55 protein-coding genes, 1 tRNA gene and 1 riboswitch (2 of these 57 cut by a window edge) are annotated in these 55,107 nt (G+C 67.0%); of the genes, 36 read left to right on the top strand and 20 right to left on the bottom strand.

Annotated features, from left to right (window positions below; genetic code table 11):
• Positions 1-206 carry the start of an EamA family transporter gene (locus tag AC5P9P_RS17520; RefSeq protein ID WP_049403806.1) on the bottom strand. It extends 652 nt beyond the left edge of the window, so the window shows 206 of its 858 coding nt (coding positions 1-206); the start codon lies at positions 204-206; the stop codon falls past the left edge of the window.
• A gap of 43 nt (positions 207-249) precedes the next feature.
• Between AC5P9P_RS17520 and AC5P9P_RS17515 the strand changes: the two genes are divergently transcribed.
• The 5 genes from AC5P9P_RS17515 (at position 250) to AC5P9P_RS17495 (ending at position 6,838) form a co-directional block, all read left to right on the top strand.
• Positions 250-921: an alpha/beta hydrolase gene (locus AC5P9P_RS17515; protein WP_049403805.1), complete on the top strand. Its 672-nt coding sequence runs from the start codon at positions 250-252 to the stop codon at positions 919-921.
• On the top strand, positions 918-2,018 hold the full coding sequence (gene zapE / locus AC5P9P_RS17510) for a cell division protein ZapE (RefSeq protein WP_049403804.1): 1,101 nt from the start codon (positions 918-920) through the stop codon (positions 2,016-2,018). Before AC5P9P_RS17515 ends, zapE begins: the two co-directional genes overlap by 4 nt.
• Positions 2,019-2,650: 632 nt before the next feature.
• Complete coding sequence (locus AC5P9P_RS17505) at positions 2,651-5,053, top strand: ribonucleoside-diphosphate reductase subunit alpha (protein ID WP_005407668.1); 2,403 nt, start codon at positions 2,651-2,653, stop codon at positions 5,051-5,053.
• A 144-nt stretch (positions 5,054-5,197) separates the two neighbouring features.
• Positions 5,198-6,217, top strand: a complete 1,020-nt coding sequence (locus AC5P9P_RS17500; RefSeq protein ID WP_005407669.1) for a ribonucleotide-diphosphate reductase subunit beta — start codon at positions 5,198-5,200, stop codon at positions 6,215-6,217.
• A 162-nt stretch (positions 6,218-6,379) separates the two neighbouring features.
• Positions 6,380-6,838 (top strand): hypothetical protein, encoded by a 459-nt coding sequence (locus tag AC5P9P_RS17495; protein WP_227416083.1) that lies wholly within the window; start codon positions 6,380-6,382, stop codon positions 6,836-6,838.
• Between the two features lie 39 nt (positions 6,839-6,877).
• Here the strand turns inward: AC5P9P_RS17495 and AC5P9P_RS17490 are convergent, their stop codons facing one another.
• Positions 6,878-7,513, bottom strand: a complete 636-nt coding sequence (locus tag AC5P9P_RS17490; RefSeq protein ID WP_005407671.1) for a LysE family translocator — start codon at positions 7,511-7,513, stop codon at positions 6,878-6,880.
• Positions 7,514-7,665: 152 nt separating this feature from the next.
• Between AC5P9P_RS17490 and AC5P9P_RS17485 the strand changes: the two genes are divergently transcribed.
• The 3 genes from AC5P9P_RS17485 (at position 7,666) to AC5P9P_RS17475 (ending at position 10,160) form a co-directional block, all read left to right on the top strand.
• A complete protein-coding gene (locus tag AC5P9P_RS17485; RefSeq protein WP_005407672.1) occupies positions 7,666-8,067 on the top strand; it encodes an acyl-CoA thioesterase in 402 nt (133 codons plus the stop codon).
• Positions 8,068-8,122: 55 nt separating this feature from the next.
• Entirely contained in the window at positions 8,123-8,938 is an 816-nt protein-coding gene (locus AC5P9P_RS17480) for an NAD-dependent protein deacetylase (RefSeq protein ID WP_049403802.1), read from the top strand.
• A gap of 121 nt (positions 8,939-9,059) precedes the next feature.
• Complete coding sequence (locus tag AC5P9P_RS17475; protein ID WP_111188119.1) at positions 9,060-10,160, top strand: NADH:flavin oxidoreductase/NADH oxidase; 1,101 nt, start codon at positions 9,060-9,062, stop codon at positions 10,158-10,160.
• Between the two features lie 3 nt (positions 10,161-10,163).
• On the opposite strand, the gene AC5P9P_RS17470 is transcribed toward AC5P9P_RS17475, so the two are convergent.
• Positions 10,164-11,075 (bottom strand): LysR family transcriptional regulator, encoded by a 912-nt coding sequence (locus AC5P9P_RS17470; RefSeq protein WP_049403800.1) that lies wholly within the window; start codon positions 11,073-11,075, stop codon positions 10,164-10,166.
• Between the two features lie 114 nt (positions 11,076-11,189).
• Here AC5P9P_RS17470 and purU point away from each other — a divergent pair, with 114 nt between their 5' ends.
• Positions 11,190-12,041 carry a formyltetrahydrofolate deformylase gene (purU, locus tag AC5P9P_RS17465; protein WP_005411937.1) on the top strand — a complete coding sequence of 284 codons (852 nt, stop codon included), beginning with the start codon at positions 11,190-11,192 and terminating at the stop codon, positions 12,039-12,041.
• Between the two features lie 287 nt (positions 12,042-12,328).
• Here purU and pncA read toward each other — a convergent pair whose 3' ends face one another.
• From pncA to AC5P9P_RS17445, 4 genes are all read right to left on the bottom strand, one after another.
• Positions 12,329-12,955: a bifunctional nicotinamidase/pyrazinamidase gene (pncA, locus tag AC5P9P_RS17460; RefSeq protein ID WP_049403799.1), complete on the bottom strand. Its 627-nt coding sequence runs from the start codon at positions 12,953-12,955 to the stop codon at positions 12,329-12,331.
• A gap of 55 nt (positions 12,956-13,010) precedes the next feature.
• Positions 13,011-13,697 carry an epoxyqueuosine reductase QueH gene (locus AC5P9P_RS17455; protein ID WP_005407678.1) on the bottom strand — a complete coding sequence of 229 codons (687 nt, stop codon included), beginning with the start codon at positions 13,695-13,697 and terminating at the stop codon, positions 13,011-13,013.
• A 161-nt stretch (positions 13,698-13,858) separates the two neighbouring features.
• Positions 13,859-14,088: riboswitch (cobalamin riboswitch) on the bottom strand.
• Between the two features lie 83 nt (positions 14,089-14,171).
• Positions 14,172-15,581 (bottom strand): nicotinate phosphoribosyltransferase, encoded by a 1,410-nt coding sequence (locus AC5P9P_RS17450; protein ID WP_049403798.1) that lies wholly within the window; start codon positions 15,579-15,581, stop codon positions 14,172-14,174.
• A gap of 64 nt (positions 15,582-15,645) precedes the next feature.
• The gene (locus AC5P9P_RS17445; RefSeq protein ID WP_049403797.1) at positions 15,646-16,695 is read right to left on the bottom strand and encodes a bifunctional nicotinamide-nucleotide adenylyltransferase/Nudix hydroxylase; all 1,050 of its coding nucleotides are present in this window, start codon (positions 16,693-16,695) and stop codon (positions 15,646-15,648) included.
• A gap of 193 nt (positions 16,696-16,888) precedes the next feature.
• Here AC5P9P_RS17445 and AC5P9P_RS17440 point away from each other — a divergent pair, with 193 nt between their 5' ends.
• A complete protein-coding gene (locus AC5P9P_RS17440; RefSeq protein WP_049433152.1) occupies positions 16,889-18,781 on the top strand; it encodes a patatin-like phospholipase family protein in 1,893 nt (630 codons plus the stop codon).
• A 317-nt stretch (positions 18,782-19,098) separates the two neighbouring features.
• Here AC5P9P_RS17440 and AC5P9P_RS17435 read toward each other — a convergent pair whose 3' ends face one another.
• Complete coding sequence (locus tag AC5P9P_RS17435) at positions 19,099-20,466, bottom strand: helix-turn-helix domain-containing protein (protein WP_033833498.1); 1,368 nt, start codon at positions 20,464-20,466, stop codon at positions 19,099-19,101.
• Between the two features lie 115 nt (positions 20,467-20,581).
• On the opposite strand from AC5P9P_RS17435, the gene AC5P9P_RS17430 reads away from it, so the two are divergent.
• From AC5P9P_RS17430 to mmsB, 5 genes are read left to right on the top strand one after another with little or no spacing between them, the layout of a single operon-like run.
• Positions 20,582-22,087, top strand: coding sequence for a CoA-acylating methylmalonate-semialdehyde dehydrogenase (locus tag AC5P9P_RS17430; RefSeq protein WP_012478809.1), 1,506 nt, complete (start codon positions 20,582-20,584; stop codon positions 22,085-22,087).
• A gap of 14 nt (positions 22,088-22,101) precedes the next feature.
• Positions 22,102-23,268: an acyl-CoA dehydrogenase family protein gene (locus tag AC5P9P_RS17425; RefSeq protein ID WP_033833499.1), complete on the top strand. Its 1,167-nt coding sequence runs from the start codon at positions 22,102-22,104 to the stop codon at positions 23,266-23,268.
• On the top strand, positions 23,265-24,062 hold the full coding sequence (locus AC5P9P_RS17420; RefSeq protein ID WP_005411946.1) for an enoyl-CoA hydratase: 798 nt from the start codon (positions 23,265-23,267) through the stop codon (positions 24,060-24,062). Before AC5P9P_RS17425 ends, AC5P9P_RS17420 begins: the two co-directional genes overlap by 4 nt.
• Positions 24,059-25,234 carry an enoyl-CoA hydratase/isomerase family protein gene (locus AC5P9P_RS17415; RefSeq protein ID WP_033833501.1) on the top strand — a complete coding sequence of 392 codons (1,176 nt, stop codon included), beginning with the start codon at positions 24,059-24,061 and terminating at the stop codon, positions 25,232-25,234. Before AC5P9P_RS17420 ends, AC5P9P_RS17415 begins: the two co-directional genes overlap by 4 nt.
• Entirely contained in the window at positions 25,231-26,121 is an 891-nt protein-coding gene (gene mmsB / locus AC5P9P_RS17410) for a 3-hydroxyisobutyrate dehydrogenase (RefSeq protein WP_005407687.1), read from the top strand. The genes AC5P9P_RS17415 and mmsB overlap by 4 nt, the downstream gene beginning before the upstream one ends.
• Positions 26,122-26,269: 148 nt before the next feature.
• Here the strand turns inward: mmsB and AC5P9P_RS17405 are convergent, their stop codons facing one another.
• Positions 26,270-26,695: an organic hydroperoxide resistance protein gene (locus tag AC5P9P_RS17405; protein ID WP_014035621.1), complete on the bottom strand. Its 426-nt coding sequence runs from the start codon at positions 26,693-26,695 to the stop codon at positions 26,270-26,272.
• 111 nt (positions 26,696-26,806) lie between these two features.
• Positions 26,807-27,787, bottom strand: a complete 981-nt coding sequence (locus tag AC5P9P_RS17400) for a cation diffusion facilitator family transporter (RefSeq protein ID WP_049403794.1) — start codon at positions 27,785-27,787, stop codon at positions 26,807-26,809.
• Positions 27,788-27,891: 104 nt separating this feature from the next.
• Between AC5P9P_RS17400 and AC5P9P_RS17395 the strand changes: the two genes are divergently transcribed.
• Positions 27,892-28,071 (top strand): hypothetical protein, encoded by a 180-nt coding sequence (locus tag AC5P9P_RS17395; protein ID WP_033833506.1) that lies wholly within the window; start codon positions 27,892-27,894, stop codon positions 28,069-28,071.
• A gap of 293 nt (positions 28,072-28,364) precedes the next feature.
• Here AC5P9P_RS17395 and AC5P9P_RS17390 read toward each other — a convergent pair whose 3' ends face one another.
• Positions 28,365-30,146 carry a peptidoglycan-binding domain-containing protein gene (locus AC5P9P_RS17390; RefSeq protein WP_033833503.1) on the bottom strand — a complete coding sequence of 594 codons (1,782 nt, stop codon included), beginning with the start codon at positions 30,144-30,146 and terminating at the stop codon, positions 28,365-28,367.
• A gap of 42 nt (positions 30,147-30,188) precedes the next feature.
• A complete protein-coding gene (locus AC5P9P_RS17385) occupies positions 30,189-30,608 on the bottom strand; it encodes a lysozyme inhibitor LprI family protein (protein ID WP_219625293.1) in 420 nt (139 codons plus the stop codon).
• 220 nt (positions 30,609-30,828) lie between these two features.
• On the opposite strand from AC5P9P_RS17385, the gene dusA reads away from it, so the two are divergent.
• The 4 genes from dusA (at position 30,829) to AC5P9P_RS17365 (ending at position 34,655) form a co-directional block, all read left to right on the top strand.
• On the top strand, positions 30,829-31,860 hold the full coding sequence (dusA, locus tag AC5P9P_RS17380) for a tRNA dihydrouridine(20/20a) synthase DusA (protein ID WP_033833505.1): 1,032 nt from the start codon (positions 30,829-30,831) through the stop codon (positions 31,858-31,860).
• 213 nt (positions 31,861-32,073) lie between these two features.
• Positions 32,074-32,448, top strand: a complete 375-nt coding sequence (locus tag AC5P9P_RS17375) for a hypothetical protein (protein ID WP_005407693.1) — start codon at positions 32,074-32,076, stop codon at positions 32,446-32,448.
• Positions 32,449-32,521: 73 nt separating this feature from the next.
• Positions 32,522-33,205 carry a response regulator transcription factor gene (locus AC5P9P_RS17370; protein ID WP_004136763.1) on the top strand — a complete coding sequence of 228 codons (684 nt, stop codon included), beginning with the start codon at positions 32,522-32,524 and terminating at the stop codon, positions 33,203-33,205.
• Positions 33,206-33,230: 25 nt separating this feature from the next.
• Complete coding sequence (locus AC5P9P_RS17365) at positions 33,231-34,655, top strand: ATP-binding protein (protein ID WP_032953760.1); 1,425 nt, start codon at positions 33,231-33,233, stop codon at positions 34,653-34,655.
• Positions 34,656-35,116: 461 nt separating this feature from the next.
• Here AC5P9P_RS17365 and AC5P9P_RS17360 read toward each other — a convergent pair whose 3' ends face one another.
• Both AC5P9P_RS17360 and AC5P9P_RS17355 read right to left on the bottom strand, forming a co-directional pair.
• On the bottom strand, positions 35,117-35,908 hold the full coding sequence (locus tag AC5P9P_RS17360) for a M90 family metallopeptidase (RefSeq protein ID WP_174842114.1): 792 nt from the start codon (positions 35,906-35,908) through the stop codon (positions 35,117-35,119).
• Positions 35,875-36,153 (bottom strand): hypothetical protein, encoded by a 279-nt coding sequence (locus AC5P9P_RS17355; RefSeq protein ID WP_005407696.1) that lies wholly within the window; start codon positions 36,151-36,153, stop codon positions 35,875-35,877. The genes AC5P9P_RS17360 and AC5P9P_RS17355 overlap by 34 nt, the downstream gene beginning before the upstream one ends.
• Positions 36,154-36,297: 144 nt before the next feature.
• On the opposite strand from AC5P9P_RS17355, the gene birA reads away from it, so the two are divergent.
• From birA to AC5P9P_RS17325, 6 genes are all read left to right on the top strand, one after another.
• Positions 36,298-37,266 carry a bifunctional biotin--[acetyl-CoA-carboxylase] ligase/biotin operon repressor BirA gene (gene birA, locus AC5P9P_RS17350; RefSeq protein WP_033833474.1) on the top strand — a complete coding sequence of 323 codons (969 nt, stop codon included), beginning with the start codon at positions 36,298-36,300 and terminating at the stop codon, positions 37,264-37,266.
• Entirely contained in the window at positions 37,263-37,994 is a 732-nt protein-coding gene (locus AC5P9P_RS17345; protein WP_005407698.1) for a type III pantothenate kinase, read from the top strand. Before birA ends, AC5P9P_RS17345 begins: the two co-directional genes overlap by 4 nt.
• 9 nt (positions 37,995-38,003) lie before the next feature.
• The gene (locus AC5P9P_RS17340; protein WP_049403479.1) at positions 38,004-38,864 is read left to right on the top strand and encodes an SPOR domain-containing protein; all 861 of its coding nucleotides are present in this window, start codon (positions 38,004-38,006) and stop codon (positions 38,862-38,864) included.
• A 40-nt stretch (positions 38,865-38,904) separates the two neighbouring features.
• Positions 38,905-38,980 (top strand) — tRNA-Thr (locus AC5P9P_RS17335).
• Between the two features lie 206 nt (positions 38,981-39,186).
• Positions 39,187-39,474 (top strand): type II toxin-antitoxin system RelE/ParE family toxin, encoded by a 288-nt coding sequence (locus tag AC5P9P_RS17330; protein ID WP_033833615.1) that lies wholly within the window; start codon positions 39,187-39,189, stop codon positions 39,472-39,474.
• Between the two features lie 58 nt (positions 39,475-39,532).
• Positions 39,533-39,835, top strand: coding sequence for an addiction module antidote protein (locus AC5P9P_RS17325; protein ID WP_049433632.1), 303 nt, complete (start codon positions 39,533-39,535; stop codon positions 39,833-39,835).
• Between the two features lie 453 nt (positions 39,836-40,288).
• On the opposite strand, the gene AC5P9P_RS17320 is transcribed toward AC5P9P_RS17325, so the two are convergent.
• Positions 40,289-40,696: a hypothetical protein gene (locus AC5P9P_RS17320; protein WP_033833617.1), complete on the bottom strand. Its 408-nt coding sequence runs from the start codon at positions 40,694-40,696 to the stop codon at positions 40,289-40,291.
• A 594-nt stretch (positions 40,697-41,290) separates the two neighbouring features.
• Between AC5P9P_RS17320 and AC5P9P_RS17315 the strand changes: the two genes are divergently transcribed.
• Positions 41,291-42,061 carry a DUF3011 domain-containing protein gene (locus tag AC5P9P_RS17315; RefSeq protein WP_049433631.1) on the top strand — a complete coding sequence of 257 codons (771 nt, stop codon included), beginning with the start codon at positions 41,291-41,293 and terminating at the stop codon, positions 42,059-42,061.
• A 24-nt stretch (positions 42,062-42,085) separates the two neighbouring features.
• On the opposite strand, the gene AC5P9P_RS17310 is transcribed toward AC5P9P_RS17315, so the two are convergent.
• Positions 42,086-42,445, bottom strand: a complete 360-nt coding sequence (locus tag AC5P9P_RS17310; RefSeq protein ID WP_231522698.1) for a hypothetical protein — start codon at positions 42,443-42,445, stop codon at positions 42,086-42,088.
• A gap of 117 nt (positions 42,446-42,562) precedes the next feature.
• On the opposite strand from AC5P9P_RS17310, the gene rocF reads away from it, so the two are divergent.
• The 3 genes from rocF (at position 42,563) to AC5P9P_RS17295 (ending at position 44,210) form a co-directional block, all read left to right on the top strand.
• Positions 42,563-43,483 (top strand): arginase, encoded by a 921-nt coding sequence (gene rocF, locus AC5P9P_RS17305; RefSeq protein ID WP_049433630.1) that lies wholly within the window; start codon positions 42,563-42,565, stop codon positions 43,481-43,483.
• A 160-nt stretch (positions 43,484-43,643) separates the two neighbouring features.
• Positions 43,644-43,781, top strand: a complete 138-nt coding sequence (locus AC5P9P_RS17300) for an entericidin A/B family lipoprotein (protein WP_005407710.1) — start codon at positions 43,644-43,646, stop codon at positions 43,779-43,781.
• Between the two features lie 207 nt (positions 43,782-43,988).
• A complete protein-coding gene (locus AC5P9P_RS17295) occupies positions 43,989-44,210 on the top strand; it encodes a CsbD family protein (RefSeq protein ID WP_004153772.1) in 222 nt (73 codons plus the stop codon).
• 68 nt (positions 44,211-44,278) lie between these two features.
• On the opposite strand, the gene AC5P9P_RS17290 is transcribed toward AC5P9P_RS17295, so the two are convergent.
• The gene (locus AC5P9P_RS17290) at positions 44,279-45,088 is read right to left on the bottom strand and encodes a hypothetical protein (RefSeq protein ID WP_033833620.1); all 810 of its coding nucleotides are present in this window, start codon (positions 45,086-45,088) and stop codon (positions 44,279-44,281) included.
• 108 nt (positions 45,089-45,196) lie between these two features.
• On the opposite strand from AC5P9P_RS17290, the gene AC5P9P_RS17285 reads away from it, so the two are divergent.
• From AC5P9P_RS17285 to AC5P9P_RS17270, 4 genes are all read left to right on the top strand, one after another.
• A complete protein-coding gene (locus AC5P9P_RS17285) occupies positions 45,197-46,489 on the top strand; it encodes a tryptophan--tRNA ligase (RefSeq protein WP_033833621.1) in 1,293 nt (430 codons plus the stop codon).
• A gap of 166 nt (positions 46,490-46,655) precedes the next feature.
• Positions 46,656-46,952 carry a hypothetical protein gene (locus AC5P9P_RS17280; protein WP_024956159.1) on the top strand — a complete coding sequence of 99 codons (297 nt, stop codon included), beginning with the start codon at positions 46,656-46,658 and terminating at the stop codon, positions 46,950-46,952.
• Between the two features lie 249 nt (positions 46,953-47,201).
• The gene (locus AC5P9P_RS17275) at positions 47,202-48,134 is read left to right on the top strand and encodes an MBL fold metallo-hydrolase (RefSeq protein ID WP_495232982.1); all 933 of its coding nucleotides are present in this window, start codon (positions 47,202-47,204) and stop codon (positions 48,132-48,134) included.
• 105 nt (positions 48,135-48,239) lie between these two features.
• Positions 48,240-49,892, top strand: coding sequence for a M28 family metallopeptidase (locus tag AC5P9P_RS17270; RefSeq protein ID WP_449156965.1), 1,653 nt, complete (start codon positions 48,240-48,242; stop codon positions 49,890-49,892).
• Positions 49,893-50,076: 184 nt separating this feature from the next.
• Here AC5P9P_RS17270 and AC5P9P_RS17265 read toward each other — a convergent pair whose 3' ends face one another.
• Together AC5P9P_RS17265 and AC5P9P_RS17260 are read right to left on the bottom strand one after the other, a co-directional pair.
• Positions 50,077-50,409, bottom strand: a complete 333-nt coding sequence (locus AC5P9P_RS17265) for a hypothetical protein (RefSeq protein ID WP_231522704.1) — start codon at positions 50,407-50,409, stop codon at positions 50,077-50,079.
• 31 nt (positions 50,410-50,440) lie between these two features.
• A complete protein-coding gene (locus AC5P9P_RS17260) occupies positions 50,441-51,775 on the bottom strand; it encodes an MFS transporter (RefSeq protein ID WP_033833624.1) in 1,335 nt (444 codons plus the stop codon).
• Between the two features lie 223 nt (positions 51,776-51,998).
• On the opposite strand from AC5P9P_RS17260, the gene yedA reads away from it, so the two are divergent.
• On the top strand, positions 51,999-52,904 hold the full coding sequence (gene yedA / locus AC5P9P_RS17255) for a drug/metabolite exporter YedA (protein ID WP_043035189.1): 906 nt from the start codon (positions 51,999-52,001) through the stop codon (positions 52,902-52,904).
• Positions 52,901-53,797: an EamA family transporter RarD gene (gene rarD / locus AC5P9P_RS17250; protein ID WP_033833626.1), complete on the top strand. Its 897-nt coding sequence runs from the start codon at positions 52,901-52,903 to the stop codon at positions 53,795-53,797. Before yedA ends, rarD begins: the two co-directional genes overlap by 4 nt.
• Positions 53,798-54,004: 207 nt before the next feature.
• Here the strand turns inward: rarD and AC5P9P_RS17245 are convergent, their stop codons facing one another.
• Positions 54,005-55,107 carry the 3' portion of a TonB-dependent receptor plug domain-containing protein gene (locus tag AC5P9P_RS17245; protein WP_033833627.1) on the bottom strand. 1,756 nt of this gene lie beyond the right edge of the window, so only the last 1,103 of its 2,859 coding nucleotides appear in the window; its start codon lies off the right edge, out of view — the gene reads right to left on this strand; the stop codon is at positions 54,005-54,007.

Genomic DNA, 55,107 nt, shown 5'->3' with positions numbered 1-55,107 from the left:
ACCGCCAGCGCCAGCAATGACAGCCACGGCGCGTGCGGCGCGCGCAGCGAATCCAGCGGCGGCTGCAGCACCACGGCGGTGAGCGTTGCCGCCACCAGATAGTTCCAGGTGACCATCTGCGAAACATCCAGCTGGCGGCGTCCGGCCACCTTCAACAACACCGAAACCAGCACGCTGCAGATCACGGCCAAAGACAGGTAGAGCATGGGGCGGGCACAGGGCAGGGGCGGGGGACGGTATCATGGTGCCATGCACAAGCCCTTGTTCCCCGTTGCCCCCGGCGAAACCGCCTGCCTTGAACTGGACGGCCCGGCCGGCCCGCTGGAAGTGGTCGTCGACCTGCCCAAGGCCGATGCGCCGGTGCAGCCGATCGTGGCCATCATCTGCCACCCGTTGTCCACCGAAGGCGGCACCCTGCACAACAAAGTGGTCACCATGACCGCCACCACCCTGCGCGAGCTGGGCATCGCCACGGTGCGCTTCAACTTCCGCAGCGTGGGTGGTTCGGCCGGTGAGTTCGACCATGGCGTGGGCGAGCAGGACGACCTGAAGGCCGTGGCTGCCTGGGTGCAGAGCCAGCGCCCCGACGACCGCCTGTGGCTGGCCGGTTTCAGTTTCGGTTCGTTCGTTTCGCTGAAGGCCGCTGCCGCGCTGCAGCCCGAAGCGCTGATCTCGATCGCGCCGCCGGCCGGCCGCTGGGATTTCGATGGCATCGCACCGCCGGCGCGCTGGCTGGTGATCCAGGGCGAGCAGGACGAGATCGTCGACCCGCAGGCCGTCTACCAGTGGCTGGACACGCTGGATTTCCCGCATGAGCTGGTGCGCATGCCCGAGACCAGCCATTTCTTCCACCGCAAGCTGATCGACCTGCGCGGCGCGCTGACCCACGGCGTCAAGCACTGGCTGGGCGCGGCGGCATGAGCGACGTGGAACTGACCCCGTCGCAGCGGTACGCGGAAGGGGTTGCCCGTGGCGACTGGCAGAACGACCCGGCCCAGCATGCGGCGCTGGCCGAGCTGGACCGCATCCACCTGGGCCTGCTGGACAGTGCCGAGGACGGTTGGCTGGACCGCCTGTCCTCGTTCTGGAAGAAGCCCGAGCCGGTCAAGGGCCTGTACTTCTGGGGCGGCGTCGGCCGCGGCAAGACCTTCCTGGTCGACCTGTTCTACGACGGGCTGCCGATCAAGCAGAAGTACCGGACCCACTTCCATCGCTTCATGCGCAGCGTCCACGAGCGCCTGCGCGAGCACCAGGGCCAGAGCGACCCGCTGGCGAAGATCGCCCAGGAATGGCGCAGCAACCTGCGCGTGCTGGTGCTGGACGAGTTCTTCGTCACCGACATCGGCGATGCGATGCTGCTGGCGCGGCTGCTGGAGCGCCTGTTCGCCGAGGGCGTGACCCTGGTCACCACCTCCAACACCGCAGTGGAGAACCTGTACCTCAACGGCCTGCAGCGCGAGAGCTTCCTGCCGGCCATTGGCCTGCTGCAGCGCTTCTGCGTCGAGCTGTATGCCGAAGGTACCGAGGATTACCGCATGCGCGCGCTGACCCGCTCGCCGGTATACCGCGCACCGCTGGCGGCCGACAGCGATGAGTGGCTGGCCACGCGCTGGAACGAGCTGAGCGGCGGCCAGCCGGCCAAGCCCGGCAACATCGAGATCGAGGGCCGCAAGATCCCGGTGCGTGGCCGTGGCAAGAGCATTGCCTGGTTCGATTTCGCCGCGCTGTGCGAAGGCCCGCGCGGGCCCTCGGATTACATCGAGATCGCGCACGAGTTCAACACGGTGCTGCTGGGCGGCATTCCCGCCTTCGACCGCCTGAACGAAGATGCCGCGCGCCGCTTCGTCAACCTGATCGACGAGCTGTACGACCGCCACGTCAACCTGGTCTGCACCGCCAGCACCTCGCCGATCGAGCTGTACACCGGCCAGCGCCTGCAGGGCGCGTTCGAGCGTACCGCCTCGCGCCTGATCGAAATGCAGAGCGCCGAGTACCTGGGTACCCCGCACCGGGCGTGAGGGGCCTGCGGGCGTACGTTGCCGGCCAGCGGCCGGCACGACCACCCTGGGATTCCGGTAGTGCCGGCCGCTGGCCGGCAATGATCGGGGGAAGGGTGCAACGGCGTTTCCCTGCGGCCGCTGCTCCAGCCTGGCCGACACATGCAGCCTCGGGTCGCTGCCCGGCGGGCGGTCCCGGCGTCCACCGGATTCCCACCGGCTGCCCACCACCTATCCACAGGGTTGTCCCTAGCCAGTTTCATCACTGTCATGTGAAGCTGTCATTGTTCCGTTTTCGCGGTGCGTTGTACCACCGCAATGACGCCTTTCGGGCTTGACTGCGCAGCCCGTTCCGGCAGGTCTGAAGCGTCTGATCCGGACGCCGGCGGCACGATCCTTGCGGCGCAAGGGATTGCCGAATTTCACTACATTTGGCGTTGACGGGCCCCATCACCCCCACTATCTTGTGGCCGTCGGTCGCAGCAACCCCAATTCCAGGGGGGCCCGGGTACCCATCCGCGATCGTCAACGGCAGTGGCAGGCGCAGGGTCTCATCCGCTGCGACGCCGACCTGCCATCCTGGGCCGTCATGTCCCGGGCTGCGTCACCCGATGCATCGAGCACCCACCAATCACGCCAAGAGGACACACGCCGTGACCACCGAATCCAGCGCCACCATCGAGAAGGAAAGCGAATTCCTGTTGACGTCGCCGCCGACGGCCAACGCGATGAGTGTGACCAAGCGCAATGGCACGACCGAACTGGTGGACCTGAACAAGATCGTGCGCGCGGTGCAGCGTTCCTCCGAAGGCCTGCACGCCGTCGATCCGATGCGCGTGGCCACCCGCACCATTTCCGGCCTGTACAACGGCGCCACCACCCGCGAGCTGGACGAACTGTCCATCCGCACCGCCGCCCTGCTGATCGGTGAAGAGCCCGAGTACGGCCGCCTGGCTGCGCGCCTGCTGGCCAACTACATTGCCAAGGAAGTCTCGGGCCAGGAAATCTACGCCTTCTCGCAGTCGGTCAGCCGTGGCCATGAAGTCGGCCTGATCAACGACCGCCTGCTGAACTTCGTGCAGACCAACGCGCGCAAGCTCAACGATGCCATCGACATCTCGCTGGACCTGAACTTCGATTACTTCGGCCTGCGTACCCTGTACGACCGTTACCTGCTGCGCCACCCGCACACCCGCAAGGTGATCGAGACCCCGCAGCAGTTCTTCCTGCGCATCGCCAGCGCGCTGAGCGAGGACGTGTCCGAGACCCTGGCGCTGTACAAGCGCATGGGCAACCTGGACTACCTGCCGTCCAGCCCGACCCTGTTCAATTCCGGCACCACCCACGAGCAGCTGTCCTCGTGCTTCCTGCTGGACTCGCCGCAGGACTCGCTGGAGTCGATCTACTCCAAGTACGGCGACATCGCCCAGCTGTCGAAGTTCTCCGGCGGCATCGGCGTCAGCTACACCCGCGTGCGTTCGCGTGGTTCGCTCATCAAGTCGACCAACGGCCACTCCAACGGCATCGTGCCGTGGCTGAAGACCATGGATTCGTCCGTGGCCGCAGTGAACCAGGGTGGCAAGCGCAAGGGCGCGGCCTGCGTGTACCTGGAAACCTGGCACGCCGACATCGAGGACTTCCTCGAGCTGCGTGACAACACCGGTGACGAAGCCCGCCGCGCGCACAACCTGAACCTGGCCAACTGGGTGCCGGACCTGTTCATGAAGCGCGTCGAAGCCGACCAGGAATGGTCGCTGTTCGATCCGCGCGTCGTGCCGGAGTTCACCGACCTGTTCGGCGAAGCCTTCGAGGCCGCCTACCTGCAGGCCGAAGCCCAGGGCAAGGCCAACCGCACCATCTCCGCCCGCAAGCTGTACGCCCGCATGATGCGTACGCTGGCCGAGACCGGCAACGGCTGGATGACCTTCAAGGACAAGTGCAACCGCGCCAGCAACCAGACCCTGCGTCCGGGCAACGTGATCCACCTGTCCAACCTGTGCACGGAAATCCTGGAAGTCACCTCCAACGATGAAACCGCGGTGTGCAACCTGGGTTCGATCAACCTGGGCAACCACTTCGACGAGCACAACGAGTTCGATTTCGAGAAGCTGGCCGAGACCGTGCGCCTGGCCGTGCGCCAGCTCGACCGCGTCATCGACCTGAACTTCTACCCGATCGAAACCGCCCGCCGCGCCAACCTGCGCTGGCGTCCGGTCGGCCTGGGCTGCATGGGCCTGCAGGACGTGTTCTTCCGCAAGCGCCTGCCGTTCGACAGCGCCGAAGCCCGCGCCCTGTCGAAGAAGATTGCCGAAGCGATCTACTTCCACGCGCTGGAAACCTCCTGCGAGCTGGCCCAGGAACGTGGCAAGCACCCGTCGTTCAACGACACCCGCGCCGCCAGTGGCGAACTGCAGTTCGACGCCTGGAACGTGGTGCCGGAAGACACCGCACGCTGGGACGCCCTGCGCGCCCGCATCAAGGAACACGGCCTGCGCAATTCGCTGATGATCGCGATTGCGCCGACCGCGACCATCGCCTCGATCGCCGGCTGCTACGAGTGCGTCGAGCCGCAGGTGTCCAACCTGTTCAAGCGCGAAACCCTGTCCGGTGACTTCCTGCAGGTCAACCGTTACCTGGTGAACGAGCTGAAGAAGCTGGGCCTGTGGACGCCGGAAATGCGCGATGCCATCAAGCTGGCCGAAGGTTCCATCGCCGGCGTGGCGCAGATTCCGGAAACGCTGCGCGAGGTCTACCGCACCGCGTGGGAACTGCCGATGCGTTCGCTGATCGACATGGCCGCCGAACGTGGCGCCTTCATCGACCAGTCGGCCTCGCTCAACCTGTTCATGGAAAGCCCGAACATCGGCGCGATGTCCTCCATGTACATGTACGCCTGGAAGCAGGGCATCAAGACCACCTACTACCTGCGTTCGCGCCCGGCCACCAAGATCGCCAAGACCACGGTGAGCGCTGCGGCCCCGGCCAAGGTATTCAGCCCGGACGAAGCCATCGCCTGCTCGCTGGAAAACCCGGAAGCCTGCGAGGCCTGCCAGTAACACACCGCGCGGTGGGTGCCGACCGTTGGTCGGCACTCGAACACCTCGCACCTGTAGAGCCGAGCCATGCTCGGCTGCGGAAAAACACCCACGGTAGCGCCGGGCCACGCCCGGCGGCTCACCCAGGAATTCAAGGAAACACCCATGGCCGACAAGCCCAAGCAGATGCTGCTCGATCCCGGTTTTGAACTGACCCTGCGCCCGATGCGCTACCCGCAGTTCTATGACATGTACCGGAACGCGATCAAGAACACCTGGACGGTGGAAGAGATCAACTTCCAGATCGACATCACCGACCTGCACAGCAAGATGTCGCCGGGCGAGCGCCACCTGATCCACCGCCTGGTCGCGTTCTTCGCCACCGGCGACTCGATCGTCTCCAACAACCTGGTGCTGAACCTGTACCAGCATCTCAATGCGCCGGAAGCGCGCATGTACCTGTCGCGCCAGCTGTATGAAGAAGCGCTGCACGTGCAGTTCTACCTGACCCTGCTCGACAACTACCTGCCGGATCCGGAAGAGCGCGCCAAGGCGTTCTCGGCGGTGGAGAACATCGACTCGATCAAGAAGAAGGCCGATTTCTGCTTCAAGTGGATCGACTCGATCCAGAGCCTGACCCGCATCGAGACCCGCGAACAGCGCCGCCAGTTCCTGCTCAACCAGATCTGCTTCGCCGCCTGCATCGAAGGCCTGTTCTTCTTCGCGGCCTTTGCCTACGTGTACTACTTCCGTTCGCGCGGCCTGCTGCCGGGCCTGGCCTCGGGCACCAACTGGGTGTTCCGCGACGAGAGCGCGCACATGGAGTTCGCGTTCGAGTCGGTGCGCGTGGTGCGTGAGGAAGAACCGGACCTGTTCGACGAAGAGATGAAGCAGCAGGTCTACGACATGCTGGCCGAAGCCATCGAATGCGAAGTGCAGTTCGCCGAGGACGTGCTGTCCGGCGGCGTGGCCGGCATCTCCACCCGCGACATGCGCCAGTACCTGCAGCACTGTGCCGACCAGCACTTCGCCAAGCTGGGCATGGAAAAGAAGTACAACGTGCGCAACCCGCTGCCGTTCATGGAACTGCAGGACGTGCAGGAACTGACCAACTTCTTCGAACGCCGCGTCTCGGCCTACCAGGTCGGCGTGCAGGGCGAAGTCGCCTTCGACATGAACTTCTGATCGAACCGGCCCGGCCTGTCGCAACGAAGAACCCCGGCCAATGCCGGGGTTTTTCGTTGCGCATCAGAAGGATGAGCTATTCTCGCTGGACGCCAGTGGCGGCAGTGCGTCGTACCCCTGCCGGGCCTGGAGGAAAAGGGGAAGCGACTGCAGGAATGACGCGTGGACAATCCCAGCGCCGGGTTCCCGTGCGCGTGGTCCTGCCATGGTGGCGCAACTGAATGGACCCTGGAGGTCGCAATGGAGACTGCAGTGCCTGGAACAGCAACCCGCAGGACCGTGTTTCGTGGGTGGATGGGGGGACTGTTCGCCGTCCTGGTCGCCTGTCCGCCCCTCGCCCATGGCACGAACTGCGATTCCAAGGTGACCAACGTTTCCATCGATGCCAGCGGCAAGGTGTTCGTGGCGACCACCGTCTCGCCCATCCACGCGGTCTGCAACATCGTCAGCAAAGGCGACTTCAGCATGCCGCCCGAGGTTTGCAAGGCAACCTACGCCATGCTGATGAGTGCGAAGGTCTCCGCCATACCCATCCGCCTGTACTACACCAGCGTGCCGCAATGTGGCGATATCAAGGCCTGGTCGGCACAACCAAGCTTCTACCACGCTGAACTGTTCTGATTACGGGGCCGGGCGTATCGCCTGGAGGGCACGCCGCGATCAGCGCCGCCCTTCCACCGCCATGCGCACCGCCAGTCCGGCCAGCACCGTGCCCATCAGCCAGCGCTGCACCATCTGCCAGGTCGGGCGTGCGGCCAGGAAGCCGGCGATGCTGCCGGCGGTCAGCGCGATCATGCCGTTCACGCTGACGCTGACCAGGATCTGGGTGGAGCCCAGCACGATCGACTGCATCAGCACGCTGCCTTCGCTGTCCGGGTGCAGGAACTGCGGCAGCAGCGACAGGTACATCACCGCCACTTTCGGGTTCAGCAGATTGGTCAGGAATCCCATCGTGAACAGCTTGCGCGGGCTGTCCTGCGGCAGTTCGCGCACCGCGAACGGCGAACGGCCACCGGGCTTGAGCGCCTGCCAGGCCAGGTACAGCAGGTACAGCGCGCCACCGATGCGCAGCGCGTCGTAGGCGAACGGTACCGTCATCAGCAGGGCGGTGATGCCCAATGCCGCGCACAGCATGTAGAACACGAAGCCCAGTGCCACTCCGCCCAGCGAGATCAGTCCCGCCATCGGCCCCTGGCAGATCGAGCGCGAGATGACGTAGATCATGTTCGGCCCGGGCGTGAGCACCATGGCCAGCGAAACCAGCGCAAAGGCCAGCAGGTCGGAAGTGGCGGGCATGGGAGGTCCTGGCAGTGGGCGTGGCGCAGTGTAACGCCTGCTGCAGGCGCGGCCTGCGCAGGCACCGCTGCCGGGTGACCGTTGCACGTGCATTCCGATGGCCGTCACGCCGGTCGCTTAGAATCCGCAGCACCCCACACCGAAGCTCCCCCATGACCCCGATCCCCGAGACCGTGCCGCCCATCGAAGTGCGCATGGCCGAAATCGTCTTCCCCAACCACACCAACCACCTTGGCACCCTGTTCGGTGGCCAGGCACTGGCGTGGATGGACAAGGCCGCGTTCCTGGCTGCCGCCCGCTACTCGCGCCGTACCGTGGTGACCGCGCGCAGCGACCAGGTCGACTTCAAGCTGCCGATCCGCATCGGCCAGATGGTGGAAACCATCGGCCGCATCGTCGAAGTCGGCCGCAGTTCGATGAAGGTGGAGGTGGAACTGGTCGCCGAAGACCTGCACAGCGGCGAGCGCAAGCTGTGCACCCGCGGCCACTTCGTGATGATCGCGCTGGACGAGGAAGGCCACCCGATCGCGGTGCCGCCGCTGCCGGCGGCCTGACCCGGACAACCGACCGGCGCTTGCGGGGGCGCTGCGGCGCCCCCATCTGGCAGCCATGACCCCGCCACTGACCGACTTCATCGACCGCGCCCAGCGCCTGTTCGTGCTGACCGGCGCCGGCTGCAGCACCGCCTCGGGCATTCCCGATTACCGCGATAGCGACGGCCAGTGGAAACGCACGCCACCGGTGACCTACCAGGCCTTCATGGGCGAGACGGCTACCCGCCAGCGCTACTGGGCGCGCAGCCTGCTGGGCTGGCCGCGCTTCGGCCTGGCCCGGCCCAACGGTACCCACCAGGCCCTGGCCGCACTGGAAAGCCGTGGCAAGCTGCAGGTGCTGCTGACCCAGAACGTGGACGGCCTGCACCAGCGCGCCGGCAGCCGTAACGTGATCGACCTGCATGGCCGCCTGGACCTGGTGCGCTGCATGGGCTGCGAGCGCCGCAGTGGCCGCGAGGACTTCCAGCAGCGCCTGCTGGACGCCAACCCCGGCTGGGATGCGCTGGAGGCCGGCGTCGCGCCTGATGGCGACGCCGACCTGGAGACCGATTTCTCCAGCTTCGTGGTACCCGGGTGCCCGCACTGCGGCGGGGTGTTGAAGCCGGACGTGGTATTTTTCGGCGAAAACGTGCCCCGCGAGCGGGTGGAGGCGGTGCACGAGCACCTGCAGCAGGCCGACGCCGTGCTGGTGGTGGGCTCGTCGCTGATGGTCTATTCCGGCTTCCGCTTCGTGCAGGCGGCGGCCAAAGCAGGACTGCCGGTGGCGGCGTTGAACCGTGGCCGCACCCGTGCAGACGACCTGCTGCAGTTCAAGGATGAACGCGATTGTGCTGAGGCGCTGGCGTCGGTTATCGAACCATCGGCTGGGTAGAGTCGACTGTCAGTCGACTCTACAGGCCACCCGCCGCCGCGAAACAGCGATCCATCCAGATGGTTGATCCCGGAGCCGTGCGGCGGTGCAATACGCATCCCCTACGTCGTCCATCACTGTCTTGAGCCAGCTGTTTTCGCCGATCTCGTTCGGCCCCCTGACCCTGTCCAACCGCATCGTCGTCGCGCCGATGTGCCAGTACTCCGCCGAAGACGGCCGCGCCAGCGACTGGCATGCCATGCACCTGGGCAACCTGGCGCAATCCGGCGCCGGCCTGCTGATCCTGGAAGCCACCGCGGTCGAGCCGCGTGGCCGCATCAGCTGGGCCGACCTGGGCCTTTGGGATGACGGCACCGAGGCCGCGTTGGCACAGGTACTGGCCAGCGTCCGCCGCTGGTCGCCGATGCCGCTGGGCATCCAGCTCGGCCATGCCGGTCGCAAGGCCTCGGTGAACCGCCCTTGGGACGGCGGTGGCCAGCTGCCGGCCGACGATGCGCGTGGCTGGGCCACCGTGGCGCCGTCGCCGCTGCCGTTCCACGCCGCCGATCCGGCACCGCAGGAACTGGACGAGGCCGGCATCGCCGAGGTCATCGCCGCCTTCGCCGCCAGTGCGGTGCGTGCCGAGCGCCTCGGCTTCGAGCTGATCGAGATGCATGCCGCCCACGGCTACCTGCTGCACCAGTTCCTGTCGCCGCTGAGCAACCGTCGCACTGATGGCTACGGTGGCTCATTGCCGAACCGCCTGCGCCTGCTGGTGGAAGTGTTCGACGCCGTGCGTGCGGCGGTATCGGACAAGGTCGCCGTGGGCGTGCGCATCTCCGCCAGCGACTGGGTCGATGGCGGCTGGGATCTGGTGCAGAGCGAAGCGCTGGCCCAGGTGCTGGACGCGCGCGGCTGCAATTTCCTGCATGTCTCCAGCGGTGGCCTGGACGAACGCCAGAAGATCACCGTCGGTCCGGGCTACCAGGTGCCGTTCGCGGCAGCGATCAAGGCCAAGGTGCGCATGCCGGTCATCGCCGTGGGCATGATCACCGAGCCCGAGCAGGCCGAATCGATCCTGCGCCACCGCCACGCCGATGCCGTGGCCCTGGCGCGCGGCATCCTCTACGACCCGCGCTGGCCGTGGCATGCCGCTGCCGCATTGCGCGACAGCGTGGAACCGGCGCCACAGTACCTGCGCTGCGAGCCGCGCGATGCGCGCGGCGTGTTCAAGACGCGCTGAGGCTCACACCCGCCAGGCCGGCGCGATGCCGGCCTGAAGGTGTTCGAACAGCGCGCGGATCTTGGCGGTGAAATCGCGGCGGTCGCTGACGCAGAAGTAGACCTCCATCGGTTCCGGGCGCCACGTGGTGTCGGCGTCGAACACCGCCTGCAGGCGGCCCTCGCGCAGGTACGGCTCGGCCACGAATGCGGCCAGCCGGGTGATGCCGGCACCGGCCGCCGCCAGCGTCGCCAGCGCATCGATGTCATCGCAGACCATGCTCGGTGGCAGCGTGGCGTCCACGCGCTGGCCGTCCTTCAGCAGGCCCCAGCGCAATGGCCGGCCATCGGTGGGGAAGCGGTGCAGCAACCCGCGATGACCGCCCAGTTCGGAAGGCTGTTGCGGGGTGCCGTGCGCCTTCAGGTAGGCCGGCGAGGCACAGAACACGAACGGAACACGCGCCAGCTGCCGCGCGACCACGCCGTCCTCCAGCTGCGCCCCGATGCGGATGCTGGCATCCACCGCTTCCGGCCCATGCTGCACGGCGCGGTCGGTCAGGCGCAGCTCCAGCTGCAGTTGTGGGTAGCGCTGCTGCAGTGAAGGCAACAAGGGGGCAAGCACGTGGCGACCGAAGGCGCTGCTGCTGGCGATGCGCAGCGGCCCGGCCGGTTCGATGTCACCGGCGGTGACCATCGCCTGCGCGCGCGCCAGGTCGGCTTCGATGTGGCGCACCTGCGCCAGGTACAGCGCGCCGGCCTCGCTGAGGGCCAGCTGCCGCGTACTCCGGTTCAGCAACCGTACGCCCAGATGGGCCTCCAGCCGGTTGATGTTCTGGCCGACCGCGGTGGCGCTGATGCCAAGGATGCGGGCCGCGGCGGCAATGCTGCCGGTCTCTGCGGTGCGGGTGAAGCTGCGGATCAGTTGCAACAGGTTCATGACCGACCAGCTTGCCACGGGAAGGTCCAAGTATCGCTTGGTACTGAACCAAGCAGGTCGGTTGCACCCGTGATCATCCGGCCGCTGGGCAGGGCGCTGCCCTACACTGTGGCGATGCGCCCCGATTCCATTCTTACCCTGTCATGCCCCGACCGCACCGGCATCGTCTACCGCGTGTCCGGCCTGCTGTTCGACCACGGCTGCAACATCCTCGACGCCCAGCAGTTCGGCGATGAGGAGAGTGGCCGCTTCTTCCTGCGCGTGCACTTCGACCGCGATGCCGGCCTGCCGCTGGAGACCGTGCACGCCGCCATGGCCACGCTTGCCGAAGGCTTCGGCATGGACTGGCAGCTGCACGATGGCCGACGCCGCGCGCGGCTGCTGGTGCTGGTCAGCAAACAGGGGCATTGCCTCAACGACCTGCTGTTCCGCGCCCACAGCGGCCAGCTGAAGGTGGACATCGCAGCAGTGGCGTCCAACCACGCCGACTTCGCGCCGCTGGCGGCGTCCTACCAGGTGCCGTTCCACCACCTGCCGGTGACCGCCGATACACGCGCGGTGCAGGAGCAGCAGATCATCGACCTCGTCGAGCGCGAACGCATCGACCTGGTGGTGCTGGCGCGCTACATGCAGATCCTGTCACCCACGCTGTGCCGCGCGCTGGCCGGCCGTGCCATCAACATCCACCACAGCTTCCTGCCCAGCTTCAAGGGCGCGCAGCCGTACCACCAGGCACACGCGCGTGGGGTCAAGATCATCGGCGCCACCGCGCACTATGTCACCGAGGACCTGGACGAAGGCCCGATCATCGAACAGGACGTGGCCCGCGTGGACCACGCGATGGCACCGCGTGAACTGGTGCGGCTGGGCAGCGATACCGAATCGCTGGTGCTGGCACGCGCGGTTCGCCGCCATGTGGAGCACCGCATCCTGCTCAACGGGCATCGCACGGTGGTATTCCGGTAATCGCCCATCCCGCGTCCGCCGGGCATGGCCCGGCGCTACCACGGGTGCTATCCGGTAGTACCGGCCGCTGGCCGGCAACTGCAGAGGTCCCGAGGTTGCCGGCCAGCGGCCGGCACTACCGAATCCTGATTTCATCCAATGAAAAGTCCCCGGTTCGGCCGTCCCGCGATCTATAGGGGGGCGTAGTTAGGGGGCTGGATGAATCGATTGTGTTGTTGTGGGCAGGAGCGCGCAAGCAGCATAAGCGACGTGCGCGATAGCGCGGGGCCATGCCCGGCGGTCACGCCTCAGACGATCGCGATCCCCGCCTTGCCCAGCGCCTCGCGCACCATCACGTCGTTGGCTTCGGTCACCGGCTTGGTCAGCTCCCACAGGAACTTCACCCGGAAGCCGGACTTCACCGCGTCCTGCGCGCTCCACAGCACGCAGTAGTCACGGGCCAGGCCGCATACGTGCACTTCGCGGATGCGGCGTTCATGCAGCCAGCCGGCCAGGCCGGTGGCCGGGCGCTCGCCCTCGGGGCCGTGGTTCTCGCGGAAGGCGCTGTACGAATCCACCTGTTGGCGCGTGCCCTTGCGCAGGATCAGGTCGGCCACGGTCCAGTCCACGCCCGGGTGCAGGGCGGCACCGGCGCTGCCCTGCACGCAGTGGTCCGGCCACAGGGTCTGCGGCTGCGCGTGCAGCAGGATGGTCTCGAACGGGCGTTGGCCGGGGTGCTGGCTGGCGAACGAGGCATGGTCGGCCGGGTGCCAGTCCTGTGTTGCCACCACGGTGCGGTAGCGGCGCTGCGCCAGCAGATCGGCAATGGGTGCCACCAGCGCATCGCCCTGGTCGCAGGCCAGGGCGCCACCGGGCATGAAGTCCGGCTGCAGGTCGATCACCAGCAGGGCGACATCGGCGGGCAGGGCGGTCATGGCAGTTCCGGTACAACAGAAGGGGCGACCAGCGTGGCCGCCCCATGCCTGCACGTCAATCGTCCTGCGGCGTCCCAGCGTCCTGCCCGTAGTACAACAGGCCGATCTTGATCCGCTCGCGGCCATTCTCGCGGCGATGGCGGTTGGCATCGCGCAGCGAGTACACGCAGCCGCAGTATTCCTGCTGGTAGAACTGCTCGCGCTTGCTGATCTCGATCATGCGGCTGGCACCGCCGCCCTTGCGCCAGTTGTAGTCCCAGTACTGCAGGCCTTCATAGCGCGAGGCGGCGCGGATGCCGCAGTCGTTGATCTGCGCCATGTTCTTCCAGCGCGAGATGCCCAGCGAAGAACTGATGGTGTCGTAGCCGTGCTCGTGCGCGTACAGCGCAGTGCGCTCGAAGCGCATGTCGAAGCACATCGTGCAGCGGATGCCGCGTTCGGGCTCGTTTTCCATGCCGCGTGCACGGCTGAACCAGTTGTCGGTGTCGTAGTCGCAGTCGATGAAAGGAATGCCGTGCTGCTCGGCGAAGCGGATGTTCTCCTGCTTGCGCAGCTCGTACTCCTTCACCGGGTGGATGTTGGGGTTGTAGAAGAAGATCGCGTAGTCGATCCCGGAGGCGGTGATCGCCTCCATCACTTCGCCGGAACAGGGCGCGCAGCACGAATGCAGCAGCAGGCGCTTGCCGTCGGCGGGCAGGGTCAGGGTGGGGCGTTGGAGCTCGGTCATCGTCAGGTACCGCATGGACCGCCGGCAACGGCGGTGGCCCATGCATCAGCGCGTGGGTGAACGGGTCTGGCCGGATACCGTGAACAGGACGCGCGCGGCCACATCGCCTGCACGCGCAGGACGACGACGGCCCCGGCAACCTCCCCGCGGAGATTCCAGGTCGAGTCAGGGGACGGTCGTGTCCCCCGGCCGGGGCCGGTATTCGGGCTGATGGACTCGGGCCGCAGCCCACCTACTACCTGCCGCTTCCCAGGCGCGAGCCCAGTGCTGTTGGCAGGATTCGTTTCCATTCACCGCTGCGGGGCAGCTCCGGAATGGACGCGCGAGGCGCCTTCACCGGATTCCCGTTTAAATCCCTCCCCGCGCCGCAGCGATGGGAGGGATACCTTCGGCGTGTGCAAGGTGGACCTGTTGGTGGCGCCGGTCAAGAGCGCAGGGGGCAGAGCCCGCTGCGCTGCAACGGGATCCAACCCCGGTCGGGATGCACCTTCAATGCCCCACGGCCGCCCGCGTGCGGATGTCGTCCAGCCGCTGGTCGTGCAGCAGGCGGCCGTTCTCCCACACGGTCACCATTGCGTCCTCGAAGCCGTCCGGCAGGGTGTCGTCGCCATTGGCCGGCAGTGGCACCGTATGCAGGCTGCCATCGTCCAGGCGGCGCAGCAGGCGCATGCGGCCACGCTTGCTGGCCTTGCCGGCGTCGGTGACCGGATCCTTGTAGACGTCGATCCACTCACCCTCGACCCGCGCCGCCGAGCACTTCAGCGCGAACTTCTGCGTATCGCGGTCCAGCCGCTGCAGCAGTGCACCGCCCATGCCGAAGGCCACGTTGTCGACGGCGTAGCCGTCGTCGGTGATGCGCTGCAGGATCGCGCGGATGGTGTCCGGATTGATGCCATCGCCCTGGATCACCCGCACGTGGTTGAGCACGCGATAGCCCTTGCCGTTGAGGCTGTGGCCGAAGGCTTCATCCAGCCGGCGCAGGCTTTCGGCCACCACCTCCACCGGGTCACCCGAGTCGGGACGGATGACCAGGGTGGCGCCCGACGCGATCACGTCATCGCGCAGGGTGGTGCCCCAGTGTTCGCTGATCGCGCGGTAGATGTCATAGCTGTCCGACACCACCGCCACGATCGAACCGGGCTTGCCGAACTGGCGCAGCATGTTGCGATAGGCGTCCACCTCGCGTTCGCGGCCCCAACTGGTGATGGTGCTGTGCTCGGCGGCCGGAATCGAATAGCCGGCCATCGGTGCGTGGTAGTGCGCGCGTGCCAGGCACAGCGCCGACACGGTATCGGTGCCGAGGAAGTTGACCAGGTGCGCGGCACCGCCCAACGCGGCCGATTCCAGGCTCGATACACCGCGCGCGCCGAAGTCGTGCAGCTTGAACGGCAGCTGCCCCTGCGGGTCGTCGCTGGTCTGCTGCAGGAACGCGGCGATGGTCTGCCGTGCGTGCCAGCTGATGGTGGCCACGGTGACCGGATACCACACGCGCAGCAGCAGCGTTTCCAGATACGACGGCACCCAGAACGCAGCCGGATCGGTCGACTCGATGGTCATCAGTGCCTGGTGGGTGGGCACCACGCTGCCCTCGGGAACGGCGCGGATGCGCACCGGCAGGTGGCCGCCAAGCCGGTCGACGATATCGCGCCAGCCGGCCTCGTTGAACGGTTCGCCATGGGCGGCGAATACCGCAGCAGCGTCGTCGATGTCGGCGTGGGTGACCGGTCGTGCCAGCGCGTCCTTGAGGATCGCCTGCAGGCCGAAGAACACCGTGCGATCGTGCAGGCCGCCACGTGATTCGACGTAGAAGAACGTGGCATCGGTACCCGGCGGGTACTGCAGCCAATGGCTGGCCTTGTAGCTGTCGGTGTTGAGGAGAAGATTATCGAGGTAGTGCATGACGGAAGCTCCTTCGCGTCGAGTGACACCAGCGGTCTATCCGCCAGTGGGGGGGCCGGGCCTGTCAGCCGCGGCCGAGGAAATACTCCAGGATGTGCAGGTGGTCTTCGAACAGCTGCGGGCCCATGTCCAGGGCTTCACTCACCGGTATCCAGCGCGCCTTGTCTGCGTCGTCGCCGCCGCGCACCGGCGGCAGTTCACCGGCCGGGAATTCGAAGTGGAAACCGTGGGTGATGGTGCGGCCGCGCTGGCTGCGGTCGGGGTGGTCGAAGACCTGCTGGCCCTTCAGCGAACCCTTCAGCACCGGCAGCGGAATCTTCAGCCGGGTTTCCTCGCGCAGTTCGCGCAGGCAGCTGTCGAGCAGGCTCTGTTCCTGGCCGACGAAGCCGCCGGGCAGCGCCCACAGCCCCTTGCCGGGTTCCGAGCGGCGACGCACCAGCAGCACGTGGCCTGAATGCACCACCACCGCATCGGTGGTGACGAAGGTGGGCGCGTAGGGCGCATCCTTCCAGGCGGCCTTGTACTGTTCGATGAAGCGGTACTCGGCCACCAGTTGGCCATACGCAGGCGCGCTTTTGCGGAACGCTTCGAGCATGTCGTACACCGGCGCCGGCACATTGCCACGCAGCATCAGCAGCGCGCCGTGGAAGTCGACGTCGCCGGCTTCGAACAGGTAGCGCCGCAGCTCGGTGGCCGACAGGGTGGCGGTATGCTGCACGTCCACCAGCGGCCACTGCGGGAACTCGCGCAGGTAGTAGCTGGACGCGTCCTTGTCCATGCCGATCAGGCCCACCTTCGCATCGGCGGCGGCGCCGTCGTTGCGCAGGGCTTCAGCCACCTGGCGCTGCACGTTGGCGATCCACTGCGCTTCGTTGTACAGGTGGTCACGCAGCGGGCGGATCAGCAGACGGTCGGTGTGGCCATCGAGGGCGGCCTGGATCATCACGGCGCGTTCGGCCACGGTCCAGGGATTGCGCAGGCTGCGGGGGGTATCGGCAGAGCCGACCAGGAAGATCAGCTTGCGGGCCCGGCTCAGGGCCAGGCGGGCAACGGCGGCGTGGCCGTTGTGGAAGGGCTCGAATCGCCCGATGAAGACGAGATAGTCGAATTCCATGAGAATCCCTCATGTCGTTGTGGCAGCCGCGGGTCTGTCCCTTGGCTTGCTGCAGATGCTACGCCGATGGCGGGGCGGGTCAAGCCTGCAGCCGTGCTTTCTGCTGAACGGCGCATTGCGTGCGCGGACTGCGCCGTTGTTCTCAGGCCCTGAGAAGCCCCTGCGCCATACTGGCACCCACGCGGCGGACGGCATGCTCGGGGGCAAGACAGTGGCGGACAAGTACTGCGATCTGGTCATGAAAGGCGGCATCACCAGCGGCATCGTGTACCCCAATGCGGTACTGGCGCTGGCGCGCGAGTATCGCTTCAAGAGCATCGGCGGCACTTCGGCCGGCGCCATCGCCGCCGCCGTGGCGGCTGCGGCGGCCTGCGGTGATCGTCGCCAGCAGGCCGGCGAGCACCTGCCCGGCGATGCAGGCTATGGCGGGTTGTCGGCGGTGTCGGCGCAGCTGTCGCGGCGCGGCTTCATCTACAGCCTGTTCCAGCCCGCACGCGGCGCACGCGCGGCCTATCGCCTGCTGGTGGTGCTGACCGGCAATGCCAGCCTGCCGCACAAGCTGCTGTGCCTGGCCGTTGCCGTGTTCGAGATCGCGCCGCTGGAAGTGCTGGTGTCGCTGGCGCTGCTGCTCGGCCTGGGCTGGTGGGGCGGTGGTTGGAGCGGGGTGGCGGCCACGCTGCTGCCGTCTCTGCTGTGCGCGTACGGTGCGGGTGTGGCCGGTGCCGCGCTTCGTGTGGCACGCGTGGCGCGACGCAATCTGCTGGGCCTGTGCAGCGGCCTCGGCCGCGATGCACGCACGCCGGCACTGACCGAGTGGCTGCACGAATGCCTGCAGCAGTTGTCCGGCAAGCCGCTGGATGCACCGCTCACCTTCGCCGACCTGCACGATGCGCCACGCTATGCCGGCGAGCCGGACAGCCCGCATGCGATCAGCCTGCAGATGATCACCACCTGCGTGTCGCACAACGAGCCGCGCACGCTGCCGCTGGGCGGCGCGCAGTTCTGGTTCCTGCGCGAGGAATTCGAGCAGCTGTTCCCGGCCAGCGTGGTGCAGTGGCTGGTGACGCAGGCCGGCCCGCCGCTGGAGGTGGAAGGGCGGCAGTACTACCACCTGCCGCCGGGCCCGAAGCTGCCGGTACTGGTGGCCACGCGCATGAGCCTGAGCTTCCCGCTGCTGATCAGCGCGGTGCCGCTGCATGAACCCTCACGCCGCGAACGACGCTGCGAGCCGACCGCGCCGGCGGCCGACCCCGAGCACAACGTGGCCGACAGCATGGAAGGGCTGACCAGCGCCGGGCAGGCTTGCGGCCCGGTGATCACCGCCTTCCGCATCTGCTGGTTCTCCGATGGTGGCATCAGCAGCAATTTCCCGATCCATCTGTTCGATGCCGCGTTGCCGCGCTGGCCGACCTTCGCCATCAATCTGGTCTACCCGCAGCACGCCGAAGAGGTGAACCACGGCAGCAGTGGCCGCCAGTCGCTGGAGCACGCGGTGTTCCTGCCCACCGAGAACCGACACGGCTGGCAGCGCACCTACCAGTCGATCGCCACACCGCTGGCGGCCGCCGAGCTGGGCCGCTTCCTGTTCGCGGTGGTGGCGACCATGCAGAACTGGCGCGATCTGCTGCAGGCGCGCGCGCCGGGCTACCGCGACCGCATCGTGCACGTCAGCCTGCAGGGCGACGAAGGCGGCATGAACCTGGACATGCCGCAGGAGGTGCTGACCCGCATCGCCGACAAGGGCAGCCTGGCCGGTGCGCGCTTCTGTTCGTTCTCGTTCGAGAACCACTACTGGATCCGCTGGCGCAACCTGGCCTCGGCCTACCAGCGCTACACGCTGGAAGTGGCACGCACCGATGATCCGGCGCAGCAGGTACTGGCCTACCGCGCGGCGTACGCGATGGTTGCCCGCGGGGAACCGGCACCGCCGTCGTACAAGCTGGGCTCGGAAGACAAGCGGCTGGCCGCGCAGCAGCTGTGGGGGTTGATGGTCGAGCAGGGACGTACCTGGGAAGACCTCGGCCCGGACCTTACCGACGGCGCACCGCGTCCGCTGCCGCAGATGAAGGTGACGCCGATCTACTGAGCCGGTAGTAGATCCACGCCATGCGTGGATGCATTTCGCGCAGGGCCAGAGCGTGCCGACCAACGGTCGGCACCCACCATCAGCATCACCATCAGCATCAGGTTCCAGCACCAGGAGGAAACTGTCGAAGGCGGGCTGGTGTCGGATTGCGGGGTGTCCGCGGCATGGATGCCGGGGGTCACTTCAGGGACGGGTTCACGGCGTCCCCGCAATCCGACACCACCCCGCCATCCCACGGAAAGCCCGCTGTTGCTTTTGAGGTTGCCGGCCAGCGGCCGGCACTACCGCAGGTGCAGGGCGCAGCCCTGCAGAACCCCCTACCGCCCCGGCAACTGCGCGAACGCGCGCTGCATGCAGTCCTCGCGCGGGCACACCCGGCAACCCGGCCCGATCGACACCGAGTTCCCCGGGCTCTGTACATCCAGCCCCAGCGAATACACCAGGCGTTCGGCATGCTGCAGGTCGCAGCCCAACGCCACCGCGAACGTCTTGCGTGGCTGGCCATGGCCCACCGGCCCGCTGCTGACCTGCCGCGCCAGCCAGAAATGACGGCGGCCATCGGGCATGCGCGCGGTCTGGGTGAGGATGCGCCCGGGCTGGTTGAACGCCTCGTAGACGATCCACAGCGGGCACGACCCTCCCACCTGCGAGAAGTGGAAATCGGTGGCCGAATGGCGTTTGGACACGTTGCCGGCACGGTCCACGCGGATGAAGAAGAACGGCAGCCCGGGCGCACTGCGCCGTGCCAGCGTGCTCAGCCGATGGCAGACCGCTTCGAAGCCCACGCCGAACTGGTGCGCCAGCAGCTCGATGTCGTAACTGCTGGTCTCGGCCGCACGCAGGAAACGCATGTACGGCATCACCAACGCACCGGCGAAGTAATTCGACAAGCCAATCCGCGCCTGCGCGATGCGTGCCTCATCGGTAAAGCCAGCGCGCGCCACTACCGCATCGATCTGCGGCAGGTAGCCGTGAAGGGCCAGCTCGGCCGCCATCTGGAACGCCTGCTGGCCGGGCTCCAGGTAATCGGGCAGCCACAGCCGCCGCGCATCGGCATCGTATTGCCGTTTCTCGCGCCCGGCCTGCAGTGCGGCCACTTCCACCAGCACGCCATGGCGGTCGGCCAGCAGCTGGCGCAGCCGCGGTGCCACATGCCCGGGCGACAGCCCCCATTCGGCGAACAGCTGCTCGGCCAGCTCGTCCAGTTCGGGGATGTGGTTGTGCATGCGGTTGAAGAACTCGCGCACCTGGTCACCGGCGGGCAGGGTGCTGCCGGCACCGGGCTCGCCCAGCTGGAACTCCAGCGCGGCGGCATGCTCGCGCAGCGCCAGGTGGCGGCGGTGCAGGTCCAGCAGTGCGCGGCTGACCTGCGGCAGGTTGCCGGCCAGGGCGCGCAGCTCGGTCGCGCTGACTTCGGCCAAGCCGAGGTCGCGCAGGGTCTCGCCCAGGGCTTCCTGCAGGGCAGCGGGCTCATCTTCGTCGAACAGTGAGGAAACATCGCCCAATACCTCGCCCAGCTTCTTCTGCACGGCCGGGGTGAGTGGGCGTTTGTTGCGCTCGATCTGGTTCAGGTAACTGGCCGACAGGCCCAAGGCGCGGGCCAGGTCCACCTGGCTGTAGCCGCGTTGCTCGCGCAGCCGTAGCAAGCGCAGGCCAAGCTGCCGCTGGGTGGCTGAATAATTCACAGAATTAACATGAATCGTCTGGCGTGTTGGCCAGATTAAGCGGATTCAGCCCGGAAATCGAGACGGGTGATGTGAATAATGCCAAGCATCTTTCGCACCCCGTGGGATTGTCGTCATGACTGTTGCAGCGCCCCGTATCCGCATGCTGATCGATGGCCAGTTCGTTGAATCGGCCACCTCCCACTGGCAGGACGTGATCAATCCGGCCACCCAGGACGTGCTGGCCAAAGTGCCGTTCGCCACCACCGGCGAAGTGGACGCCGCCGTCGCCGCCGCCAAGGAAGCCTTCAAGACCTGGCGCAAGACCCCGATCGGTACCCGCGCGCGCATCTTCCTGAAGTACCAGCAGCTGATCCGCGAGAACATGAGCGAGCTGGCCCACATCCTCACCGCCGAACAGGGCAAGACCCTGCCAGACGCCGAAGGCGATGTGTTCCGTGGCCTGGAAGTGGTCGAGCACGCCGCCGCCATCGGCAACCTGCAGCTGGGCGAGCTGGCCAACAACGTGGCCAATGGCGTGGACACCTACACGATCATGCAGCCGCTGGGCGTGTGCGCTGGCATCACCCCGTTCAACTTCCCGGCGATGATCCCGCTGTGGATGTTCCCTATGGCGATTGCAACGGGCAACACCTTCATCCTCAAGCCGTCCGAGCAGGACCCGATGGTCACCATGCGCCTGGTCGAGCTTGCCTTGGAAGCCGGCATTCCGAAGGGCGTGCTGAACGTCGTCCACGGCGGCGAGGAAGTGGTCAACGCGATCTGCGACCACCCGGACATCAAGGCCGTGTCGTTCGTCGGCTCCACCCGCGTCGGTACCCACGTCTACAACCGCGCCTCGCTGGCCGGCAAGCGCGTGCAGTGCATGATGGGCGCCAAGAACCACGCCGTGGTGCTGCCGGACGCCAACAAGGAACAGACCCTCAACGCGATGGTCGGTGCCGCCTTCGGTGCCGCGGGCCAGCGCTGCATGGCCGCCTCCACCCTGGTGCTGGTCGGTGAGGCGCGCAACTGGGTGCAGGACCTGGTCGAAAAGGCCAAGACGTTGAAGGTCAGCGCCGGCACCGTGTCCGGCACCGACGTCGGCCCGGTCATTTCCTGCAGCGCCCGTGAGCGCGTGGAAGGCCTGATCGCCTCGGGCGTGGAGCAGGGCGCCAAGCTGGTACTCGACGGCCGCAAGCCGCAGGTCGATGGTTTCGAGAAGGGCAACTTCGTCGGCCCGACCATCTTTGCCGGTGTCACCACCGACATGCGCATCTACCAGGAAGAAATCTTCGGGCCGGTACTGGTCATCCTCGAAGCGGAAACGTTGGAAGACGCCATCGCGATGGTCAACAGCAACCCGAACGGCAACGGCACCGCACTGTTCACCCAGTCCGGCGCGGCCGCGCGCAAGTTCCAGGAAGACATCGACGTCGGCCAGGTCGGCATCAACGTGCCGATCCCGGTGCCGGTGCCGCTGTTCTCGTTCACCGGTTCGCGCGCCTCCAAGCTGGGTGACTTGGGCCCGTACGGCAAGCAGGTGGTGCTGTTCTACACCCAGACCAAGACGGTCACCGCGCGCTGGTTCGATGACGAGACGCTGAGCCACGGCGTCAACACCACGATCAGCCTGAAGTAACGGCAGGAGCAGCCATGAGCCACTCGATGACGACGGAACTGGAAGAAGCGCAGCAGGCGTACCGCGAGGCGGCGCGCGACTTCGCACAGGCCGAACTGGCGCCGCACGCCGCGCGATGGGATGCGGAGGGCATCTTTCCGCGCGAGGCGATCGCCAAGGCCGGTGAACTGGGCTTCTGCGGCCTGTACATGGACCCGGAAGTGGGCGGCAGCGGCCTGAGCCGACTGGACGCCGCCGTCGTCATCGAGGAGCTCGCCAACGTCGATCCGTCGACCGCGGCGTACATCAGCATCCACAACATGGCCTCGTGGATGGTGTCCAAGTGGGGCCAGCCGGCCCTGCGCGATGCGTGGGGCGCCGATCTGTCCTCGGGCAGCAAGCTGGCCTCGTACTGCCTGACCGAACCGGGTGCGGGTTCCGATGCGGCGTCGCTGAAGACCACCGCCGTGCGCGATGGCGACTTCTATGTGCTGAACGGCTCCAAGGCCTTCATTTCCGGCGCCGGTGCCACCGAGCTGCTGGTGGTGATGGCGCGCACCGGTGGCCCCGGTGCCGGGGGTGTCAGCGCGATTGCGGTGCCGTCGGACCTGCCGGGCATCAGCTTCGGCCGCAAGGAAGAGAAGATGGGCTGGAACAGCCAGCCCACCCGTGGCATCACCTTCGAAAACGTCCGCGTGCCGGTCAGCCACCTTCTGGGAGAGGAAGGCGGCGGATTCAAGCTGGCGATGAAGGGTCTGGACGGCGGCCGCATCAACATCGCCGCCTGCTCGCTGGGTGCCGCGCAGGGTGCGCTGGATGCCGCACGCCGCTACATGGGCGAGCGCCGCCAGTTCGGCAAGGCGCTGGCCGAGTTCCAGGCGCTGCAGTTCAAGCTGGCCGACATGGTCACCCAGCTGGTCGCCGCCCGGCAGATGGTGCACACCGCCGCGCGCAAGCTCGATGCCGGTGCCAGCGACGCCAACGTGTGGTGCGCGATGGCCAAGCGCTTCGCCACCGATGCCGGCTTCAACGTCTGCAACGAAGCGCTGCAGATCCACGGTGGCTACGGCTACATCCGCGAATACCCGATCGAGCGCCTGCTGCGTGACTGCCGCGTGCACCAGATCCTGGAAGGCACCAACGAGATCATGCGGGTGATCGTTGCCCGTCACCTGCTCAACACCGAAGAGGAACTGCGATGAAGGATTGGCGTACCCAGGAGCACGTGGGCCTGAAGGTGGAGGTGGATGGCCACACCGCCGTGGTCACCCTGAACAACCCGCCGGCGCACACCTGGACCGTGCACAGCCTGTCGGCGCTGCGCGACCTGGTGGGCGCGCTCAACGCAGACCGCGACATCTACGCGCTGGTGATCACCGGTGACGGCGAGAAGTTCTTCTCCGCCGGTGCGGACCTCAACCAGTTCGCCTCCGGCGACAAGGCCGCTGCACGCGAGGCCGCGCGCCGCTTCGGTGAAGCCTTCGAAGCGCTGTCCGGTTTCCGTGGCGTGTCGATCGCCGCGATCAACGGCTACGCCATGGGCGGTGGCCTGGAATGCGCGCTGGCCTGCGACCTGCGCATCATCGAAGACCACGCCCAGGTCGCGCTGCCGGAGGCCACCGTCGGCCTGCTGCCGTGTGCTGGCGGCACCCAGAACCTGCCGCGCCTGGTCGGCGAGGGCTGGGCCAAGCGCATGATCCTGCTGGGCGAGCGCATCAATGCCGAGACCGCACTGCGCATTGGCCTGGCCGAAGAAAAGGTCGGCAAGGGCGAAGCCAAGGCACTGGCCCTGGAATGGGCGAAGAAGGCCGGCAAGCAGAGCCCGACCAGCATCGCCGCCTGCAAGACCCTGGTGCAGTCCACCCGCACCGGCACCCACGCCTCGGCGCTGGTGGCCGAGCGTGAAGCCTTCGTCGACCTGTTCGACACCGCCGACCAGGTCGAGGGCGTGACCGCCTTCCTGGAAAAGCGCACCGCGCAGTGGAAGAACGCATGAGCACCGACACCGTTGCCGACGACGCACCGGTGCTGTTCGAGGAGCGCGTGGCCGGCAACGGCGCGCGCATCGGCATCGCCACGCTCAACGCGCCGCGCACGCTCAATGGTTTCTCGCTGCCGATGGCGCACCTGCTGCTGAAGCAGCTGAATGCCTGGGCCGATGACGACGGCATCGCCATGGTGGTGCTGCAGGGCGCCGGTGAGAAGGCGTTCTGCGCCGGCGGCGACCTGCACAGCCTGTACAAGAGCATGGTCGCCTTCCGCGAGGCCGGCTGCAGCGACATCCGCGAGAACGACTACGCCGCCGAGTTCTTCGACGTCGAATACCGCGTCGATCATCTCATCCACACCTACGCCAAGCCGATCCTGTGCTGGGGCCATGGCATCGTGATGGGTGGCGGCATCGGCCTGATGTCCGGCGCCAGCCACCGCGTGGTCAGCGAGCGTTCCAAGCTGGCCTTCCCGGAAATCACCGTCGGCCTGTTCCCCGATGTCGGTGGCAGCTGGCTGCTGCCGCGCGTACCGGGCAAGGGCGGCTTGTTCCTGGCGCTGACCGGCGCACTGCTCAACCCGGGCGATGCCATCTACGCCGGCCTGGCCGACGTGCACGTGGCCGAAGAGCGCCGCAGTGCAGTGTTCGATGCGCTGCTGCAGGTGGCCTGGTCCAGTGATTCCGCACACAACCACGAACGCCTGACCCATCTGCTGCAGTCGCATGCCAGCGATGCCGCCACCGGCCCGCTGCTGGCCAATGCCGCGCAGGTCGAGGCGCTGTGCGAGGGCGATGACCTGCCCGCGATCATCGAGCGCATCAGCAAGCTGCAGACCGACGATGCCTGGCTGCAGGCGGCACAGAAGACCCTGGCTGCCGGCGCACCGGGTTCGGCACGCTTGGCGTACGAACTGCAGCGCCGCAGTACCGGCCAGGACCTGGCCGCGGTCTATCGCCTGGAGTACATCGTCGCCCTGCACTGCGCCGCCCACGGTGATTTCGCCGAAGGCATCCGCGCGCTGCTGATCGACAAGGACCGCAATCCGCAGTGGAACCCGGCCACCCTGGCCGAGGCCACCGGCGCGTGGGCCGACACCTTCTTCGCTTCCCCCTGGGCCGCTGCCGCGCATCCGCTGGCCGACCTGGGCACTCCCCTTGTTGAAAGGAGCCTTGCATGAGCCGCATTGCATTCATCGGGTTGGGCAACATGGGTGGCCCGATGGCCGCCAATCTGGTCAAGAACGGCCACAGCGTGCGCGTGTTCGATCTGGTCCCGGCCGCGGTGCAGGCCGCCGTTGACGCCGGTGCCAGTGCTGCGTCGTCGGCGCGCGACACCCTGGCCGATGCCGAAGTGGTGATCTCGATGTTGCCGGCCAGCCGCCACGTCGAAGGCGTGTACCTGGGCGATGACGGCATCCTTGCCGCGATTCCGGCCGGTGCGCTGGTCATCGACTGCAGTACGATCGCCCCGGCCAGCGCCCGCAAGGTCTCCGAGGCCGCTGCCGCGCGTGGCCTGCAGATGATCGACGCACCGGTGTCCGGCGGTACCGCCGGTGCCCAGGCCGGCACCCTGACCTTCATCGTCGGTGGCGAAGAGGACGCGCTGGAACGCGCGCGCCCGGTGCTGCAGGCGATGGGCAAGAACATCTTCCATGTCGGCGCCAGCGGCGCCGGCCAGGTCGCCAAGCTGTGCAACAACATGGCGCTGGGCGTGATCATGGCGGTGACCGGTGAAGCCATCGCGCTGGGCGTGGCGCACGGCCTGGACCCGAAGGTGCTGTCGCAGATGATGGCGGTCAGCACCGGCCGCAGCTGGGCCACTGAAGTGTGCAACCCGTGGCCGGGCGTGCTGGAAAACGCGCCGGCCTCGCGCGGCTACAGCGGCGGTTTCGGCAGCGATCTGATGCTGAAGGACATGGGCCTGGCGGTGGAAGCGGCGATGAGTGTCGGTGCCTCGATTCCGCTGGGCGAAGTGGCCCGCAACCTGTACTCGATGAACCACCAGGCCGGCCGCGGCAAGCTGGATTTCTCCAGCGTCGTGCAGCTCATCACGAGCGAGAAGTGACCTGGTAGTGCCGGCCGCTGGCCGGCAACCTCATGCCCCCCTGTGGGACAACGAAGGTGGGATGGGCGGATGTTCGGTTTCGACCGGCATCCGCCCATTTTTTTGCTCTTTACGTTGGTAGTGCCGGCCGCTGGCCGGCAGCACCCCATCAGGCAACGATCAGCGTCACGTCGATGTTGCCGCGGGTGGCATTCGAGTACGGGCACACGATGTGCGCCTTCTGCACCAGCTCTTCCAGCTGCTCGCGCGGCACGCCCGGAGCGCTGATGGTCAGCTCGGCTTCGATGCCGAAGCCGGTCGGGATCTGGCCGATGCCGACCTTGCCAGTGACGGTGGTGTCGGCCGGCAGCGCGACCTTGGCCTGGCCGGCCACGAACTTCAGCGCGCCCAGGAAGCAGGCCGAGTAGCCGGCGGCGAACAGCTGTTCCGGGTTGGTGCCCGGGCCACCGGCGCCGCCCAGCTCGCGCGGGGTCGACAGCTGGATGTCCAGCACGTTGTCGGAGGAGACGGAACGGCCTTCACGGCCGCCGGTGGAGGTGGCCTGGGCGGTGTACAGAACCTTTTCGATGGACATCGGGATGCTCCTGGTCGGTGGGTGGGTGGTGCGTTGGAGCGTACTTTGCCCGGTTTCCGCGTACGTTGGGTTGCAGGGCGTACGAAAAACTTGATCGATCGTCCTGGTGGCCTAGATCGTCCACTCGCGGTCGGTGGTGAACATGATGGTCAACCAGCGGTCCGGCGAGGCCTCGCCCAGCGCGTCGCCGATCTCGTCGCGCAGCTGGTCCCATTCCACCAGCGGCCGCGGCGGGTCGTTTTCCGGCACCACGAAGAACAGCTCGATCTGCTCGCCTCGCCCCACCTGCGCCACGTAGCTGCGGTGCTCGACGAAGCCATGCTTGGCCACGATCGCGCGTGCCACGGCATCCACGTGCGCCTGCAGCTCCGGCGGGGTGACCAGCAGGATGCCCGCCAGCGCCCGGCGCACGGTGCCGAGCGGGGCGATCATCACCAGCACGCAGACGAAGGCGAGGATGGCCGGGTCGATGTACGGCCCGACCCAGGCCCACGAGGTGCCCTGCACCAGCACGCCGCCGAGGAAGGCCAGCAGGTAGCAGGCTGACATGCTGGCCGCGATCACCCAGTTTTTCGCATCCAGTGCGATGAACTCCGAGCCGATGCGGCGGTTGGCGCGCAGGATGAACCAGGCCAGCGCGCCTTCGCCGACGATGGACAGCCCGGCGAAGGCGATGGCCGGGCCCAGTGCGATGTGGCGGCCCCCGGACATCAGTGCATCCACCGCATTGACCAGGGCATACAGTGCCGCACCGATCATCAGCGTGCCGCTGACCCCCAGCACGATCGGTTCCAGGTGCCAGAAGCCCATGGTGAAGCGCTGGTTGAGCCTCGACTGCAACGCGTCGGTCTGGGTGGACAGCGCGATCAGGCGTGCCACCAGCAGCGACAGCCAGGTCATGACCACGTCGATCAGGCCGTAGATGCCGTCGAAGATGATCAGCGAGGAATTGGCCAGCAGGCCGAATACCACTGCGGCGGCGGCCAGCAGCAGCGAGGCGGCGATCGACAGGCGCAGCACGCCCTGTTCGGTGGCGGGGTCGAAGAACTGCGGGCGGTGGGTGGCCATGGCCCGATTGTAGGGCGGCGGCATGCTTCGCTGCCTTCCGCTGTCCGGCATCGTCGCAGAACGTCGAGGACATCGCCGAGACGCCCAGCGAGCGTGACCGCGGATTCGTCGCCCAGGGCATGGCCAACATGGTCATCGAACTCCTCGGCCGCATGCTGGATATGCAGCGCTACGATGCCGGTGACACGCAGGTCTACCGCGTGCGTGGGCAGGTGTTCTTTGCCTCGGCCGGCCCTCTGGGTGCGGTGTTCGATTACCCGCACGTGACGCCGAAGGTACAGATTGATCTGCGCGACGCCCACCTGTGAGACCTGACCGCCTGAGGCGGCAGTGTTTCAAGAAGCAGACCGCCTATGGATGGCGGGTACTGACCACTTAGGGAAAGCTCCGGACGGACTTATCTGTCGTCAAAGCGTCGACGCGATCAAACCGGATCGGCTACACCTCGAGGCCGACTCCCTCGAAGCGTGGGCACGCTCCGAGGCGCAAGACCTCGCATTTGCGACAATCCTCGACGCACCTCAACCAATGCCCCCGTCGGCCTCAAGCCGACGAGGGGTGAGCAAGGTAATGGCACTCGCAGGCCCGTGGGCCCGCTCTCTTACGCCATCATGGCCCGCGGGCCGTGCTGCTGGGTCTGCTGGTCGATCTTCTGCTGCTCGCGCTGCTGATCGCTCACCTGCAACGCCCGCTCGCTGTTCTCCTGCACGCTCTGGCGCATCGCGTCAGCGGTCGATACCGGCGCGGTATTGCGGTTCAACGCGCTTTCGTCATGCAGCGCATTGGCCTGCACCGCGCGCGCCATCGAGCCATCCTGGTTCAGCTCAACGCGATCAACCCGGTACAGGCCGGCACGTGCAGCTTCCACGGTAAGCGCAGCGGCCAGCTTCTCGCTGTGCTCGCCGGAGGGCAGGCCACGCGCTTCCTCGGCGAACTTCACCTGCACCAGGGTCTCGGTGTACAGCCAGTTCTGCGGGCTGCGCGGGTCGGACATCGGGTACACCGTCTCGCGCGCAGGCTCGGCCGCGGCCTGCTGCTCCTGGGTGTTGCCCTGTGCCTGCGCACGCTGCTGCACTTCATTGGCCAGCGCCTGGCGGGTTTCCGCATCGGCAATGCCGGTCGCAGGCAGGCCATGCTGCTGCTGGAACGCGTTGATCGCATGGCGGCTGCCACCGCCCAGATAGCCGTCGCTGCCGATGGCCTGACCCTTGGCGTCGGTCAGCCCCAGCGCGGCCAGGTTGCCCTGGAGTTCGCGCGCGTCGCGGTCGATCGCGGCCAGCGTGGCTGGCCCGGCCTTGCCGTCCACCGGGTCCAGATTGTGTGCGCGCTGGAAGTCTTCCACCGCCTTGCGGGTGGTGGCATCGAAGCGCCGGTCCGGATTCAGCGTCTGCTGGCCGCCAGCACTGGCATAGCCCAGCGTGACCAGATTGCTCTCCAGCTTCAGCACGTCACGGCCGCTGGACCCTTCCTTCAACGTCTGCGAACCGGCCTGCTGGCGCGGTGCGCCGATCTGGTCCAGCGCCACCTTGATGTCTGCATCGTTGTGCTCACCGGCGGGCGAGTAGTCGCGGCTGCTGACCTTGGCATGGGCGCGGTCCATTGCGTCCTTGTTGTTGGCGTAGGCATTTTCGTAGCGCACGGCGATGTCGCCGGCCTTGGGCGCGTCGAAGTACTGGTAGGTCTCGCGGATCTGCCCGGCCTTCGCGCGCAGCGCCTCGTAGTCACCGCCTTCTTCCAGCACCTTCTGCAGCTTGGGCAGCTGGCTGGGCAACTGGTTGGCGGTCTTGGCGATCAGGCTGATCGCTTCGAAGCGGTTTTCCTCGGCGATGCCGCTGCCGTGTGCGTCCACCATCGCCATGCCGATCCGGGTGGCGTTGCGCACCTGCGGGTAGTCGATGTTCGCGTGGATCCACTGCTTGCCCTCGGCCGAACCGGCCCAGGCGTTGATGCTGTCGCGCGTGTTGGTATCGATGAACTGGATCGAGCTGCGCCCGCTCAGGCCATTGCCGTGGCTGAGCAGGTCGCGGCGCAGGTCGGCGTGGTCCTGGGTGAACGGCAGGTTGTGCGCCTTGGCATAGCTGCTGGCCTGATCGATCACGGCGTCGACATAGGTCGTCTCGCCCGCCTTCAGTGCGTGGCCGTCGATGGCGCCCAGCGCCCACTCGCCGCGCTGGCCGAAGTCGACCTGGATCGCGCCCAGGCTGTAACCGCTGTTCTGCGCGACTTTGTTCACTGTGCCCCAGTGCGGTTCGGTCACGCCCTGGGTGATGCCGGCGATGGCCAGATGGTAGGAGGCGGGACCCCCTTCGGTACCACGGCCGACGGCGAAATACACGGCGCCGGAGGTGGCATCGAGATCATGGGTATCGATGTTGGTTGGCATGTCTTACATCCTTGTGCAGTCAGAGGGTTTGCCCCTCAAGGGTCAGTCCAGCAGCTGCAGATACTTCTGCAGCTGGTCGGCACGCGCGCTCAGGCGCATCACATCGTTCAGCTCGCCCTGCAGGTTGCCGGGCTGCGAATCGTCGTACAGCGCGGTATCCAGTTCGCCATCGCGGCTGCGCGACTGCAGCCACGCGCGCTGGGCATTCACCAGCTTGGTCTTCTTTGCGCCAGTCAGCTTTGCCTGCAGCTGGCGGTAGGCCTGGTTCAGGCGCTGATCCTGGCGTGCGCTTTCCGAGGTCAGGCAGGCGGCCTGCTCGATCGCACCCTGTGCCTTGTCACGGCAGGTGGTGAAGGCCGGGCTCAGCCCGGTGGCCGCCGGTGCTGCGGTTGCCGTGCCGATGGCCAGTACGGCGACCGCCAGCGCGGTGGCGAGGGTCCTGCTCAAACGCTTGTGCTGCATCATCTGCTCCACACGTCCAATCCATTGCGAGCGACGGACTATAACGGCGTCAATATTTCGTCGTCGTCAACGAATCGCGACAACTGTGACCGGTTGCCCGTCATTGTGGGGTGGCGCCGCCCGGCCTGCGGACGGCCCTCGGGCCCGGGCGCCCCAGCGCTATCCGGGCGCCAGCCGCCGCCATTCAGCCGAGCGGTGTAAACTATTGATCTCACTGGCAATGCCAGTCTCCACGATCAACACCCCGATGACGTCCGCCACCGCCCGTTACGCTGATTCCCTGCGCCTGTCCGTTGCCCCGATGATGGACTGGACCGACCGCCATTGCCGCGTGTTCCATCGCGTGCTGGCGCCGGGTGCACGCCTGTACACGGAGATGGTGCACGCCAACGCGGTCATCCACGGCGACCGCGAGCGCCTGCTCGGCTTCGACCGCAGCGAACAGCCGCTGGCGCTGCAGCTGGGCGGCAGCGATCCGGCCCTGCTGGCGCAGGCTGCACGCATTGCCGCCGAGTGGGGATACGACGAGGTCAACCTCAACTGCGGCTGCCCATCCGACCGCGTGCAGGCCGGGCGTTTCGGCGCCTGCCTGATGCGCGAGCCGGTGCTGGTGGCCGAGTGCGTGGCGGCCATGGTCGATGCGGCCGACATCCCGGTAACGGTAAAGTGCCGCCTGGGCGTGGACGAGGACAACGACTACGACGTGTTTGCCAGCTTCGTCGACCGCCAGGTCGCCGCTGGTGCGGCGATGGTGGTGGTGCATGCCCGCAACGCGTGGCTGAAGGGCCTGTCGCCGAAGGAGAACCGCGAGGTTCCGCCGCTGAAGTACGACTGGGCCTACCGCCTGAAGCAGGAACGCCCAGCACTGCCGGTGGTGATCAACGGTGGCCTGGCCAGCATCGAGGCGGTACAGGCGCAGGCCGCGCACGTCGATGGCGTGATGCTGGGCCGGGCGGCCTATCACGACCCCTATCTGCTGCATCAGCTGGAGGCGCTGCACACCGGCGCCCCGCTACAGGCACGTGGTGACCTGCTGCGCGCGATGCGCCCCTACATCGAGGCGCGGCTGGGCGAAGGCCTGGCGCTGAAGCACATCACCCGCCACCTGCTCGGCCTGTTCCATGGCCAGCCCGGTGGTCGCGCCTTCCGCCAGGTGCTGAGCGAGGGCGCACACCGCCCGGGCGCCGGCTGGAGCCTGATCGAACAGGCCTTGGCGGTCACCGAACGCGAAGCTGATCGCGCCGCGGCGTGACGTCGGTCACGGTCCTGACTTGACAAGGGGCGGCGATTCGTCCCGAATGTTCACCTAGATGAACGACGCGAGCGCAGGGCCGGAAAAGTTCAGACCGGATTCACTGCCCCAAACCAAGAATTTGCAAAGGATTTGTAAAGCGCCGGGTCCCGAACCCGGCTCCCGGATTTACGACTTTTGAACGAATCGCCGTGCTCGGCTAGGATCGCATCGATGTCTTCCGCTCCCTTCCATCGCCGCATTGCCCTGGCCACCTGCGTGGTGCTGGCGGCTGCGCCGCTGTCTTCGGCGCTGGCGCAACAGCCGCCGCGCGGCGATCAGGGGCGCGCGGAGATGATGGAGCGGGGCGAGCGCGGTGGCCGTGGCGACGAGCGCTCGCTGTCCGATGCCGTGCGCCGCGTGCAGCGCACCACCGGCGGCCACATCCTCGGCGCCGAGCGCGTGCCGTTCGATGGGCGTGACATCAACCGGGTGAAGTACATGGACGACCGGGGCCGGGTCCGCTACATGGACGACCCCGCACCGTCGCGTTCACAGCCGCGCACGCCGCGGTCGGATATGTCATCACTACGCGGCGATAACCCCTGAACAGGGATAGTTGTCGCTATCAACCCGTACCCCACAGGCCTCCGGGCCACACCCAGGACACTAGGGAGAGTTCATGCGTATCCTTCTGGTCGAAGACGAAGCCCCGCTGCGTGAGACCCTGGCAGCCCGGCTCAAGCGCGAAGGCTTTGCCGTCGATGCTGCGCAGGACGGCGAGGAAGGCCTCTACATGGGGCGCGAAGTTCCGTTCGATGTCGGCATCATCGACCTCGGCCTGCCCAAGATGTCGGGCATGGAGCTGATCAAGGCCCTGCGTGACGAAGGCAAGAAGTTCCCGGTGCTGATCCTGACCGCGCGTTCGAGCTGGCAGGACAAGGTCGAAGGCCTGAAGCAGGGCGCCGACGACTACCTGGTCAAGCCGTTCCACGTTGAAGAGCTGCTGGCCCGCGTCAACGCGCTGCTGCGCCGCGCCGCCGGCTGGAGCAAGCCGACCCTGGAATGCGGCCCGGTCGCCCTGGACCTGGCTGCGCAGACCGTCAGCGTGGCCGGCAGCAATGTCGACCTGACCAGCTACGAATACAAGGTGCTGGAGTACCTGATGATGCACGCCGGTGAACTGGTCTCCAAGGCCGACCTCACCGAGCACATCTACCAGCAGGACTTCGACCGCGACTCGAACGTGCTGGAAGTGTTCATCGGCCGCCTGCGCAAGAAGCTGGACCCGGATGGCGAACTGAAGCCGATCGAGACCGTGCGCGGCCGCGGCTACCGTTTCGCGATTCCGCGCAACGAGGGCTGAGCCGGCTCAGCCTGGCGAGACCATGATGTCCGGCCGTCTGTGGTTCTTCCGACGCTGGCGGCCGCGCTCCCTGCAGGCGCGCCAGATGCTTGCCGCGTCCGTGGGCCTGGTCGCGTTCCTGGCCCTGGCCGGTTACGCACTCGACGCCGCCTTCGCCGATACGGCGAAGGCGAACCTGCGTGAGCGCCTGAAGAACTACGCCACCGCGTACGCGGCCGGCATCGACTTCACCCGCGACCGCTCGCTGTACATCCGCGAGCAGCCGCCGGATTCGCGCTTCGACGTGCCGGGCAGTGGCCTGTACCTGCAGGTGGTGATGCCGCACGGCAAGGGCAATTCGATGTCCGCCGAAGGCCCGATGCTGCCCACCGTCGGCGGCGGCCTGCTGGCGCCACGCCAGGAAGTGTTCGAAGGCCCGCTGCCGATGATCCAGATCGACGGCAGCCAGGGCTCGGTGTACCGCTATGGCCTGGGCCTGGTGTGGGACGCCGACGCCGACCCGGCCACCGAATTCCCGTACACCATCTATGTGATGGAAGACTCGCGCGCGTTGGGCGCGCAGCTGCGCGTGTTCCGTGGCCGTGTCTGGTTCTACCTGGGCGGCATCGGCCTGATCCTGCTGCTGCTGCAGACCGTCATCCTGCAGTGGAGCCTGCGTCCGCTGCGTCGGGTGATCACCGAGCTGACCAAGGTGCAGCGCGGCGAGACCGAGCGCATGAGCGAGCGCCACCCGCGCGAGCTGGAACCGCTGACCGACAGCATCAACGCCTTCATCGAAAGCGAGCGCGAGAACCTCGAGCGCCAGCGCAACACCCTGGCCGACCTGGCACACAGCCTGAAGACGCCCATTGCGGTGCTGCGCACGCAGATGGACAGCGGCGCGGGCGATGGCGCGCTGCGAGAAGAGCTGGACGTGCAGCTGCAGCGCATGAACAACTTGGTTTCGTACCAGCTGGCACGTGCTGCGTCGTCGGGCCACAAGCTGTTCTCCGCGCCGCTTCCGATCGAGTCCAACGCCGAGGAAATCGTGCGTGGCCTGGAGAAGGTCTACGCCTCCAAGGGCGTGCTGTGCGAGTTCGACATCGATCCGGCCGCGCGCTTCCACGGCGAACCGGGCGACCTGCAGGAACTGCTCGGCAACCTGCTGGAAAACGCCTTCAAGTGGGCCAACCGCCGCGTGCTGCTGACCGCGCAGCCGCTGCCGGCACCGAACGCGCGCCGCGCAGGCCTGCTGCTGGCGGTGGACGACGATGGCCCGGGTATCGCCCCGGACGACATCGGCAAGGTGCTGCAGCGTGGCGTGCGTGGCGACGAGCGCGTGCAGGGCCACGGCATCGGTCTGTCGATCGTGCAGGACCTGATCAAGGATTACCGCGGCGAACTGGCCGTCGGCCGTTCCAGCGAACTGGGCGGCGCCCGTTTCGAAGTGCGTTTGCCGCCAGGGCCGTAAACCTTCGCAATCGGTAGTGCCGGCCGCTGGCCGGCACCCTCATGATCTAGTGCCGGCCGCTGGCCGGCATCCTCATGATCTTCGGTGGCATTGCCAGGTTGCCGGCCAGCGGCCGGCACTACCGTGTTTCGATCTTCGGCGGCGCGCCGTAGCACCGCCGCAGCCGCGCGTTCCCGTCCGCCGGGCATCGCCTGACGCAACAGCGCGTGGTATTCCGGTAGTGCCGGCCGCTGGCCGTCACCCTCATGATCTTCGGTGGCATTGCCAGGTCGCCGGCCAGCGGCCGGCACTACCGTGTTTCGATCTTCGGCGGCTCGCCGTAGAACCGCCGCAGCCGCGCGTTCCCGTCCGCCGGGCATCGCCTGACGTAATAACGCGTGCGTAATCCGGTAGTGCCGGCCGCTGGCCGGCACCCTCATGATCTTCGGTGGCATTGCCAGGTTGCCGGCCAGCGGCCGGCACTACCGTGTTTTGATCCTTGGCGGCTCGCCATAGAACCGCTGCAGCTGCGCGGCGACCTCCGGCAACGCCTGCTGCAGCAGATCCGGTGCCGAGAAGTGATACTCGCTGGCCACCGCGAAGAACTCTTCCGGCGCCTCGGCCGCGTACGGGTCGATCAACGTCTCCTCGCCGGCATCCACCTGCGCGCAGAAGGCGTCGTAGGAACGCTGGAAGGTGGCTGCCCACTCGCGCTGCCACTCGCGCGGCAGTGGCGGCGTGCCGTCCATCGCGCCATCCAGCGCATCCAGCTTGTGCACCATCTCGTGCACCGCCACGCAGTAGCCCTCGTGCGGCGTCGCCAGGTCGGCCTGCACATCGGCCCACGACAGGATCAACGGACCGCTGTCCCACGACTCGCCAATCAGTTCGTCATCCCACTCATGCAGTACGCCGGCCGCATCCATGTGGCTGCGATGTACGCGGAATGCATCGGGGTAGACGATCAGCTGCGACCAGCCTTCCAGACCCACCTCGCCGAACTCCAGCAGCGGCAGGCAGCACAGTGCCGCCAGCAGCACGCCATCGCCGGCCTCCAGCTGCAGCTCGCCGATCGGGGTAATGGTCTTCTCGTGCAGGAAGCGCGTGGCCAGCAGGCGCAATCGCGCGCGGCGATCGTCGTCCAGACCGTGCATCCAAGCCGCACGGCGGCAGGCCTCATCCCACAGTACATCGTCGATCGGCCGCGGCGCAGGCCGCAGCCACTGCAGCAACGACTTGATCAGCGGAACATTCCCGGCAGGTAGCTGTGCCACTTCGGTGCGCGGATGCGCTGCAGCACGTCGTCATCGCTGCCACCGCCGCCCGTGCTGGTGCTGGCTGCCGGGCGGACCGGTGCCGGCTTGGTGGTGGCGGCCGAAGCGGTCGCGGTCGGTGCACGCTGCGAAGCGGCATCGCCGTTGGAGGACACGCAGGCGCCGCGGCTGTCGTCCAGCGCTGCCGTCGCAGACGCCGCGAAGGGCATCGTCAGCAGGATCAGGCAATGGGCATAACGGCGCATTGACGACATCCACGTTAAGGGAAGGTGAGTTCCCGATTCTAGCCCGAACCCGGCGCCCCGTTGGAAGCCCCCGCGGAACCCAGCGTGGCGGGCGCCGCTGGCGGCTTTCCCGCATAATTCCTTCCTGACTTCGTGGAAGCTGCCGTGGACGACCGCCAATTGCTGGCCAAACTCGCTGCCGGTCGCCTCTCCGGCGACGCCCTGGCCCGTGAGCTGGGCCAGACCCGGGCGGCCATTTGGAAGCGTATTCAAGGACTTAGAGCCGCCGGTGTAGACATCGAGGGGCGTGCAGGTGAGGGCTATGGCCTGACCCGCCCGGTCGACCTGCTGGACCCGGCCGCGATCCGCGCCGGCCTGCCCGGCGACGCCCAGGCGCTGCTGCACGACCTCCAGGTGGCCTGGACGGTGGACTCGACCAATGCCGAATTGCTGCGGTGCAGCGCGCCCCAGCGCGGGGTGAGCGTGCTGCTGGCCGAACGCCAGACCGGTGGCCGCGGCCGTCGTGGCCGTACGTGGGCGTCGCCGCTGGCCGCGCATATCTACCTGTCGGTGCTGCGGCTGTTCTCCGGTGGCCTCGGTCGCCTGGCCGGGCTGAGCCTGGTGGCCGGCATCGCCGTGGCCGAAGCGCTGCACGACCTGGGCTACACCCAGGCGCAGCTGAAGTGGCCGAATGACCTGATCGTCGATGGCAAGCGCAAGCTGGTCGGCCTGCTCGCAGAAGGCGGTGGCGAATACGCCGGCCCGGCGCGCGCGGTGATCGGCATCGGCATCAACACGCACATGCCGCCGTCCTTCGCCGAGCAGATCACCCAGCCGTGGGTGGACCTGGACACGCTGGCCGGCAAGCCGGTGGACCGCAACGTGGTGGTTGCTGCCGTGCTGGCGCGCCTGCTGCCGGCACTGGAAGAATTCGATCGCGAAGGCCTCGCTCCCTTCCTGCCGCGCTACGCCGCGTTCGACATGCTGGCCGGTCGAGAAGTACGGGTGGAACTGGAAGGGCAGTGGCAGCATGGCACCGCGCTTGGCCTGGCCGATGACGGGGCACTGCGCGTGCGCATCGATGGCCGTGAGCGCCTGCTGCACGCCGGCGAAGTCAGCGTGAGGGCGGCATGAGCGATTGGTTGTTCGACCTCGGCAACTCGCGCTTCAAGTTCGCGCCGTTGCAGGGTGACCGTGCCGGTGACGTGCAGGCCTGGGCGCATGGCGCCGAAGGCATGGCCGGACAGCCGCCGCACAGCCTGCCCAGCGGTACCACCGCGTTCGTGGCCAGCGTGGCCGCACCGTCGCTGACCAGCGCCATGCTGGACCAGCTGCAACGTCGCTTCGAGCACGTGCACGTGGTGCGTACCAGCGCCGAATGCGCCGGTGTGCGCATTGCCTATGCCAAGCCCGAAAAATTCGGTGTGGACCGCTTCCTGGCCCTGCTGGCCGCGGCCAAGGCGCAGCGCCCGGTGCTGGTGGTCGGGGTGGGCACCGCACTGACGATTGATCTGCTTGACGCCGACGGCCAACACCACGGTGGCCGCATTTCCGCATCGCCCACCACCATGCGCGAAGCACTGCATGCCCGCGCGGTGCAGCTGCCGGCTACCGGCGGTGACTACAGCGAATTCGCCAACGACACCGCCGACGCGCTGGCCTCCGGCTGCGATGGTGCGGCCGTGGCACTGATCGAACGCAGCGCACAGCAGGCGCACACGCTGCTGGGCGTGGCACCGTCGCTGCTGGTGCACGGTGGCGGCGCACCGGCGCTGATGCCGTTGCTGCCCGGCGCGGATTACCATCCCTCGCTGGTGCTGGATGGCCTCGCCCGCTGGGCGGTGCACCAGCCCGCAGGCTAGTATCCGCGCATGCTGACCCGTGCCCTGATCGTCGTACTGGCCATCCTCAATCTTGGCGTCGCCTGCTGGTGGCTGCTGCGCGATGCGCCGCAGAAGCCTGCGCCGCCGCCGCAACCGGCCGGCGTGGCCGAGCTGCGCTGGGTGCCCGGTGGCGTGGATGCCGCTGCGGCCGCCGAAGCCACAGCCGCCGCGCCGACCGCGCCGTTGATGGAGCGCGAACCGGCGGACAATACGGCCGTGGCTGTAACGCCGGCGCCCGCCGCCCCGGCCAAGCCGGAGATTGCCAAGCCGCAGGCGGCTGAGGCTACGCCGGTTGCTGCCGCTGCCAAGCCGGCAACACCGCCTGCACCGACCCCGACCCCGGCGCCGGCGCCGGAAAAGCCCGTAACCCCGCCCGTGGCTGCCGAACCGCCGCGCTGCGTCGCGCTGGGCCCGTTCGCCGACCGCGCCACCGCGAGCAGCGCGCAGGGCAAGGCCGGCACGCTGCTCAGCCAGGTGCGCCTGCGCGAACAGCCCGCTGCCAGCGGCAGCGCCCGTTACCGGGTGATGCTGCCGGCCGCCGCCAACCGCGAAGAAGCCCAGGCCACCGTGAAACGCATCGTCGCCGCTGGCCTGAGCGACTACTACATCATCAGCCAAGGCGAGGAGGCCAACGCCGTGGCGCTGGGCCAGTACCGCAACCGCGAAGGCGCCGAGCGGCGCATGGCGGCGGTGCAGGCCGCCGGCTTCCAGCCGCGCCTTGTCGCCAGCGGCGACGCCGGCCAGTGGTGGCTGGAAGGGCAGCTGGCGGCAGGCACGCAGCCGGCCCAGGCCCAGCAGCGCAGCGGGGCGGCACAGAGCCGGTCGCTGGAATGCACGCGGTTGCGCTAGAATCCCCGGACCGCGGCGCTGCCGCCGGTGCATCCCCCATGCCGCTTTAGCTCAGTTGGTAGAGCAACTGTCTTGTAAACAGTAGGTCATCCGTTCGATTCGGATAAGCGGCACCACCACACTCCAGTTGTGCAGCTCGACACGGCGGCGCAGTAATCGGTCGAGCACTGCTCCCTGCTGCGTCTCTCCCCTTCTTTTCCTGCCTTGCTGTTATCTCATCTTGCACCTGACGAGGCGCGTCCCACCTGTCTGTGCGCGTCCTTCGTGGTTGATACGCGTTTCTCGTAGTTGAAAATGTGTAGTCAGTAGGCTACATTTTTCCATGAAGATCCAGCGTACCCGTCAGTTCGCGACATGGATTGACGCTCTCAAGGACGTAACTGCGCGCGCTCGCATCCTGGCCCGCATCGGTCGGCTCACCGAAGGCCATCCGGGCGATCACCGCTATCTGGGGGACGGTATTTCCGAACTGCGTGTCGATGCAGGGCCGGGCTACTGCCTGTACTACACCCAGCGCGGCAGGCAGTTGCTGATTCTTTTGGTCGGAGGTGACAAAAGCTCACAGCAACGCGATATCGAAAAGGCCAGGGAGATTGCACGTGCCCTGTGAGCGTCGAACCGGCTGTAGTCGAAACGAATCAATACCCAAGTACTGGAGCTGTTCCATCATGGCCACTAAGAAAAAAGTCGAACTCAAAGCATTTGATGTGGCCGAACACCTTCGGACACCCGAAGAAATGGCCGCCTATCTCGACGCCTGCATCGAGGAAAGCGACGGCGATTCCGCATTCATCGCTAAGGCGCTTGGCGACATCGCGCGCGCTCAGGGTATGAGCAAGGTTGCGCGCGCGGCGGGCCTGTCGCGCGAGAGCCTTTACCGCGCACTGTCCGGCGAACGCAGCCCCGATTTCGCCACCATCCTGAAGGTGACCCGTGCCTTGGGTGTGCGCCTGCATGCCAGTGCCGTGTGAGGCGTCAAGGCACTGCGCTCCACTTCCGCCGCTCCAAGAAGTCCGGTGCGATCAGTCTTAATCAAACCGAATGATGCGGATCAACCCTCTTGTCGACGATCCGTCTCCGAAGGCGGCCACCGTGCCACAGGGGAATACCTCTTTCGCACCGTCATGGTTGACGAATGAGATCGTGCAATTCGTCCGCGTTCCAGGACGGATCCGGGTGATGGCTCTGTCATTCAAGACGAAGCTGTACCACATGAGTTCAGGACTCATGGAAGGCGCCATGGGGCGTGCGGTGGACGCGATCATCTCGGCAACAGCGCCGCCACGCGAATCCTCTTCGTCCAGCCGCAGCTCAACGAGGACAGGTTTGGGTAGGGTGTGCTCATTCCAGCAGCGGGTCTGCCTGAATCGTTAGCTGGGTTGCGGCGTGTTGAACCTATGCGTTGGGGATCTCAACGTTCCGCATTATTGAGTCCCACCCATCTGCAACGCCACATACTCCGCCAGCCCCCGGCAGGCCAGCATCAGACCCTCGCGCGTGCCATCGCCGATGTCGTCCTTCTCTTCCCCATCCACGCGCACGCGCTCTGCGGCGTGGTACAGCTCCAGCAGCGATACCAGGCCCACTGCGGCGCGGTCCCTGCGTGCGGTAGCCACGGCGTCGCCAGGTGTGCCTGCCGGTCCCTGCCACGGCTGTCCATCGGCGGCGTCACCGGCCTGGATGCGTTGCAGGCAGCCGGGCAGGTTGATGGGCGCGGGCGCCTCGTTGGCGGCAGCGAAAGCGGCTTCCAACGGCTGCGCCAGTTCGGGCGGCAGGCGCAGCGCAGCCTCGCCCAGGGTGGCGGTCAGGTACGGGTGATCGGTCTTGGGCATGCGGGCGTCCTCGTCGGAAACAGAGGTGCCACCCGAAGAGGGTGGCGGGCGATGCGTGGCTTCCAAGACCGGGTCAACGAATCGGCGGGCACGAGGCCCCCACGCACCGCCCGCCGTCGATCGGCTAACGGATTGCCAGCCGGCGCCGCCCCTGAAAGGACGACGCCGGCTGGCAAGCGTATACATCGTTGACAACGCGGGCTTGGAAGTCCCGACCACCTTTGCAGGTGGCGATTCATCATGCGCACGCGAAATCCCCGCCTGCCAGTCGTTTGTTTCGATGGCATCGGGTGATCTGAAAGGAAAAATGAATTATCGCGTTTGGCCCGTTTCGAGCATCGCAATGCCAGAAGCGACATATCGCGCAGCGCCCTAATCATCGGCCATCCGGGCCGCTCCACTGTTGCCGCACGGCTTACAGTAGCGTGCGACGTAAAGCTGGCTTAACAGCCTCGGCAAGGCACCAAGGCAACGATACCAGACCCAAAAGTGCCAACGCGCGCCCCGGATCTTGATATTCCTCACGGACAGCCCGCAGCGCCCCACCGCATACTGCCGCTACACGCCCGCCCTTGGCCCCTTCGGGATAAGCACATGCGTCGCCATGCCCTGTCGCTCATCGTCGCACTGTTGTCCACCGCCTTCGTGGCCCCGGCCATGGCTGCTGTGCCGTTCTTCAACGCCAGCTGCCCGGGCGGCATCGATGTTCACGCCGACGATGGTGGACCCGTCTACGTGCAGGGCCGCGAGGCCACGCTGAAACGTTTCAACGACCGCTATTTCGAAGCACGCGATGCCAACAGTGGCATCACGCTGTCGATCAGCCGCAACGATGACGGCGCGCCGCAGGTCAGCTACACCGGCCGTGGCGGCGCCAATGGCATCTGCCAGGTCAGCGCCAGGGGCACGTCCGCGCTTACCGCAAACAGCGCACGCGCTCGCGACGCTGCCTCCGGAGATGCCGCACTACCGCGCGAAGTCACCTGCGAATCCACCGGCCAGCAGCAGGTCTCTTGCGATCTGAACACCCGTGGCAACGTGGAAATCGTGCGCCAGCTCAGCCGTACCCGCTGCGAGGAGGGCAAGAACTGGGGCCTGTCGCGGCACTCGGTATGGGTCAATGGCGGCTGCCGCGCGGTGTTCCGCAATGTGTCCTCGGTGACTACCCCCGCGCCGGCAGGCGATACCGCGTTGGGCGCCTGCAACATGCGCAAGGGCGCGCAGGGCGCGCTGGTGACCCAGATGCCGGTGGGCAGCGATTACCAGGAACTGATCATCGATTATCCCGATGGCCGCTTCCTGTGCATGATGCGCAACAACGGCCAGGTGCAGAGCGTGACGCCGGTGCGCCGCAGCGGACGCTGAGCGCGCAGCGGGTTGGGGCAGGCTTCAGCCGCAGGACCTATACAGCAACACCCACGCCAGGATCAGGGTGAACATACCAACGAAGGTCAGGCCGAACCATAGCGCCGCCAGCTTCACGTTGCCAATCAATGCCGTCGCCACACGGGGCAGCTCGCTTTTCAGAATCGGGTGTTCGGCGTGTGCTTTGCGCAGACGCTGCCAACCCAACCCGAGGAATACCAGGGTCGAGAACGGCACCAGCAGCAGCGTCGCCTGCATCAACCAGCCGTTCTGCGACGCATCGATCGAGCTGCTGAAAAAACCGCAAGAGCGGCGATGGGTAGCGCCCCGATGAAAAAGCGCGGCCAGGCCGTATTGATGAAGGGCGACATCGCAATCTTCCATGAAGCGGGGGCAGGTCCGCGCGGCATCATGCCATGTGATTGCCCTGCTGCACCGCCGCGAGTGGTGTCACACAGCTCTGGCTAGACTGTGCTTCTTTTTCCCCCGCAGGAGGCACCCATGGCCCATCCCATTTCCGTATCGTTGATTGGCGTTCCCACCGACGTGGGTGCCGGCCATCGCGGTGCACGGCTTGGCCCGGAAGCGCTGCGCGTGGCCGGCCTGCCGGAGGCGCTGGAAGCGCGCGGCGTGGACGTGCGCGACGTGGGCAACCTGGATGGCCCGCGCAACCCGTGGACTGCGCCGGTGGAAGGCTACCGCCACCTGGGCGAAGTGGTGGCGTGGAACCATGCACTGATGGAAGCCAGCTATGCCGAACTTCAGGCCGGGCGCATGCCGATCATGCTCGGCGGCGACCATTGCCTGGGCATCGGTTCGATCACCGCCGTCGCGCGCTGGTGCCGCGAGCAGGGCAAGACCCTGCGCGTGCTGTGGCTGGATGCGCATTCGGACTTCAACACCAGCGATGTCACTCCGTCGGGCAACATCCACGGCATGCCGGTGGCCTGCCTGTGCGGCCTGGGCCCGGATGCACTGACCCAGCTCGGTGGTACCGCACCGGCGATCACCCCGGCGCAGATGCACCAGATCGGCATCCGTTCGGTGGACCCGGAAGAGAAGCGCCTGATCAAGACCCACAAGGTGGATGTCTATGACATGCGCTACATCGACGAGAACGGCATGAAGCGCGCGGTTGAAGCAGCACTGGCGGGCATCGACGAGAACACCCACCTGCATGTCAGCTTCGATGTGGATTTCCTCGACCCGAGCATCGCACCGGGCGTCGGCACCACCGTGCCGGGCGGGGTGAACTACCGCGAGGCGCAGCTGGTGATGGAGATGATTGCCGACACCGGGCGCATGGGTTCGCTGGACATCGTCGAGCTCAACCCCTTGCTGGACAAGCAGAATGCCACCGCCGAACTGGCCGTGGACCTGGTCGAAAGCCTGTTCGGCAAGTCCACCCTGATGCGCGACTGAGCTCTCCGCCTGAACGGATCGATGATCCGTTCACACGCGCTCCACGCCCCTGCCGCCAGATTGCACATCACGCGGCGGCAGTGGCATTGGCTCCTTCCGCCGAGCGACCGAACCCCATCCGCGAATGAAGCGGTATAGCGGCGAACCCAAGGAGAAGCCCATGAAGCGCGTAGTTGCCCTGATGCTGTTGTCGATGTTCTCGGTGGCCCTGCTGGCCGGTTGCAACACCGTTGCCGGTGCCGGCAAGGACGTGCAGAAGGCTGGCGAAAAGGTTGAGGATGCCGCCAAGGGCCGTTGAGCCTGAAGTGGAACGGAAAGCAAAAAGGCCGGGGGGACCCCCCCGGCCTTTTTTCTTGCGCGTTTTTCTGCAGCGTACGTGTCGAAGCGTAGTGAACCATTCAAGCAGGTGAGCAGTGCTTTCATGGTCGGTTGACCGGCACTCAACAGCCGCTGCGCGAAGCTGTAGCCACGGTAAGAACGCCGTTGCAACCAAGGACTCCCAGCAATGAACAAAGACATCATTTCCGGCAAGTGGTCGCAGCTGAAGGGCAAGGCCCAGGCCAAGTGGGGCGATCTGACCAACGACGACTTCGATGTGGCTGAAGGCAATGCCGAGTATCTGGCCGGCCGCCTGCAGGAACGTTATGGCTGGGCCAAGGATCGCGCTGAGAAGGAAGTCCGTGAGTTCCAGGATGCCGTGAGCAAGGACTACCCGGACTACAAGTAAGCGCTACGGTTTTCCCCCCACGGCACAACGCCCGCACCGAGAGGTTGCGGGCGTCGTGCTGTCTGCGCTCAGCGCGCCGGGGGGTCCGGCACGTAGCGGTTCGGGAACGCTTGCGGTTCGCGCGGCAGGCGCGACGGCGGCGTATCGACCAGGATGCCGCGCGCGCGCAGATTGCGGGCGCTGTCGTAGCGCAGCTGCAGAACCTGTGCCGGGCTGCGGCTGGCGCGTTCGAAGTCGGTATCGCGTACCGACGACTGCTCGCGTGCGCCGTGGCCGGTGCCCAGCGCAGGGGTCTGTGACTTGCTGGCATAGCCCTCGATGCGGCTGTTGCTGGCGCTGGCATCGGCCGCCGCTTCGGCCGTCGGGGCCGGAGCCGGCAGTGGCAGGCTCCGGCGCAGGATCGGATCCGGACGCCAGCGGCGCGCTTCCTCGAACACCGCCACGCCGACCACGCCGATGTTGTCCGGGCGACCGGTGCGGCTGGCATAGCTGCCGCTGGGGCTGCTGAACACGAACTGCGCCACTTCATCCTGGCTCTTGCGCCAGCCGGTGATGTCGGCGCGCTGGCCGGGGTTGAGCACGTAGCCGGTCTGCGACGGATCGGCATCCTCGCCGGAGATGGCGTTGACGCCGTCCACCGACAGCACCACCAGCACCCGGCGCGGGCTGTCGTTGTACAGGCGCACGGCGTAGCGGTGGCCGCGCTCGCCGGCCACCCAGCGCTGGCCCTCGGCAGGGTAGCTGCGCAACTCGGTGCCGCGGTCGCGGTCGACCAGAGACATGCGCACGGGGCCGCCCTCGTAGGCCGGCGGCGGCATCGGGGCGGGGCGGAAGCCGGCCAGGGGCAGGATCAGCAGCAGGGGCAGCAGGCGTTTCATCGGGCGTCTCCAGCGGGGTTGCGTGAATGAACGCGCCGCAGGCCCTGACGGGGTTGGTGGCGTGCAAGGTAAACTGGCCCCGTTCATCGAAGGTTACCCCACGCAGTCATGACCACCCGAGTCCTTACCGGCATCACCCCCTCCGGCACGCCCCACCTGGGCAACTACGTTGGCGCCATCCGTCCGGCCATCGCGGCCAGCCGCGCGCCGGGGATCGAGAGCTTCTTCTTCCTGGCCGACCTGCACAGCCTGATCAAGTCCCAGGACCCGCAGCGCACCCAGCGCGCGACCCTGGAGATCGCGGCCAGCTGGCTGGCCTGTGGCCTGGACCCGGAACACGTGTGGTTCTACCGCCAGAGCGACATCCGCGAGACCACCGAGCTGATGTGGTTCCTGACCGCCATCGCCAGCAAGGGCATCCTCAACCGCGCGCACGCCTACAAGGCGGCGGTGGACAAGAACCGCGAGGAAGGCGTGGACGAGGACGCAGGCGTCAGCGCCGGCCTGTTCATGTATCCGGTGCTGATGGCCGCCGATATCCTGATCTTCAAGGCCAACCAGGTACCGGTGGGCCGTGACCAGATCCAGCACATCGAGATGGCGCGCGACTTCGCCCAGCGCTTCAACCACGTGTATGGCAAGGAGTACTTCCCGCTGCCGGACGTGGTGATCGACGAGCAGGTGGCGACGCTGGCGGGCCTGGATGGCCGCAAGATGAGCAAGAGCTACCACAACACCATTCCGCTGTTCGTGCCGCGCGAGGAGCTGAAGAAGCTGGTGTTCTCGATCCTGACCGACTCGCGCGCACCTGGCGAGCCGAAGGACACCGAGGGCTCGGCGCTGTTCCAGATGTACCAGGCCTTCGCCACCCCGGAACAGACCGCCGAATTCGCCAGGGCGTTCGCCGCCGGCATCAGCTGGGGTGACGCCAAGCAGCAGCTGTTCGAGCGCATCGACAGCGAACTGTCGCCGCTGCGCGAGCGCTACAACGCGCTGATGGCCGAGCCGGAGAAGATCGAGGCGCTGCTCAAGCGCCGTGGCCAGCAGCTGCGCGAGCAGCTGGCGGCACCGCTGCTGGACGAACTGCGCCATGCGGTGGGCCTGCGTGACCTGTCCACCGCAGGCGATATCGCCAGCGAGGACGCCGGCGTGGCCCGCGTGGCACCGCCGCAGTTCAAGCAGTACCGCGACAAGGACGGCCGCTTCTACTTCAAGCTGACCGCCGGTGACGGCACGCTGCTGATCCAGAGCGAAGGCTTCGATTCGCCGCGCGATGCGGGGCAGTTGATTGCCGTGATCAAGCAGGCGGAGCAGGGTGACCAGCTGCAGAGCGAACTGTTCAAGCTGGACGCTGAAGTGGACGCCGTGCTGGCGGCCCTGGCCATGCTGCGCGAAGCGTAAGGGTAGTGCCGGCCGCTGGCCGGCAACTGCATAGGAAATGCCGGCCAGCGGCCGGCACTACCACGGCACTGCATAGGAAAACGCCGGCCAGCGGTCGGCCCTACCCGCGAACGAACGTCATGGCATGATGTCCGCGCGCCTCCGGCGCGATGACATGGAGTCTGCGATGGCCTGGTTGTCGCTGCTGCTGTTCCTGCCCTGGTTCCTGCTGCTGGGCAGCCTGTACTGGCTGTTCCCGCGCCAGCCGCGCACCCCGCGGCGGCGCCTGTTCGATGGCTCCACCCTGTTGCTGGCCTTCGCCCTGAGCATCGCCTCGATGCTGTGGGGGTATCGACTTGGCATGGCACAGCCCGGCGCCGGCCCGATCTGGCCGCAGGTACTGGCGGTGCTGTACGCCTACGGCGCATTCCTGGCGGTGCTGGTGCTGGCCCTGCTGCTGCGGCCGCGGTTCGCATTGCGCTGAACCTGGCCCTTGCGCACCCGATGGACCTGCGGTTGGTTGGCCTGCGCTTGCCCTTGCCTGCGCTTGCCCTTGCTAGAGTCGACTGTGAGTCGACTGCTCTTCTGGAAGCCCGCGCTGCGCGCGACAGTCGACTGACAGTCGACTCTACCCGCCCACAACCCGGCACTACCCGACCAAAGCCGCATCGAACCCGGGCCGCCCGCGCGCCTACCATGGGCGTCTGTTCCCGATCCTGCCAGGTGCGTGCCGATGATCGCCGACCCCAGCATCCACACCATCGATACCGGCTTCCAGCGTCCCGACTTCGACGCGGCCTATCTGATCGTTGAATGCGACCGCGCCGCGTTCGTCGACTGTGGCACCGGCCTGTCGGTGCCGGCGATGCTGCAGGCGCTGGCCAACGCGGGTCTGGCCGTTGACGCGGTGGACTGGCTGCTGCTCACGCACGTGCACCTGGACCACGCCGGCGGCGCCGGCCTGCTGATGCAGCAGCTGCCCAACGCAAAGGCAGTGCTGCACCCGCGCGGTGCGCCGCACATGATCGACCCGACCCGGCTGATCGCCGGTGCCACGGCGGTGTACGGTGCCGAGGAAATCGCGCGCAGCTATGGTCGTATCGAGGCCATTCCCGAACATCGTGTGGTGGTGGCCGAGGACGGCCACCGTATCGACCTGGCCGGCCGCGAGCTGGTGCTGCTGCACACCCCGGGCCACGCACTGCACCATTACTGCGTGTGGGATGCGCGCAGCCGCAGCTGGTTCACCGGCGATACCTTCGGCATTTCCTACCGCGAGCTGGACAGTGCGCAGGGGGCCTTCATCTTCCCGACCTCGTCGCCGGTGCAGTTCGACCCGGAAGCGATGAAGGCCTCGATCCAGCGCATGCTGGGCTATGGCCCGCAGGCGATGTACCTGACCCACTACGGCCGCGTGGAGCAGGTGCAGAAACTGGCCAACGACCTGTTCGAACAGATCGATGCGATGGCCACCATCGGCCGCCAGTGCGATGGCCGGCCGGACCGCCACCGCTGCCTGCTGGCCGCGCTGCAGGCGCTGTACCTGGAACGTGCACAGCTGCATGGCTGTGCGCTGGACGATGCGGCGGTGATCGCTGTTCTGGCGATGGACATCGAACTCAACGCGCAGGGCCTGGCCTGCTGGCTGGACCGCATCAGCAGGTAGACCCATGCCATGCGTGGATGACGCGAGCCCAGGCTGCGCCGTGATGTCACGACCACGTTACACTCTGGTGACTTCCAAGCTAGCCGTGGTACTGCCGTGAATCCGATGCGCGTGTTGCTGCTGTCGTCCTGCCTGTTTGTCGGTGGCCTGGCCCATGCGGCCAACGACCTCCCGGGTGGCGGCATCGATCCGCAGGCTCTGTCGCGCCACGTGCGTGTGCTGGCATCGGATGAATTCGAGGGTCGCGCGCCGGCCACCGAGGGCGAAGAGCGCACGGTGCAGTACCTGATCGAGCAGTTCCGCAGCTACGGCCTGCAGCCGGGTGGCGTGGATGGCAGCTGGGTGCAGCCGGTGCCGCTGGTGCGCGCGCAGCTGGACGGGCCGGCCAAGGCCAGCCTGTCGCTGAAGCAGGGCAAGCGCGCGCTGGCCAACGGTGTGGACGTGACCCTGCAGAGCCTGCAGCCGCGCAAGCGCGTGCAGATCAAGGACGCGCCACTGGTGTTCGTCGGCTATGGCATCGACGCACCGGAACGCCACTGGAACGATTACAAGGACGTGGACCTGCACGGCAAGATCGCCGTGGTGCTGATCAACGACGCCGATTTCGAGGCCGATGCGCCGGGCGCGTTCGATGGCAAGGCGGTGACCTACTACGGCCGCTGGACCTACAAGTTCGAGGAAGCCGCGCGCCGTGGTGCCGAGGGTGTGCTGATCGTGCACGAGACCGCGCCGGCCGCCTATGGCTGGGCCACGGTGAAGAGCTCGGGCACCTCGCCGCTGTTCGACATCGAACGCGGCCAGGCCGAGGCGATGGCGCAGCACACGCCGCTGCGTGGCTGGATGCAGCGCGAACTTGCCGAGGCGATCTTCGCCGACGCCGGCCTCGACTTCGATACCGAGAAGCGCAAGGCGATGCGTGCCGACTTCCGCCCGGTGGCACTGGACAACGCGAAGCTGAGCGTGGATTTCGCACTCAAGCGCGAGCAGGTGGTCACCCGCAACGTGGTGGCCAAGCTGCCCGGCGGCGAGCATGGCGACGAGGCGGTGATCTTCTCCGCGCACTGGGATGCCTTCGGAATCGGCCAGGCCGACGCCAAGGGCGACCGCATCCGCCGTGGTGCGATCGACAACGCCACCGGCGTGGCCACGGTGCTGGAACTGGGCCGCGTGTTCGCCGCCGGCCCGCAGCCGCAGCGCACGCTGTACTTCGTGGCCCTCACCGCCGAAGAGAAGGGCCTGCTGGGCGCCAGCTACTACGCCGCGCATCCGCTGGCGCCGCTGGACAAGACCGCTGCAGTGCTGAACATCGAGATGTTCAGCCCGGATGGCGCGACCCGCGACATCGCTTCGTGGGGCAAGGGCCGGGTGTCGCTGGAAGGCGACCTGGAACGCGTGGCCAAGGCCCGCGGTCGCAGCTACAGCCCGGACCCGAACCTGGAGGCCGGCTTCTTCTACCGCGCCGACCACTTCGCCTTTGCCCGCCTGGGCGTGCCGGCGATCACCATCGGCCCGGGCCTGGACAAGCTGGACGGCGGCGTTGAAGCCGGCCGCGCGCTGCGCGAGAAGTACTTCGCCGACTGCTACCACCAGGCCTGCGATGCCTGGACCCCGAGCTGGGATCCGAGCGGCCACGCGGCTGACACTCTGCTGGTCTACGACCTGGGTGCCGAGCTGGCCAACAGCCGCCGCTGGCCGACGTGGGAGAAGGAATCGGAGTTCCGCGGCGCGCGCGACAAGAGCGAAGCGGCCCGCCGCTGAGGCTCGGGACCGGCGGGGTGTCATGTCATTCCGCCGGGGGTAGAGTCGACTGCCAGTCGACTATCGCGCGCAGCGCGGGTTTTCCGGTGCCGACAGAGAGAGCAGTCGACCAACAGTCGACTCTACCGATTGCGGATTGCGGATTGCGGATTGCCGGCCAGCGGCCGGCACCACCGGGTGTTCGTCAGCGCCGGCGCAGCAGCGTCCATGCGCCCCAGCCGGCGGCAGCGAGCGCTGCCAGATAGCACGCCACCATCGTACGCAGGCCAACCGGCGACCCCGCATTGATGCCGCGATGCAGCCGCAGGTGCAGCGAGCTGTGGCCGCTGCCCAGGTCCATCGCCAGCTGCAGCGCCAGCGCGGCGCAGAACACCAGCAGGGCGACCCCGAACCCCGTGCGCGGCCACGTGGCCTGCGCGTTGGGGCGGCGCAGCACCCAGGCCAATGCCGTGGCTGCGGCCAGCGTCACCGCGATCCACATCAGCGCGGTGGCGGGAGACGTAGCGGCCACCGGCATTGCACCAGTGGCCGCGATCACGGCAACGCGCTTACTTGCGGGTGCCGTCGAGCCAGTTCGGGCCCTTGTTGGTGAGGAAGAACACATAGACCACCAACGATACCGCGATCGTGGCGGTCACGTAGATGGCGAACCAGTCGACGTGGCCGGTCTTCAGCGCGCCCTGGTACAGCAGCGGGGCGGTGCCGCCGAACAGCGAGTTGGCCAGCGCGTAACCCAGGCCTACGCCCAGCGCACGCACGTGGGTGGGGAACAGCTCGGCCTTCACCACGGCATTGATCGAGGTGTAGCCGGTGAGGATGACGAAGGCCAGTGCCAGGGTCAGGAACGCCAGCGTGGCGTCGTGCTGGTGCGGCAGCTGGGTGATCAGGTACCAGCTGTACAGCACGCCGCCGACACCGAAGAACACCAGCAGGGTCTTGCGGCCGATGATGTCCGACAGCCAGCCGCCGATCGGCTGCAGCACCATCAGGAACGCCAGCACGCCCAGGTTGATCAGGGTGCCGGTCATCGGGTCGTTGCCCGCGAATGCGCTCTGGATCATTTTCGGGCCGTTCACCGAGTAGGTGTAGAAGGCCACGGTGCCACCGGCGGTGATCAGGAAGCACAGCAGCAGCGGCCGCCACTGGTGCACGAACAGCTCGTACATCGAGCCGGACTTCTGCGCCTTGCCCTCGCGCGCAGCTTCGATCGACGACTCCGACAGCGATTCGTCCATGCCGCGGCGCAGCCAGAACACCACCACCGCGGCGATGCCACCGATGCCGAAGGCGATGCGCCAGCCCCACTCGGAGATCTCCGGCTTGCCCCAGAAGGTCAGCATCAGCAGCAGGGTCAGCTGGGCCAGCACATGGCCGCCAACCAGGGTGACGTAGTGGAAGGAGGACAGGAAGCCGCGACGGCCGGGAATGGCGGCCTCGGACATGTAGGTGGCGCTGGCGCCGTACTCGCCGCCGGTGGCGAAGCCCTGCAGCAGGCGCGCGAACAGCAGGATGACTGCGGCCCAGATGCCGATGCTGGCGGCGGTGGGGGTGATGGCGATCAGGAACGAGCACAGCGCCATCAGCGTGACCGAGACAGTCAGCGCCAACCGACGGCCGTGGCGGTCGGCGAAGCGGCCGAAGAACCAGGCACCGATCGGGCGCATCAGGAACGTGGCGGCGAAGATCGCCCACACGTACATCGTGGAGTTCTTGTCGTCCGGCGAGAAGAACTGCGATTCGAAGTACACGGCGAACACCGAGTACACGTAGACGTCATACCACTCCACCAGGTTGCCGGCGGAGCCTTTGAGGGTGTTGGAGATCGACCTGCGCAGGGCAGCGCGGTCGTTCGCGGGTACGGCAGGTTGGGACGTGGTGCTCATCTGGGTGGGAATCCTCGATGCGGCGCGTCCGTGCGCAGGGAAAACGGCGCCCGGCCTTGGGGCGGCGCGGCCGGGCAGCCCTCTTGGTACTGCATCGGCCGTCAACACGGGGTAGCAGACCAGAGCAGGGTGCATGGATGGATGACAGCGTGCCACCGTCCGGGGTGCCGGACCATACTCAAAACGTCCTAGAATCCGCCTTCCCCCGGCTCCCTGGTGTGTCATGTCGGTTCCCCCCTCTTCGTCTGCGGCTGCCCCCCGGGGTGGCCTTGTCGCGCTGGCATTGCTGCTGGTCTACGTGGTCTGGGGCTCGACCTACCTGGGCATCGCCAAGGCCCTGCACGGCGGCGCGCTGCCGCTGACGATGGTTTCCGGCAGCCGGTTCATCATTGCCGGTGGCCTGATGTTCCTGGCCTTGCGCCTGTTCTGGAAGATGCCGAACCCGACCCTGCGGCAGTGGCGCAACCTGGTGGTGATGGGCGTGACCATGCTGGTGCTGGGCAACGGCATGGTGGTGCTGGCCGAGCGTGAGGTGTCCTCGGGCCTGGCCGCGACAGCGGTGGCCTCGGTGCCGCTGTGGATGGCGCTGTTCTCGGCGCTGCGCGGGCAGCATGCCAGCCGCGGTGAGTGGCTGGGCATCGCCATCGGCTTCCTCGGCGTAGTCTGGCTCAACGCCGGCAGCAGCCTGACGGCCTCGCCGACCGGGCTGGTGCTGCTGCTGATCGCGCCGATCGGCTGGGCCTTCGGTTCGGTGTGGGCGCGCGGCCTGGACCTGCCGGGCCCGTTCATGACCGCCGCCGGGCAGATGATCTGCGGTGGCGTGCTGCTGGTGCTGATCGGCCTGGCGGTCGGCGAGCGCCCGACCACGCTGCCCGATACCGGTGGCCTGCTGGCGATGGCCTACCTGTGCGTGTTCGGTTCCATCGTTGCCTTCACCGCCTACGTCTGGCTGCTGCAGAACGTGCGGCCGGCGCTGGCCGGCAGCTATGCGTACGTCAATCCGGTGATCGCGGTGCTGCTGGGCGCGCTGCTCAACGGCGAGCGCTTCGGCTGGCGCGACCTGCTGGCGATGGCGGTGATTCTCCTGGGTGTGGTGGTGCTGACAATGGCAAGGACGAGAAAGAAGTGAGCATGGACGAGAAAGAACAACGCCGGGGCCTGCTGGTCACCGCATCCACCTTCGTGATCTGGGGCCTGGTGCCGGTCTATTGGCACCTGCTCAACGAGGTACCCTCGTTCCAGATCATCGCCCACCGCATCATCTGGAGCACCGTGATGGTGCTGGGCTGGCTCTTGATCAGCTCGCGCCTGGGCTGGTGGCAGAAGATCGCCGCGCAGCCGCGCGCGCTGCCGATCCTACTGGTGTCGAGCCTGACCATCGCCTTCAACTGGGGCCTGTACATCTGGGCGGTCAACGCCGGCCATGTGATCGAGACCAGCCTGGGCTACTTCATCAACCCGCTGGTGAACGTGCTGCTGGGCGTGCTGGTGCTGAAGGAGCGGCTGCGCCGCCTGCAGTGGGTGGCGGTGGCGATGGCAGCGGTGGGCGTGGCCTGGCTGACCATCGACGCGGGTACGCCGCCGTGGATCGCGCTGGGCCTGGCCTGTTCGTTCGGCCTGTATGGCCTGCTGCGCAAGCTGGTCTCGGTCGATCCGGTGGCCGGCCTGGGCGTGGAGAGCATGTACCTGTTCCTGCCGGCGCTGGCCTTCGCGATCTGGGCGGAAAACGGCCATGGCGGCGCGTTCTTCCATGGCTGGGGCTGGCGCAATGACCTGCTGCTGGTCTTCGGTGGCGCAGTGACCGCAGTGCCGCTGATCGGTTTCGCCTACGGCGTGAAGCGCATCCCGCTGTCGCTGGTCGGCATCCTGCAGTACATCGCGCCGAGCCTGCAGCTGCTGCTGGGCGTGTTCTTCTTCCACGAAGCGTTCGATACTGCCAAGGCGATCGGCTTCGCCGCGATCTGGGCCGGCCTGATCCTGTTCGTCGGTGACAACATCCGCACGATGCGCGCCAAGCGCTAGCGCCGGCGGGGCTGCGGGGTCGGATCCCTCCGCAACGCGGAGGGCTCTGACCCTGTTCTATCCGTCGCGTGGGGTCAGAGCCCTTCGCAGGGTGAAGGGATCCGACCCGCTTCCACCCAAAAAAGAACGGCGCCCCGAAGGGCGCCGTTCTGCTTCCATCCACCGCCAGGAGAGAGAGATGGCGGTGGCGGGAACGCGGTTGCAGGCTTAGAAGCGCTGCTGGTACTTCATGTACATGAAACGACCGATGTCGAAGCCACCGTAGTAGGTGAAGCTGCTGTTCGGCTGGCTGTACATGATCGGACCCTGGTGGTCGAAGACGTTGTTCACGCCCAGCGACACGGTGCCGTCCCACGGCAGGCTGTAACGCACCTGCAGGTCGTGGAAGGTGTTGGAGCCCACCTTGCGGCTCGGCTGCGCATCGGTGTACGGCGAGACGAAGCCGGCCATGTTGCAGTCCGGGCCACCGGCCAGGTCATACGAGCAGGCTTCCTTCATGCCCGAGTAGTAGCGGGCGGTCCAGCCGATGCCCAGGTCGCCGTACTGCCAATCCAGGTTGAAGGTCGAACGCACGCGGAAGTTGCCCTGCCAGCCGGTCTTCTGCTCCACCGGCGTGGTGGCGGCGCTGTCGTTGCGCTGCGCCAGGTAGTCGGTGTAGGTGGTGTTCCAGGTGGCGGCAAAGCGGCCGAACGCGGTTTCCGGCAGGCGGTAACGCAGGCTGAAGTCGTACCCGGCGGTTTCGCGGTAGCCCGCATTGACCAGCGAGCGGTCCAGCGACGTCACCTGACCCAGCGTCTTGGCGCTGGTGGAGCGGGTGAAGCGGCCGCACGCCGAATCCACGCCCTGCACGTAGCACTGGTTGAGGATGTCGGTGGCCGACTCACCCACGATCGCGTTGTCGATGCGGATCTTCCACCAGTCCAGGCTGACGTCCAGGCCCGGCACGAACTCGGGGCTGTACACCAGGCCCACGGTCCAGGTCTTGGCGGTTTCCGGCTTCAGGTTCGCATTGGAACCGGAGTCGAAATCGGCGATGCCCTGCTGGCCCGGACGGTTGGCGACGTTGCCTTCCGACGCGGTCTGCTGGCGGAAGTCCGCCGGCACCTTCAGCGCCTGGCAGCGTGCGGCCACGGTCGCACTGCTGGCAGCGATGCCGAACGAGGTATCGCACGGATCGGTGAACGAATCACGGCTCTTCACCGCACCGCCGTACAGGTCGTCCACGGTCGGCGCACGGAAGCCGGTGCCATAGGTCGCGCGTACCAGCAGGCTGTCGATCGGCTTCCACTTCAGGCCGAACTTGCTGTTGG

The organism is Stenotrophomonas sp. YJH_SMC_14-1 (assembly GCF_059372275.1).
The sequence above is the reverse complement of the archived record's forward strand: the minus strand, read 5'-3'. Positions and strand labels throughout refer to the sequence as shown.

Excerpts from the sequence above, each read along its gene's own strand:
- AC5P9P_RS17370 (WP_004136763.1), top strand. The coding sequence starts at position 32,522 with ATGCGTATCCTTCTGGTCGAAGACGAAGCCCCGCTGCGTGAGACCCTG.
- AC5P9P_RS17345 (WP_005407698.1), top strand. The coding sequence starts at position 37,263 with ATGAGCGATTGGTTGTTCGACCTCGGCAACTCGCGCTTCAAGTTCGCG.
- AC5P9P_RS17485 (WP_005407672.1), top strand. The coding sequence starts at position 7,666 with ATGACCCCGATCCCCGAGACCGTGCCGCCCATCGAAGTGCGCATGGCC.
- yedA (WP_043035189.1), top strand. The coding sequence starts at position 51,999 with ATGTCGGTTCCCCCCTCTTCGTCTGCGGCTGCCCCCCGGGGTGGCCTT.
- zapE (WP_049403804.1), top strand. The coding sequence starts at position 918 with ATGAGCGACGTGGAACTGACCCCGTCGCAGCGGTACGCGGAAGGGGTT.
- rocF (WP_049433630.1), top strand. The coding sequence starts at position 42,563 with ATGGCCCATCCCATTTCCGTATCGTTGATTGGCGTTCCCACCGACGTG.
- AC5P9P_RS17490 (WP_005407671.1), bottom strand. The coding sequence starts at position 7,513 with ATGCCCGCCACTTCCGACCTGCTGGCCTTTGCGCTGGTTTCGCTGGCC.
- AC5P9P_RS17395 (WP_033833506.1), top strand. The coding sequence starts at position 27,892 with ATGGTCATCGAACTCCTCGGCCGCATGCTGGATATGCAGCGCTACGAT.
- AC5P9P_RS17515 (WP_049403805.1), top strand. The coding sequence starts at position 250 with ATGCACAAGCCCTTGTTCCCCGTTGCCCCCGGCGAAACCGCCTGCCTT.
- AC5P9P_RS17330 (WP_033833615.1), top strand. The coding sequence starts at position 39,187 with ATGAAGATCCAGCGTACCCGTCAGTTCGCGACATGGATTGACGCTCTC.
- AC5P9P_RS17300 (WP_005407710.1), top strand. The coding sequence starts at position 43,644 with ATGAAGCGCGTAGTTGCCCTGATGCTGTTGTCGATGTTCTCGGTGGCC.
- AC5P9P_RS17480 (WP_049403802.1), top strand. The coding sequence starts at position 8,123 with ATGACCCCGCCACTGACCGACTTCATCGACCGCGCCCAGCGCCTGTTC.
- AC5P9P_RS17445 (WP_049403797.1), bottom strand. The coding sequence starts at position 16,695 with ATGGAATTCGACTATCTCGTCTTCATCGGGCGATTCGAGCCCTTCCAC.
- AC5P9P_RS17340 (WP_049403479.1), top strand. The coding sequence starts at position 38,004 with ATGCTGACCCGTGCCCTGATCGTCGTACTGGCCATCCTCAATCTTGGC.
- AC5P9P_RS17265 (WP_231522704.1), bottom strand. The coding sequence starts at position 50,409 with ATGCCGGTGGCCGCTACGTCTCCCGCCACCGCGCTGATGTGGATCGCG.
- AC5P9P_RS17310 (WP_231522698.1), bottom strand. The coding sequence starts at position 42,445 with ATGGAAGATTGCGATGTCGCCCTTCATCAATACGGCCTGGCCGCGCTT.
- AC5P9P_RS17390 (WP_033833503.1), bottom strand. The coding sequence starts at position 30,146 with ATGCCAACCAACATCGATACCCATGATCTCGATGCCACCTCCGGCGCC.
- AC5P9P_RS17420 (WP_005411946.1), top strand. The coding sequence starts at position 23,265 with ATGAAGGATTGGCGTACCCAGGAGCACGTGGGCCTGAAGGTGGAGGTG.
- AC5P9P_RS17430 (WP_012478809.1), top strand. The coding sequence starts at position 20,582 with ATGACTGTTGCAGCGCCCCGTATCCGCATGCTGATCGATGGCCAGTTC.
- AC5P9P_RS17355 (WP_005407696.1), bottom strand. The coding sequence starts at position 36,153 with ATGCGCCGTTATGCCCATTGCCTGATCCTGCTGACGATGCCCTTCGCG.
- AC5P9P_RS17385 (WP_219625293.1), bottom strand. The coding sequence starts at position 30,608 with ATGCAGCACAAGCGTTTGAGCAGGACCCTCGCCACCGCGCTGGCGGTC.
- AC5P9P_RS17405 (WP_014035621.1), bottom strand. The coding sequence starts at position 26,695 with ATGTCCATCGAAAAGGTTCTGTACACCGCCCAGGCCACCTCCACCGGC.
- purU (WP_005411937.1), top strand. The coding sequence starts at position 11,190 with ATGCGCCCCGATTCCATTCTTACCCTGTCATGCCCCGACCGCACCGGC.
- AC5P9P_RS17260 (WP_033833624.1), bottom strand. The coding sequence starts at position 51,775 with ATGAGCACCACGTCCCAACCTGCCGTACCCGCGAACGACCGCGCTGCC.
- AC5P9P_RS17400 (WP_049403794.1), bottom strand. The coding sequence starts at position 27,787 with ATGCCGCCGCCCTACAATCGGGCCATGGCCACCCACCGCCCGCAGTTC.
- AC5P9P_RS17455 (WP_005407678.1), bottom strand. The coding sequence starts at position 13,697 with ATGCGGTACCTGACGATGACCGAGCTCCAACGCCCCACCCTGACCCTG.
- AC5P9P_RS17415 (WP_033833501.1), top strand. The coding sequence starts at position 24,059 with ATGAGCACCGACACCGTTGCCGACGACGCACCGGTGCTGTTCGAGGAG.
- mmsB (WP_005407687.1), top strand. The coding sequence starts at position 25,231 with ATGAGCCGCATTGCATTCATCGGGTTGGGCAACATGGGTGGCCCGATG.
- AC5P9P_RS17270 (WP_449156965.1), top strand. The coding sequence starts at position 48,240 with ATGCGCGTGTTGCTGCTGTCGTCCTGCCTGTTTGTCGGTGGCCTGGCC.
- AC5P9P_RS17500 (WP_005407669.1), top strand. The coding sequence starts at position 5,198 with ATGGCCGACAAGCCCAAGCAGATGCTGCTCGATCCCGGTTTTGAACTG.
- AC5P9P_RS17275 (WP_495232982.1), top strand. The coding sequence starts at position 47,202 with ATGATCGCCGACCCCAGCATCCACACCATCGATACCGGCTTCCAGCGT.
- dusA (WP_033833505.1), top strand. The coding sequence starts at position 30,829 with ATGCCAGTCTCCACGATCAACACCCCGATGACGTCCGCCACCGCCCGT.
- AC5P9P_RS17290 (WP_033833620.1), bottom strand. The coding sequence starts at position 45,088 with ATGAAACGCCTGCTGCCCCTGCTGCTGATCCTGCCCCTGGCCGGCTTC.
- AC5P9P_RS17440 (WP_049433152.1), top strand. The coding sequence starts at position 16,889 with ATGCTCGGGGGCAAGACAGTGGCGGACAAGTACTGCGATCTGGTCATG.
- pncA (WP_049403799.1), bottom strand. The coding sequence starts at position 12,955 with ATGACCGCCCTGCCCGCCGATGTCGCCCTGCTGGTGATCGACCTGCAG.
- AC5P9P_RS17450 (WP_049403798.1), bottom strand. The coding sequence starts at position 15,581 with ATGCACTACCTCGATAATCTTCTCCTCAACACCGACAGCTACAAGGCC.
- AC5P9P_RS17425 (WP_033833499.1), top strand. The coding sequence starts at position 22,102 with ATGAGCCACTCGATGACGACGGAACTGGAAGAAGCGCAGCAGGCGTAC.
- AC5P9P_RS17280 (WP_024956159.1), top strand. The coding sequence starts at position 46,656 with ATGGCCTGGTTGTCGCTGCTGCTGTTCCTGCCCTGGTTCCTGCTGCTG.
- AC5P9P_RS17365 (WP_032953760.1), top strand. The coding sequence starts at position 33,231 with ATGTCCGGCCGTCTGTGGTTCTTCCGACGCTGGCGGCCGCGCTCCCTG.
- AC5P9P_RS17325 (WP_049433632.1), top strand. The coding sequence starts at position 39,533 with ATGGCCACTAAGAAAAAAGTCGAACTCAAAGCATTTGATGTGGCCGAA.
- AC5P9P_RS17295 (WP_004153772.1), top strand. The coding sequence starts at position 43,989 with ATGAACAAAGACATCATTTCCGGCAAGTGGTCGCAGCTGAAGGGCAAG.
- AC5P9P_RS17320 (WP_033833617.1), bottom strand. The coding sequence starts at position 40,696 with ATGCCCAAGACCGATCACCCGTACCTGACCGCCACCCTGGGCGAGGCT.
- AC5P9P_RS17470 (WP_049403800.1), bottom strand. The coding sequence starts at position 11,075 with ATGAACCTGTTGCAACTGATCCGCAGCTTCACCCGCACCGCAGAGACC.
- AC5P9P_RS17375 (WP_005407693.1), top strand. The coding sequence starts at position 32,074 with ATGTCTTCCGCTCCCTTCCATCGCCGCATTGCCCTGGCCACCTGCGTG.
- AC5P9P_RS17315 (WP_049433631.1), top strand. The coding sequence starts at position 41,291 with ATGCGTCGCCATGCCCTGTCGCTCATCGTCGCACTGTTGTCCACCGCC.
- AC5P9P_RS17285 (WP_033833621.1), top strand. The coding sequence starts at position 45,197 with ATGACCACCCGAGTCCTTACCGGCATCACCCCCTCCGGCACGCCCCAC.